General features: G+C 76.0%; 49 protein-coding genes (2 of these 49 cut by a window edge). 15 read left to right on the forward strand and 34 right to left on the reverse strand.

Annotation, left to right across the window (positions count from 1 at the left end; genetic code table 11):
• Nucleotides 1-249, reverse strand: the start of a protein-coding gene (locus tag NPS70_RS08405; RefSeq protein ID WP_256523444.1) for a globin domain-containing protein. It extends 1,122 nt beyond the left edge of the window; only the first 249 of its 1,371 coding nucleotides appear in the window; the start codon lies at nt 247-249; its stop codon lies beyond the left edge, outside the window.
• 537 nt (nt 250-786) lie between these two features.
• Between NPS70_RS08405 and NPS70_RS08410 the strand changes: the two genes are divergently transcribed.
• Complete coding sequence (locus NPS70_RS08410) at nt 787-1,284, forward strand: hypothetical protein (RefSeq protein ID WP_256523445.1); 498 nt, start codon at nt 787-789, stop codon at nt 1,282-1,284.
• A gap of 378 nt (nt 1,285-1,662) precedes the next feature.
• Here the strand turns inward: NPS70_RS08410 and NPS70_RS08415 are convergent, their stop codons facing one another.
• The 8 genes from NPS70_RS08415 to NPS70_RS08450 all read right to left on the reverse strand — a co-directional run bounded on the left by NPS70_RS08415 (nt 1,663) and on the right by NPS70_RS08450 (nt 10,508).
• Nucleotides 1,663-2,073, reverse strand: a complete 411-nt coding sequence (locus NPS70_RS08415) for a hypothetical protein (protein ID WP_256523446.1) — start codon at nt 2,071-2,073, stop codon at nt 1,663-1,665.
• Between the two features lie 201 nt (nt 2,074-2,274).
• Nucleotides 2,275-3,174, reverse strand: coding sequence for a universal stress protein (locus NPS70_RS08420; RefSeq protein ID WP_256523447.1), 900 nt, complete (start codon nt 3,172-3,174; stop codon nt 2,275-2,277).
• Nucleotides 3,175-3,406: 232 nt separating this feature from the next.
• Entirely contained in the window at nt 3,407-5,071 is a 1,665-nt protein-coding gene (locus NPS70_RS08425) for a sulfite exporter TauE/SafE family protein (protein ID WP_256523448.1), read from the reverse strand.
• Entirely contained in the window at nt 5,068-6,459 is a 1,392-nt protein-coding gene (locus NPS70_RS08430) for a lipopolysaccharide assembly protein LapB (protein WP_256523449.1), read from the reverse strand. Before NPS70_RS08430 ends, NPS70_RS08425 begins: the two co-directional genes overlap by 4 nt.
• Nucleotides 6,460-6,607: 148 nt before the next feature.
• A complete protein-coding gene (locus NPS70_RS08435) occupies nt 6,608-8,098 on the reverse strand; it encodes a DUF4331 domain-containing protein (RefSeq protein WP_256523450.1) in 1,491 nt (496 codons plus the stop codon).
• Nucleotides 8,099-8,496: 398 nt separating this feature from the next.
• Nucleotides 8,497-8,853 carry a GntR family transcriptional regulator gene (locus NPS70_RS08440; protein ID WP_256523451.1) on the reverse strand — a complete coding sequence of 119 codons (357 nt, stop codon included), beginning with the start codon at nt 8,851-8,853 and terminating at the stop codon, nt 8,497-8,499.
• Nucleotides 8,854-8,855: 2 nt separating this feature from the next.
• Entirely contained in the window at nt 8,856-9,809 is a 954-nt protein-coding gene (locus NPS70_RS08445) for a hypothetical protein (protein ID WP_256523452.1), read from the reverse strand.
• 87 nt (nt 9,810-9,896) lie between these two features.
• A complete protein-coding gene (locus NPS70_RS08450; protein WP_256523453.1) occupies nt 9,897-10,508 on the reverse strand; it encodes a TetR/AcrR family transcriptional regulator in 612 nt (203 codons plus the stop codon).
• Nucleotides 10,509-10,672: 164 nt separating this feature from the next.
• Between NPS70_RS08450 and NPS70_RS08455 the strand changes: the two genes are divergently transcribed.
• Nucleotides 10,673-11,632 (forward strand): alpha/beta fold hydrolase, encoded by a 960-nt coding sequence (locus tag NPS70_RS08455; protein WP_256523454.1) that lies wholly within the window; start codon nt 10,673-10,675, stop codon nt 11,630-11,632.
• 36 nt (nt 11,633-11,668) lie between these two features.
• Here NPS70_RS08455 and NPS70_RS08460 read toward each other — a convergent pair whose 3' ends face one another.
• From NPS70_RS08460 to NPS70_RS08480, 5 genes are all read right to left on the reverse strand, one after another.
• Nucleotides 11,669-12,034: a hypothetical protein gene (locus NPS70_RS08460; protein ID WP_256523455.1), complete on the reverse strand. Its 366-nt coding sequence runs from the start codon at nt 12,032-12,034 to the stop codon at nt 11,669-11,671.
• Nucleotides 12,035-12,209: 175 nt separating this feature from the next.
• Nucleotides 12,210-14,351 (reverse strand): glycosyltransferase family 39 protein, encoded by a 2,142-nt coding sequence (locus NPS70_RS08465; protein WP_256523456.1) that lies wholly within the window; start codon nt 14,349-14,351, stop codon nt 12,210-12,212.
• A complete protein-coding gene (locus NPS70_RS08470; RefSeq protein ID WP_256523457.1) occupies nt 14,348-15,694 on the reverse strand; it encodes a glycosyltransferase in 1,347 nt (448 codons plus the stop codon). Before NPS70_RS08470 ends, NPS70_RS08465 begins: the two co-directional genes overlap by 4 nt.
• A gap of 275 nt (nt 15,695-15,969) precedes the next feature.
• A complete protein-coding gene (locus NPS70_RS08475; RefSeq protein WP_256523458.1) occupies nt 15,970-17,556 on the reverse strand; it encodes a cell wall metabolism sensor histidine kinase WalK in 1,587 nt (528 codons plus the stop codon).
• Nucleotides 17,553-18,290: a response regulator transcription factor gene (locus tag NPS70_RS08480; RefSeq protein ID WP_305885628.1), complete on the reverse strand. Its 738-nt coding sequence runs from the start codon at nt 18,288-18,290 to the stop codon at nt 17,553-17,555. The genes NPS70_RS08475 and NPS70_RS08480 overlap by 4 nt, the downstream gene beginning before the upstream one ends.
• Before the next feature lie 339 nt (nt 18,291-18,629).
• On the opposite strand from NPS70_RS08480, the gene NPS70_RS08485 reads away from it, so the two are divergent.
• Nucleotides 18,630-19,364 (forward strand): alpha/beta fold hydrolase, encoded by a 735-nt coding sequence (locus tag NPS70_RS08485; RefSeq protein ID WP_256523459.1) that lies wholly within the window; start codon nt 18,630-18,632, stop codon nt 19,362-19,364.
• 70 nt (nt 19,365-19,434) lie between these two features.
• Here NPS70_RS08485 and NPS70_RS08490 read toward each other — a convergent pair whose 3' ends face one another.
• Both NPS70_RS08490 and NPS70_RS08495 read right to left on the reverse strand, forming a co-directional pair.
• Complete coding sequence (locus NPS70_RS08490; RefSeq protein WP_256523460.1) at nt 19,435-19,887, reverse strand: SRPBCC family protein; 453 nt, start codon at nt 19,885-19,887, stop codon at nt 19,435-19,437.
• Nucleotides 19,888-20,176: 289 nt separating this feature from the next.
• A complete protein-coding gene (locus NPS70_RS08495) occupies nt 20,177-21,076 on the reverse strand; it encodes an NAD(P)H-binding protein (protein ID WP_256523705.1) in 900 nt (299 codons plus the stop codon).
• Between the two features lie 103 nt (nt 21,077-21,179).
• On the opposite strand from NPS70_RS08495, the gene NPS70_RS08500 reads away from it, so the two are divergent.
• Complete coding sequence (locus NPS70_RS08500; RefSeq protein ID WP_256523461.1) at nt 21,180-21,869, forward strand: ScbR family autoregulator-binding transcription factor; 690 nt, start codon at nt 21,180-21,182, stop codon at nt 21,867-21,869.
• A 27-nt stretch (nt 21,870-21,896) separates the two neighbouring features.
• On the opposite strand, the gene NPS70_RS08505 is transcribed toward NPS70_RS08500, so the two are convergent.
• The 7 genes from NPS70_RS08505 to NPS70_RS08535 all read right to left on the reverse strand — a co-directional run bounded on the left by NPS70_RS08505 (nt 21,897) and on the right by NPS70_RS08535 (nt 29,131).
• Nucleotides 21,897-23,387: an FAD-dependent monooxygenase gene (locus NPS70_RS08505; RefSeq protein ID WP_256523462.1), complete on the reverse strand. Its 1,491-nt coding sequence runs from the start codon at nt 23,385-23,387 to the stop codon at nt 21,897-21,899.
• A 205-nt stretch (nt 23,388-23,592) separates the two neighbouring features.
• Nucleotides 23,593-24,630, reverse strand: coding sequence for an NAD(P)-dependent oxidoreductase (locus NPS70_RS08510; RefSeq protein ID WP_256523463.1), 1,038 nt, complete (start codon nt 24,628-24,630; stop codon nt 23,593-23,595).
• A 43-nt stretch (nt 24,631-24,673) separates the two neighbouring features.
• On the reverse strand, nt 24,674-25,237 hold the full coding sequence (locus tag NPS70_RS08515) for a TetR/AcrR family transcriptional regulator (protein WP_256523464.1): 564 nt from the start codon (nt 25,235-25,237) through the stop codon (nt 24,674-24,676).
• Nucleotides 25,238-25,365: 128 nt separating this feature from the next.
• On the reverse strand, nt 25,366-26,547 hold the full coding sequence (locus NPS70_RS08520; RefSeq protein ID WP_256523465.1) for an FAD-dependent oxidoreductase: 1,182 nt from the start codon (nt 26,545-26,547) through the stop codon (nt 25,366-25,368).
• Nucleotides 26,544-27,185, reverse strand: coding sequence for a TetR/AcrR family transcriptional regulator (locus NPS70_RS08525; RefSeq protein WP_256523466.1), 642 nt, complete (start codon nt 27,183-27,185; stop codon nt 26,544-26,546). Before NPS70_RS08525 ends, NPS70_RS08520 begins: the two co-directional genes overlap by 4 nt.
• A gap of 132 nt (nt 27,186-27,317) precedes the next feature.
• Nucleotides 27,318-27,791: a carboxymuconolactone decarboxylase family protein gene (locus NPS70_RS08530; protein WP_256523467.1), complete on the reverse strand. Its 474-nt coding sequence runs from the start codon at nt 27,789-27,791 to the stop codon at nt 27,318-27,320.
• 134 nt (nt 27,792-27,925) lie between these two features.
• Nucleotides 27,926-29,131, reverse strand: a complete 1,206-nt coding sequence (locus NPS70_RS08535) for an alpha/beta hydrolase (RefSeq protein ID WP_256523468.1) — start codon at nt 29,129-29,131, stop codon at nt 27,926-27,928.
• Nucleotides 29,132-29,618: 487 nt separating this feature from the next.
• On the opposite strand from NPS70_RS08535, the gene NPS70_RS08540 reads away from it, so the two are divergent.
• Nucleotides 29,619-29,792, forward strand: coding sequence for a CsbD family protein (locus tag NPS70_RS08540; RefSeq protein ID WP_256523469.1), 174 nt, complete (start codon nt 29,619-29,621; stop codon nt 29,790-29,792).
• A 247-nt stretch (nt 29,793-30,039) separates the two neighbouring features.
• Here the strand turns inward: NPS70_RS08540 and NPS70_RS08545 are convergent, their stop codons facing one another.
• The 3 genes from NPS70_RS08545 to NPS70_RS08555 all read right to left on the reverse strand — a co-directional run bounded on the left by NPS70_RS08545 (nt 30,040) and on the right by NPS70_RS08555 (nt 32,921).
• Complete coding sequence (locus tag NPS70_RS08545) at nt 30,040-30,210, reverse strand: hydrophobic protein (protein WP_256523470.1); 171 nt, start codon at nt 30,208-30,210, stop codon at nt 30,040-30,042.
• 133 nt (nt 30,211-30,343) lie between these two features.
• On the reverse strand, nt 30,344-32,236 hold the full coding sequence (locus NPS70_RS08550; RefSeq protein ID WP_256523471.1) for a hypothetical protein: 1,893 nt from the start codon (nt 32,234-32,236) through the stop codon (nt 30,344-30,346).
• Nucleotides 32,237-32,351: 115 nt separating this feature from the next.
• Nucleotides 32,352-32,921: a DUF4383 domain-containing protein gene (locus tag NPS70_RS08555; protein ID WP_256523472.1), complete on the reverse strand. Its 570-nt coding sequence runs from the start codon at nt 32,919-32,921 to the stop codon at nt 32,352-32,354.
• A gap of 243 nt (nt 32,922-33,164) precedes the next feature.
• Between NPS70_RS08555 and NPS70_RS08560 the strand changes: the two genes are divergently transcribed.
• Nucleotides 33,165-34,751 (forward strand): molybdopterin-dependent oxidoreductase, encoded by a 1,587-nt coding sequence (locus NPS70_RS08560; protein WP_374211964.1) that lies wholly within the window; start codon nt 33,165-33,167, stop codon nt 34,749-34,751.
• An 11-nt stretch (nt 34,752-34,762) separates the two neighbouring features.
• Here NPS70_RS08560 and NPS70_RS08565 read toward each other — a convergent pair whose 3' ends face one another.
• Nucleotides 34,763-35,488 (reverse strand): TetR/AcrR family transcriptional regulator, encoded by a 726-nt coding sequence (locus NPS70_RS08565; protein ID WP_256523474.1) that lies wholly within the window; start codon nt 35,486-35,488, stop codon nt 34,763-34,765.
• A gap of 123 nt (nt 35,489-35,611) precedes the next feature.
• Between NPS70_RS08565 and NPS70_RS08570 the strand changes: the two genes are divergently transcribed.
• Complete coding sequence (locus tag NPS70_RS08570; RefSeq protein ID WP_256523475.1) at nt 35,612-36,841, forward strand: saccharopine dehydrogenase family protein; 1,230 nt, start codon at nt 35,612-35,614, stop codon at nt 36,839-36,841.
• A gap of 268 nt (nt 36,842-37,109) precedes the next feature.
• Entirely contained in the window at nt 37,110-39,254 is a 2,145-nt protein-coding gene (locus NPS70_RS28495) for an FUSC family protein (RefSeq protein WP_305885629.1), read from the forward strand.
• Nucleotides 39,255-39,287: 33 nt separating this feature from the next.
• Here NPS70_RS28495 and ctaD read toward each other — a convergent pair whose 3' ends face one another.
• Entirely contained in the window at nt 39,288-41,033 is a 1,746-nt protein-coding gene (gene ctaD / locus NPS70_RS08580; protein WP_256523476.1) for a cytochrome c oxidase subunit I, read from the reverse strand.
• A gap of 581 nt (nt 41,034-41,614) precedes the next feature.
• On the opposite strand from ctaD, the gene NPS70_RS08585 reads away from it, so the two are divergent.
• Nucleotides 41,615-44,272 carry a SpoIIE family protein phosphatase gene (locus NPS70_RS08585; protein ID WP_256523477.1) on the forward strand — a complete coding sequence of 886 codons (2,658 nt, stop codon included), beginning with the start codon at nt 41,615-41,617 and terminating at the stop codon, nt 44,270-44,272.
• Nucleotides 44,273-44,342: 70 nt separating this feature from the next.
• Here NPS70_RS08585 and NPS70_RS08590 read toward each other — a convergent pair whose 3' ends face one another.
• The 3 genes from NPS70_RS08590 to NPS70_RS08600 all read right to left on the reverse strand — a co-directional run bounded on the left by NPS70_RS08590 (nt 44,343) and on the right by NPS70_RS08600 (nt 46,311).
• Complete coding sequence (locus NPS70_RS08590; protein WP_256523478.1) at nt 44,343-44,963, reverse strand: L-threonylcarbamoyladenylate synthase; 621 nt, start codon at nt 44,961-44,963, stop codon at nt 44,343-44,345.
• A 391-nt stretch (nt 44,964-45,354) separates the two neighbouring features.
• Nucleotides 45,355-45,747 carry an STAS domain-containing protein gene (locus NPS70_RS08595; RefSeq protein ID WP_256523479.1) on the reverse strand — a complete coding sequence of 131 codons (393 nt, stop codon included), beginning with the start codon at nt 45,745-45,747 and terminating at the stop codon, nt 45,355-45,357.
• Between the two features lie 144 nt (nt 45,748-45,891).
• Nucleotides 45,892-46,311, reverse strand: a complete 420-nt coding sequence (locus NPS70_RS08600; RefSeq protein WP_256523708.1) for a glyoxalase/bleomycin resistance/extradiol dioxygenase family protein — start codon at nt 46,309-46,311, stop codon at nt 45,892-45,894.
• A 225-nt stretch (nt 46,312-46,536) separates the two neighbouring features.
• Between NPS70_RS08600 and NPS70_RS08605 the strand changes: the two genes are divergently transcribed.
• From NPS70_RS08605 to NPS70_RS08615, 3 genes are all read left to right on the forward strand, one after another.
• Entirely contained in the window at nt 46,537-47,427 is an 891-nt protein-coding gene (locus NPS70_RS08605) for an oxygenase MpaB family protein (protein WP_256523480.1), read from the forward strand.
• A 212-nt stretch (nt 47,428-47,639) separates the two neighbouring features.
• A complete protein-coding gene (locus tag NPS70_RS08610; RefSeq protein ID WP_256523481.1) occupies nt 47,640-49,208 on the forward strand; it encodes an SDR family oxidoreductase in 1,569 nt (522 codons plus the stop codon).
• Nucleotides 49,205-50,719 carry a cryptochrome/photolyase family protein gene (locus tag NPS70_RS08615; RefSeq protein WP_256523482.1) on the forward strand — a complete coding sequence of 505 codons (1,515 nt, stop codon included), beginning with the start codon at nt 49,205-49,207 and terminating at the stop codon, nt 50,717-50,719. Before NPS70_RS08610 ends, NPS70_RS08615 begins: the two co-directional genes overlap by 4 nt.
• A gap of 28 nt (nt 50,720-50,747) precedes the next feature.
• On the opposite strand, the gene NPS70_RS08620 is transcribed toward NPS70_RS08615, so the two are convergent.
• Entirely contained in the window at nt 50,748-51,464 is a 717-nt protein-coding gene (locus NPS70_RS08620; RefSeq protein ID WP_256523483.1) for an SDR family NAD(P)-dependent oxidoreductase, read from the reverse strand.
• A 119-nt stretch (nt 51,465-51,583) separates the two neighbouring features.
• Nucleotides 51,584-52,837, reverse strand: a complete 1,254-nt coding sequence (locus tag NPS70_RS08625; RefSeq protein WP_256523484.1) for an NAD(P)/FAD-dependent oxidoreductase — start codon at nt 52,835-52,837, stop codon at nt 51,584-51,586.
• Nucleotides 52,838-53,112: 275 nt separating this feature from the next.
• Here NPS70_RS08625 and NPS70_RS08630 point away from each other — a divergent pair, with 275 nt between their 5' ends.
• The 3 genes from NPS70_RS08630 (at nt 53,113) to NPS70_RS08640 (ending at nt 56,348) form a co-directional block, all read left to right on the forward strand.
• Nucleotides 53,113-53,427, forward strand: a complete 315-nt coding sequence (locus NPS70_RS08630) for a UBP-type zinc finger domain-containing protein (RefSeq protein ID WP_374211965.1) — start codon at nt 53,113-53,115, stop codon at nt 53,425-53,427.
• 117 nt (nt 53,428-53,544) lie between these two features.
• Nucleotides 53,545-54,036, forward strand: coding sequence for a MarR family transcriptional regulator (locus NPS70_RS08635; protein WP_256523485.1), 492 nt, complete (start codon nt 53,545-53,547; stop codon nt 54,034-54,036).
• 158 nt (nt 54,037-54,194) lie between these two features.
• Entirely contained in the window at nt 54,195-56,348 is a 2,154-nt protein-coding gene (locus NPS70_RS08640; protein ID WP_256523486.1) for an MMPL family transporter, read from the forward strand.
• Between the two features lie 76 nt (nt 56,349-56,424).
• Here the strand turns inward: NPS70_RS08640 and NPS70_RS08645 are convergent, their stop codons facing one another.
• Nucleotides 56,425-56,519: the 3' portion of an anti-sigma factor gene (locus tag NPS70_RS08645; RefSeq protein WP_256523487.1), read on the reverse strand. The gene runs 667 nt beyond the window's last position; the window shows 95 of its 762 coding nt (coding positions 668-762); the start codon falls outside the window, past its right edge; its stop codon occupies nt 56,425-56,427.

Consider the following 56,519-nt stretch of genomic DNA (forward strand, 5'->3'; position numbering starts at 1 on the left):
CATCGCGTCGTAGAGGTGGGCGATGAGCCGGTCGAGGGGCAGGACGAGCGGCAGCTGCCGTGTGATGAGCCACTGGTCGTGGGCGCTGTCGTGCCCGCCACCGGAGTACGGGTCGGCCACGGCCGACGGGGTGCCTGCGCGCGGGGCAGGGCGTCCCGGCGCCGGGGCGGCGGGGGCGGTGAGCAGGCTCTTGCGCAGGTGCATGGCCTCCTGGCGGGCGAGCAGGGCGTGGTAGTCGGCGGTGGTCACGTGTGGCTCCCGGCGCGGGTGCAGACGGGTGCGGGGAGCACCCGGGCGGCGGACGCGGGTGCCTGGGCCTGTTGCGTGGCCCGTGTTCGTGCCGGTGCCGGGTGGTTTCGGGGCGGCCTGAGGGCGTACCAGGCCGCGGGGGTCGAGGGGCCGCCGGGCAGTGCCCCGGCGGCGGGGACGGTGGCGCGGGCGAGAAGTGGTGCCGGGGACGTGTGCGGGGTGGGCTGAGGCATCGCAGGGCTCCTGTTCGGTGCGGGTTCCGCGGTTCGACGGACCGGAGTATGGCACTCGGCTGCTGTGCCCCAACGGCCCTGGTCGGGCGGGACGTTCGGCCCTCGGGACACCGGCGCGGCAGGTGGTTGACTGCGCCGTGCGGCCGGATGCGCCCGCCGGTGGCGGTGCCCCGTTCCCCGTCCGGAGGGGCAGGCGGGGCGGAGCGCATCCGGCGCGCACCACGGGGCGGCGGCCCCGGGGCCGTGGCAGGCTGGGCCGGTCGGCGAAGGACGTCCGGCGACGGACGGGCCTCCCCTCCCGCGGGTGCCGGCCGGTCCGGTCGCCGAGGGGGTGGTGTACGTGGCACGGCTCGTACGGCGGCAGCGGCTGAGTGTGCACGTGGGGTACCACGTGTTCGGGCTGCAGGATTCCGACGACGGGGGCTTGCCCGTCCCCTTTCCCGACGGCGTGGACGTCAACGCGTTCCTCGGCGTGCATCCGGGGCGTCTGGACATCACCAGCGGGGGGCACACCCACCACGCGACGGTGGATGTGGAGGTGTGGGACGGCGCTCCCCCGCAGGACGCGGTCGACTGGGACGAGCAGGGCGAGGCGACGGTGGAGTCGTCGAGCGGCGAACTCGCGGTGTGGTCCCTGCTGTCGGGCCGGATGGACGGCGCCGTCGTACTGGGCGGGTCCGGCGGCTCGTGGCGGGTCCGTGTCGGCTGCGTCGGCCGGGCGGCGGCCGCCGCCCTGTCGGCGGGCACCGGCACCGGGACCGGGGTGGAGCGCTACCTGCTGCGGTTCTGGCCGTGCCGGTGACGGGTGCGGCGGCGGCCGGGCCCGTCGACGCGGTGGCGCCCTCCCCGTCCCGAGGGGGACCGTGCGCGTCCCGTCGATGACGCGCGTGCCGCCGTGGCGCCGTCCGGGGCGAGAGGGACCGGGCGGGGCACCCGTCTCCCTCTCCTGGCCACGGGTGCCCCGGTGGCGGTCGGCGTGCCGGGGCGTCCGGGGCGGGCACGCCGAGGAGCCGTCCCCGGCGGCCCGTTGGCCCGGTGACCCGTTCCCGGCGGGCCCGCCGGTCGGCCTTCCTCCCCCGCCGCCCTTCCGCGCCGGGCAGCGGCACGGCCCACGGCGCCCGCCGGGAGGGGTCGCGCCGGGAGACTGCCGACGCGGCGCCCCCTCGGGGCCGGCCGGGGGCTACTCGGGCTGGGTGACGGTCAGGGCCCAGCGGACGCCCTCGTCCGAAGCGTCCACGCCGATGGTGAAGGACCCCGGCCGGACGGCACCGGCCTCCATGGTCACCGATCCCACGCCTGCGGCGCCGACCGGGCAGTCCACGAGGAACCCGGCAACGCGGTCGCCCTGCGAATCCATGGTCACCGCCACACTGCCCCCGCCCTCGCACGCCACGGTGAGCACCGTCGGCAGGCCCTCCCACGCCCCTCCGGACGCGACTCCCCCGTCGCCCGTCGCCTCGTCGACCCACACCAGGCCGTCCGGACCCGGGTGGGGAAGCAGACCGCCGGCCGCCACCGCGGGCGTCGCCACCCCCGCGGCCGTCCCCAGAGCCGTCAGCACGACCGCCGCGGCGGCCTTCCCCCCACGCATACGCCGTCCTCCGTGGTTCATCCGACACCTGACGGCCAGTCTCGGCCACGGGAGCGTCCCGGTCATGAGTACCCGTGCTCATGACGGCGGCGGCGTTCGTGGCGTACGCCCCCGACGCCGCGGCAGCCCCTTCCGGTCCGAGGGGCCGACGCGGCCGGCGTCGGCGGGACGCATCGGCCCCTCCCGGTGCCCGCGGGCGGGTCACCCCTGCGGGGCGTCCTCGCCGTCCGGCTCGCGCGGGACGATCGCGACGGGGCAGCGGGCGTGGTGCAGCACCCCGTGCGCGACGTGGCCGAGCGCGCGGCCGATGCCCAGGCGCGGCCGGTGGGCCCCGAGGACGAGCAGCGCCGCGTCGTCGGCCGCCTCCACGAGCAGGCCCGGTACGGAGCGGGAGCCCTCGACCTCGGTGGTCACCGCCAGGTCCGGGAACTCCCCGGCGAGTGCGTCGACGAGCAGGCCGATCTCGTGCACCCGCTCCCGCGCCACACCGTCGATGTCGTCGAGCAGCGTGAGTTCGGTGCCGACGTGTGCGAGCGGTGCCCAGACGCTCAGCAGGCGGAGCTCCGTCTTGCGGGCCAGGGCCTCCTGCGCCGCGTAGCGCACCCACGGCAGGTCGTCCTGCCCGCGCACGGCCGCGACCACGCGCCGGGAGTCCTCGGCCCCGTGCTGGTCGCCGCGGACGACGACGACGGGGACCGTGGCGTGGGCGGCTGCCCCGAGGCCGACGGAGCCGAGCATCAGGGAGCCGAAGCCGCCGAGCCCGCGGCTGCCCACCACGATCGTGCCGTCGGTGCCCGCGGCCTCGCGCAGTGCGCTCACCGCGCCGGAGGGGCTCAGCTCCTTGGTGACCGTCAGGGCCGGGAAGCGCTCCGCCACGAGTTCGGCGGTCCCGGCGAGGAGGTCGCGCCCCGCCTCCCGCACCTTCTCGACGGTGTCGGCGGAGGCGTACAGCGCGCGCTTGTCGGTTCCCGTGGCGTGGACGAGGTGCAGGGGCCGTCCGCGGCGGTCCGCCTCGGCGGCGGCCCACAGGACGGCCGCCCGGGCTTGTGCGGAACCCTCGACACCGGCGACGACGGGCCCGAGGGTGATGGGGTTGCTCATTCGTTCCTCCTGGTACGGCCGCACCTGTCCGCGCCGCGTCCTCGCGGCGCCCGCGGTGCTCCTGCTCGCCGCGGCACACGGGTTCCCGCGCGGTCCGCGGTCTCTCGCCTGTCGCGATCTGCCTCCACGCTCCCACCGCCCGGCGGTCCGGAAGTAGGGACCCGGGGGTCCCTGGTCCGGGACGAACGTCCCTGTCGCGCCCCGCGGGCCTGGACGGCGTCGTCCCCGTCCCTCAGCCCAGGGTCGTCGCCACGCCCCTGAGCAGCAGCCCGCAGCCGAGCGCGAGCACCACGGCGGCGGAGGCGAGGGGAGCCGCTCGGCGGGCGAGCGCGAAGAGCCGCCCGTGCGGTCGCCGCATCAGCCTGCGGGTCGTGGTGTCGCGCAGGCGCACCACCGCGAAGCCCGCGGCCGCGAGGGTGAGCGCGAGACCCGCCCCGTAGGCGAGGACCAGCAGGAAGCCGAACCATGCCTGCCCGAGGGCCGCCGCGCCGACCAGGACGACGACGGCCGAGGGACTCGGCACCAGCCCTCCCGCGAGGCCCATGAGGACCACTCCGCGCAGACCGGGGGCGGGAGGGAGGTGGGAGTGCACGTGGGGGTGGGAGTGGCCGTGGGCGTGGTCCGTCGGCGCGGCGGGGGCGGCGGAGGGGTGCCGCGTCCCCTCGCCCGCGTGGACGGCTGCGTGGACGGCTGCGGCCGGTACCCGCTCCCCCGCCGGCCCGGTCCGGGCCTCGCCGGGGTGCCGGTCACCGCCCTCGCCGCCGGGCCCGTGGGGGTGGGCATGCCCGTCGGTGTGGACATGGGGGTGGCCGTGCGCATGGGCATGGCCGGGCGCGTGGCGCCGTCGCCAGGCCCTGCGGACCAGGAGCGCTCCGGCGAGCGCCACCAGCGCTCCGCTCGCCACCGTCAGCCAGGACACCACCGTGGGCGCGGCGGCCGAGCCGGCCGTGATCAGCGCCCCCAGCGCGAACACCCCCAGGGTGTGGGTCAGGGTCACCGAGGCCCCGAGCGCAAGGACGTCACGCAGCGAGGACCGGCCTCCGGCCGTCGCGGCCGCGGCCATCATCGTCTTGCCGTGGCCCGGGGCCAGAGCGTGCAGGGCGCCGAGGCCCAGGGCGACGGCGAGGGCGAACGCGGCGAACCCGAGCGTCAGCTCGTGCCGGGCGACCAGGCCGGTCAGCGCCTGCGCCCAGCGGTCGGCCCCGCGCGGCAGCACGCTCGCCACCGGGGAGCCGTTTCCCTCGCTGCGACCGTCGGCGAGCGCGGGGCCACCGGGCCGCACGGTGAACCCCGCCGTCTCCTGCCGCGGCGGGGACGACAGGAGGTCGTCGGGGTAGGCGCGCAGGCGCTGCGAGACGGACTCCTGCGGCACGTCCGATGCGTCGAGCGTCATGGCGTCGCCGCGGCCCGTGATCTCACGCCAGCCCGCCGCGGTCGCGGCCCGGGCGGGCCGGTAGGAGAAGCGGATCTCCTCAGCGCGCGGAATCGGCGCCGTCAGCGTGCAGCTCACGCGCAGGGTCGTCAGCCCGGCCTGGCCCGCCTGCTCCCGGGCCCGGGCCGCCTCGGCCGTGACCGTGGCGCGGTCGCCCGCGACGACGAGGCGGGCGCCGTGGGCCGCGGCCTCGCACCGGATACGTGCCCACGCCGTCAGCTCGGATTCCGTCAGCCGGTCGTCGCCGTCGGTGTCGATCCGGGCCCGCTCCTGCGCTGCGGGGATCTCGGCGAGGTCCTCCACGTGGTCCACGCCCAGCCGGCCGGGTGAGACCACCAGCCCGTCGTACTGGCTCACCGTGAAGTTGCCGAGCGGGTGGGCCTGCGCGGTCTGGGCGGGGAGCAGTGCGAGCACGGCCCCGGCCAGGAGCGCGCCGACAGCGTTCGCGACGGCGCGCGGCGTCACCGGGCGCTCCCCTCGCCCCGCCCCGCGGCCGCCAGGCTCTGGAGCACGGCCCTGGCCTCGCGGGCCCCGGTGGGCGAGAAGCCCGGGTTCAGTTCCAGCGCGGCGCGCAGATGGCGCTCGGCGCTCTCGTCGTCGCCGAGAGCGTGCTCGATCATGCCCCGGTGGAAGAGGAACGGTGCATGGCGGTAGCCGGGCGAGGTGGCCGTCGCCTGCCGCGCGTGGCGCAGTGCCTCCTTGTCCCGCCCGTTGGCGTGCAGGGCCCAGGCGAGCGCGTCGGCGGTGTGGACGGTCCGGCGGCGTTCCCACTCGGCACGTGCCGAGGCCAGTGCCTGGCGGGGGTCGCCGTGGTCGGCGGCGACCAGGGCCGCTTCCAGGTCGGTGGAGACACCGCCCGCGGAGGCCAGGCGCAGCCAGGTCCCGGCCAGGGCGTACTGCTGCCGGGCCTCGGTGTGCCGCCCGGCCGCCTCGTGGAGTTCGCCCAGGGCTGCCAGCCGTTCCGGGAGCGGCTGCCGGCGTACGGCCTCCCCGAGGTCCGCGAGCGCCCGCCGCGTGTCGCCCTGTGCGGCACGGGTGCGTCCGCGGCCTTCAAGGGCCGGCAGATGCCCGGGATCGGCCCGCAGGGCGTCCTCGAAATGGCCGAGGGCCCGGTCGTACCGGCCCTGGTCCCAGGCGAGCCAGCCGAGCGCGGTGGCGGCGTACGCCCGCTCCGACGCTCCCGTGGCCGAGTCCTGCACCCGCCTGAGCAGGCGCTCGGCTCCCGCCGTGTCGCCGCGCAGCTCCAGCAGGTACGCGTACCGGGTGAAGACCGGCAGGCCGGGGCGTCGGCGGTCGGCGAGTCGCACGGCCTGCCACGCCTCCTCGTAGCGGCCGAGTTCCACGAGGGCGTCGACCCGGCCGGCCAGCGCCTGCTCGCTGTAGGGGTTCACCCGCAGGGCGTGGTCGGCGTGTCCGAGTGCGGCGGTGAAGTCGTGTCGGGCCGCGGCCAGCAGTGCCCGCCCGGCGAGGGCGGCGTCGTTCCCGGCTGCGGGACGCAGCTCCAGCGACCGGGCGAAGGCCGCTTCGGCCTTGGGATAGAGGGCCGCGTCGCCGCTGGTCCGCGCCTGTTCGACATAGGCGGTGCCGAGGGCCGCCCAGCCGGTGGCGTCCTTCGGCTGGGCCTTCAGGTGCTGCTGCAGGGCCGCGGTGCCCCGGGCGAGGTCGTCGGCGGTCGACCGGGAGAGCGGGACGCCGGCGGCGAGCGCGGGGGCGGGCTGCCCGGGGCCGGGCTCCGCTCCGCCCGCCACGGTGGCGGCGGCGGTGGCCGCCAGGGCGGCGGCTGCCACGGCGGCCGTCCGCAGACGCAGGCCTTTCCCCCGCACTCGCGCGAGCATCGGCTTGGGTCGGGGCATGTGTGTCAACTTCCTCGGTCCTGTCGAGAAGGGGCGGCTTGACGCCTGTCGTTCGCGGGTGGCGGGACGACGCGGACGCGCCGGTCGCGGTTCGGGGCCGCGGGCCCGGGGTGAGCCGGCCGGCTCACCCCGGGCCCGCGGCGTCGGGTCAGCCGAGCCAGGACCGGCGGGCGGGGCGGCGGCGGGCACGCAGCCAGAGGGCTCCCACGGCGACGAGGAGCACGGCGCCCGCGCCGGAGACGGCCGGCACGGTGTACTGGCCCCACGAGCCGGAGAGGCGTGAGGCTCCTCCGTCGAGGGCGGTGGCGCTCTTGCTCTGCGCGTCGGCGGCGGCCCGGGTGTCCGAGCCGGAGGCGGGCAGCGCGACGTAGGGGAAGGTGTGGCCGAACTCCTTGTCGTTGGTGTCGACCGCGTCGCCCAGGTCGTTCTGGGATCCGACCAGTTCGCCCTCGACGACCTGCAGGGCGATGTCGAGGACGTCGTCGGTGAGACGGCGCCCGTTGGGGAATCCGGCGTTGTCCCCCTCCAGTACGCCCAGGCGCTTCGGCTCGGCCACCGGCTTGACGGAGGTGTTCAGCCGCAGCATCTCCGAGGGTGTCCCGCCGGCGGGCTGGTTGAGGCCCTCGACGCCGGTGAGGAACACCGACACGAGGTCCTGGCGCGGCTCGGCCGGCGCCTCGATCTCGTAGAGGGCTTCGATGAGCTTCGGCAGCTCCGGTTCGGTGACGTTCTTCAGGAAGTCGCCGTCGTCCACGGGTGACGAGGCGTTGAACCTGTCCTTGTCCTTGACCGGGTTGACCACTTCGTTGACCAGTGGCATGCCCAGCCGCGACACCTGCGTCCAGTGGCCGCTCGCGCCGCGGCGCTCCGTGGTCGAGTAGATGCCGATGACCGGCTGCTTCTCGGACTCGCGCAGGAAGACGCTCGGGACCTGCAGGGCGATGGAGTTGACGTTGTAGCCCCTGAGGCTGTCGTTGCCGACCTCCGACAGGTCGCCGCCGTAGAGCAGGTCGAAGACGCGCAGGTCGAGGAAGAACGGGTCGTCCGCCTGGCCCGCGAAGGACTTCAGCCCGCCCGCGACCTCGTGGACGGCCTGGTCCCGCAGCTTCTGGTAGTCGGGCATGGACGCCTTGCCGACGTTGGCCGGCGCGGTCGGCAGGTTCCGGGCGAGCCGGTGCGAGGAGACGGCCTTGCCGTGCTTCAGCCGCACGAGCTCGATGTCGTAGGTCTGGGTGAAGTTCAGGTCCGGGTCGTCCAGGCTGTCCACCACGCCCGTGTTGTGCAGGAAGGTGTGCTCGTTCTTGCGGTGGTCGGTGAAGGTGAACCGGTAGAGCAGGTCGTCGCGTGCGTCCCCGTCGCTGTCGACGTGGATGGTGTAGCGCGCGTCGCTGGCGAACGGGAAGAAGTTCGGTCCTCCCGCGGGTTCCTGGAAGGGCAGCCAGTTCGCCACGATCGTCGTCGTGTCGGGGTGATCGGGGCTGACGAAGGCATACACGTCCGTGTTGTCGAGCTGCGGCAGCCCCGAGATCAGGGGGGCCTCCCGGTGGCTGGATGCCGTCGCGGTGCGCGGCTCGAGCGCCGCGGCGCCCACGGCCGAGAGCCCCGCTGCGGCCAGTGCCCCGCAGGTGAACAGAGCCATGCTCCGGCGTGCTGGTCGGGGCCGGCTGCCCCACGTCTTCGGCGTCATCACGTTCGTCCTTCGTCCGACTTCCGGTCCGGTCCGGTTGTCCGACTAGTACGTGCGCCGGGGCGGTTTTGTTTGGTCTTGATCGCTGCGAATTTCGGCGGGGCGGTTTCCCGGGCGGGCGCGCGGACCGCGCGCGGGGAGACCGCCGGGCAAGGGTCCGCGCAGGTGGGGAGGGACGTGCAGGGGTGGGCGGGGGTGGGCCGGCGGCCCCGGCATTCCCGTGGCGTGCGGGCGGTGAACCGCCGCCCGCCGCGGCGGGCCGGACGGGCGACCGGGGGCAGCGGCCCGCGGGGCGGGCCCGGCGCGTGGAGCGGGCCCCGCCACCGTGTCCGGGTCCGGTCCGCCGGCGCTCACCGCTCCTGGCAGGTGCGCAGCAGGGCGAGCAGTTCCTCGTCGCCCAGCCCGAGCGCCCGTGCGTCGGCCACCAGGCTGCGTACCCGGGCGACCAGGTCGGCGCGGGCGGGCCCGGCCCCGGCGGTGACCACGGCTCCGCGGCCCCGCCGCAGTTCGATCAGGCCCTCCTCGGACAGCTTCCGGTAGCCGCGCAGGACGGTGTGGACGTTGACACCGAGCGAGGCGGCCAGTTGCCGGGCCCCGGGCAGCCGGTCGCCCGGCGCCGCGCGGCCGTCGGCGATCGCGCCCCGTACCGCGGCCGCGACCTGGTCGCCCAGCGGGACCGGCGAAGCGGTGTCGACCCTGACCAGCACGGTCAGCCCTCCGTTCCCCGGCGCGAGATCAGCGCGTTGAGCAGGGCCGCCGCGCTGCGGGAGTCCTCGACGGTCACCACGAACTCCTTGCCGGTGCGCAGCCGCAGCGAGAGCGCCCGCCCCGCGTACAGCACCAGCCCCCGGGAACCGGGACGGACCCGGTAGCCCCATCCGCCGAACTCGGCGAACGGCGCCACCTCGCGGCTGCCCGCGGTCTCGATCTGCTCCAGGGGGATCCTCTTGCGGAACCAGGGCAGCCCGAACCAGACGAGGCTGAGCCCCCGGTCGTCGACGACGACGCGTACCAGCGTGGACGCCGCCGCGACCACGGCGACCGACGACAGGACCGCCGCGGGCAGCCACTGCGACAGCGCGGACAGCGCGGCGGACGCCACGAGCAGGGCCGCGGCGAGCCAGACCGCGGACCGCGCCCCGGCCGCGCGGCTCCACACCGCCCGCTCCCCCGCGGCGAGTTCCAGCGGTGCCTCCGCCGCGGCGGCCTCGGGCCCTGCCTCGGGATCCGGACCGAGCAGCCACCCCGCCACCGTTGCGGACAGGACGCCGGCGAGGGCCATGACCGGCAGCATCAGCGGGTCGAACCGGGCACCGGACGCATCGGCGAGGTCCGTGTTGGCCAGCGGCACGGCCGCCAGCGCCCAGCCGAGGACGCCCGGCACTCCGGCGACGGCCGCGACCGTCGCGCGCGGCAGCCCGCCCCGGCGCGAGCCCGCCCACAGCACGGCCCCGACCAGCGCGCCGACCCCCAGCAGAACACCGAGGACCACCCAGGGCCACCGGGCATGGGCCGTGAACCCGTCGGGGCCCGCCCCGGAGAAGTGCGTCGCCATCGGGTCGGGCAACCGGTCGCGCACGGCGGCGAACACCGCCAGCGCGAGAACCGCAGCCGATCCGTGGGCCGCCAGCACCAGACCGATGCCCCGCCACCGTCTCCCCATTCCCGTCCCCTCTCGCGAGCAGCTCCCGATCTCACGACGATTGTTCGCATTGAATGCAAACAAGTCAAGCGATCAGGACCACCGGCCTCAGCGGCACTCCGCGGCGGGGGCCTGCGGCCGGCGGAGCCCCTGGAGGAGCAGCTCGACCAGTCGGCGGGGGTCGTAGCGGGAGTCGCCGTCCCGCCCGATGCAGAGGTTCCCGATGCCGCGCATCAGCTCGTAGGGCTGCACACCCGGCCTGATCTCCCCGGCGTCGACCGCGGCATCGAGCAGCCGGGCGCAGACCGGCATCAGGCGGTCGAGGAAGTGGGTGTGCAGTGCGGCGAAACGGTCGCTGTCGGACTGGAGGGCGTCGGCGAGCCCGTGCTTGGTGACGAGGAAGTCGACGAAGAGGTCGACCCATCCGCGCAGCGCCTCGAACGGGGAGCCGGAGGAGGCGAGCAGGTCCGGCCCGGCCTCTGCGCACGCCTCGATCTGGTGGTGGTAGACGGCCGTGACGAGGTCCGCCCGGGTCGGGTAGTGGCGGTAGATCGTGGCCATGCCGACGCCGGCCCGGGCCGCGATCCGGCGGATGGGCGCGTCGACGCCGTGGGTGACGAACACCTCCGCGGCAGCGGCGAGCACCGTCTGCTGGTTGCGCCGCGCATCGGCCCGCCTGCCCCGGGGCCGCTCGTCTCCGGTGTTGCCCTCAAGGGACACCGCATGCTCCTTCCGATCGCCGTTGACTAAACGGAGCAGCGCTCCATATGGTTAAACGAAACACCGCTCCGCTTCAGGCTAGCCGAAGCCGGGCGATCCGGACCGCCGTGCCCGCCCCGCCCGAAGAACGGCGGAGGCGGAGGCCGAAGAAGGGACCACCCGCCATGAGTGCCACCCCCCGTGCAACCGCCCCCCTCTCCCCGCCCCCGCCCGTCCTCTCCGTGGCCCCCGTGGTCCTGCCGTCCCCCGGCCGCGCCGTGGACCTGCAGGTACGGGTGTCCGCCCCGGTGTCAGGGGACGGCCTGCCGGTCATCCTCCTCTCGCACGGCCTCGGGTTCTCCAACCACCTCTCCTCCCTGAACGGCTACGCCCCGCTCGCCCAGCTCTGGGCGGCGCACGGTTTCGTCGTGATCCAGCCGACCCACCTGGACTCAAGGACCCTGGGCCCCGCCTCCGGCACCCCCGGGGCACCCCCGCACTGGCGCTCGCGGGCCGAGGACATGACGCGGATCATCGACCGGCTCGACGCGGTCGAAGCCGCCGTCCCCGGGCTCGCCGGGCGCGTGGACCGCGGCCGGATCGCCGTGGCCGGGCACTCCATGGGCGGGCACACCGCGAGTCTGCTGCTGGGCGCCCGGCTCACCGACCCTCTCGACGGGACGGAGGTGGACCTGAGCGAACCGAGGATCACCGCGGGTGTGCTGCTCGCCGCGCCCGGAAGGGGCGGCGACGCGCTCACCGCGTTCACGGTGGAGAACTACGCGTTCTTCCTGACGACGGACTTCTCGACGATGACGACGCCGGCGCTGGTGGTCGCGGGCGACAAGGACGACTCCGCGTTCCTGACCGTCAGCGGGCCGGGCTGGCACGCCGACCCCTACACCCTCTCCCCGGGCCCCAAGTCCCTTCTCACCCTGTTCGGAGCGGAGCACGGACTGGGCGGGATCTCGGGATACGACGCGGCCGAGACGACGGACGAGGACCCCGGGCGGGTCTCCGCCGTCGCCCGGCTCACCCAGGCCTATCTGCGCAGCACGCTCCACCCCGGCGACTCCGCCTGGCATGCGGCGCAGGACGCCCTGGCGGCCGGGTCCGAGCCGCTCGGACGGGTCGAGTCCAAGTAGGGCCGAAGCCGGGCCGACCGGCGGCGGCCGGGGGCCTCAGGCCAGGTCGGTCAGGTCCTCGGCGAAGACCTGCGAGAGCGGCTGCGGCCCCACGTACTGCTGGCAGTTGCACTGGTCGGCCTCGTAGCGCAGCGGCTTCTTGTTCTCGTCCCAGGCGGTCGGCACCTCGACCCGCTCGTGGCACCGGCCCTGCTTGTCGTGCTTCGCGAGATGGTGCGTGCATCCGCAGACGGGTTCGGGGGGCCTGCTCGCCGCCTCGACGGCCAGCCGCTCGTCCTTCGCCACCTCCAGCAACTGCATCTTGCGTTCGTGCCGGTTGCGCAGGGCGGTGCGCACGTTGTCGGCCGCCCAGGCGAAGCCCCCGGTCCAGAAAATGATCAGCAGCACCCACACCCAGTTCACCGGGTGTCCCCCTTCCGCTCGCTGCGCTTGCGCACCAGCTTAGACCGCGCCCCGCGGGGCGGGAGGGGGCCCGGGGGGAACGGCACCGGTCGCGCCGGGCGCCGGGCGGCTCCTGCGGTCCGCGGCCCGGCCCGGGGGACGGGCGGGCCGCGGACCCGGCAGGCGGGGGCCCGCCTCAGGAGGCGGCGGGGGCACTCAGGTCGTAGAGGGTGGTCCCGTCGACGGAGACGGCGGTGAAGTTCTCCGCGACCCAGGAGGAGATCTCCGTGGAGGTGCCCCCGCCGGGGCCGCCCCGCCCGCCTCCCTCGCCGCCGCCGACGAACCAGTGGACGCGTCCGTCGGCGACGTACCCCTGGAACTGCTCCAGGGTCGGGGAGGGGTCGCTGCCGTTGAAGCCGCCGACCGGCATGACCGGTTCCCCGGTGGCGAGTTGGAAGGAGGCCGCGTTCTGGGCGCCCACCGCCGCGGCGGCCCAGGTGTAGGAGCCGGCGTCCTGCAGCAGGAGGCTCCTGGCCTCCTCGCCCACCCGGGTGCCGCCGAGCAGGCCGCCCGTGCCGCCGCGGCCGCCGGTGCCGGGACCGTCGTCCTGGCGGCCGTCGCCCCGGCCCCCGCCGTCGGGCCGGGTGCCGTCCTGGCCCGGCGGGAGCATGCCGCGCGGGCCCTGGCCCCGGCCTCCGGCCGCGCCGTCCTGCCCGCCGGGACCGCCCTGCCCACCCGGACCGCCCTGGCCTCCGGGGCCCCCGCGGGTGCCGGAGACCGCCGGGCCGGCCGTCACCAGCGACCCGGTGTGCGCGCTGTTCACGGTCGTGGCCGCGTAGGCGGCGGGTCCGGCGAGGGAGACGGCCAGCGCGAGTCCGGCGGAGGCCAGCACCACCCGGCGGCCCAGGCGGACCGCCGTCAGCCCCACGGCCGCCAGGAGTCCGGCCGCGAGGACGGCCGGTGACAGCCACGGCAGATAGTTCTCCGCACGGTCCAGCAGACGCGAGGACCACCAGGCGGTCAGGGCCACGGTGCCCGCCAGGCAGACGGCCCAGGGCCACCGCGCCCGCTCCTCCCACAGCATCGTCGCGCCCATGCCCACCAGCGCCGCGATGGAGGGGGCGAGCGCCACCGTGTAGTACTCGTGGAAGATCCCCGCCATGAAGCTGAACACCGCGGCCGTGGACAGCAGCGCCCCGCCCCACACCAGGAACGCGGCCCGGGCGGTGTCGGTGCGCCGGGCGGCACGGGTCAGCACCAGGCCGGCGGCCAGCAGGACCAGCGCCGCGGGCAGCAGCCAGGCGATCTGCCCCCCGGTGTTCCCGGCGAACAGCCGGTCCAGTCCGGTCTCGCCCCAGCGACCGCCGCCGCCCGGACCGCCGCCGCCGCCGACGCTGCCGACCTCGTTGCCGTTGATGCGCCCGAAGCCGTTGTAGCCGAAGGTCAGTTCCAGGAAGCTGTTTCCCTGCGAGCCGCCGATGTAGGGGCGCGAGGAGGCCGGCCACAGTTCGACGACCGCGACCCACCAGCCGCCCGACACCAGCAGCGCCGCCGCCGCGAGGGCCAGCTGCCCCAGGCGCCGGCGCAGCCGGGTCGGTGCGCAGACCGCGTAGACCACCGCCAGGGGCGGCAGGATCAGGAAGGCCTGGAGGGTCTTCGTCAGGAACGCCAGCCCGACGGCCGCGCCCGCGGCCAGCAGCCACCCGGTGCGCGCCTGCTCCAGGGCGCGGAGCACGCAGTAGACGGCGGCCGTCATCAGCAGGGCCAGCAGCGCGTCGGGGTTGTTGAACCGGAACATCAGGGCCGCGACCGGGGTCAGGGCCAGCACGGCGCCGGCGATCAGCCCGGCCGCCGGGGTGAACCGGCGGCGCACCGCCGCGTAGAGGACGGCGACGGTGGCGACTCCCATCAGCACCTCGGGGACGAGGATCTGCCAGGAACCGAGCCCGAACAGCCGTACCGACAGCGCCATCGGCCACAGGGCGGCCGGGGGCTTGTCGACGGTGATGGAGTTGGCGGCGTCGGAGGAGCCGAAGAAGAACGCCTTCCAGCTCTCGCTCCCGGCCTGCACGGCGGCGGAGTAGAAGGAGTTGGCGTAGCCGGAGGAGTCCAGGTTCCACAGGTACAGCAGGGCGGTGGCGGCCAGCAGGGCCAGCAGCGCGGGGCGCACCCACGCCGGGTCCTCCGGCCGTCCGCGCCACGGCCGCCCCGGGACGCGGACGCGGCCGCGCCCGGCTCCCGCGTCCGTGCCGGGGGGCGCTGCCGCGGGGGCGCCCTCGGCGGCGGGGGCGGCGGAACCGCCCGGATCCGGGGCGGCGGGGGTGGGAGCGGTGCTCATCGGGTGGACCTCGTGTCCTCGTCGGCGGTGCGGTCGGGGGCGGGGGCGGGGGCCCGGCGGGAGGTGCCGGGGCCGGCGTCCGCGGTTCGGGTGCGCGGGGTGCGGACGGTCTCGGGGAAGACCCAGGTCCGCAGCAGCAGGAAGCGCAGCACGGTGGCGGCCAGGTTCGCGGCCACCAGGACGGCCAGTTCGGTGGTGTGCGGGGGGCTTCCCGCCGCCGCGTCCAGGGCGGCGAGGGAGCCGCTGGTCAGGGCCAGTCCGATGGCGAACACCACCAGCCCCTGTGCCTGGTGGCGGACCATCCGCTCCCGGCCGCGGACCTTGAAGGTCAGGCGCCGGTTGGCCGCGGTGTTGGCGACGGCGGACAGCAGCAGTGCCGCGGCGTTGGCGGCCTGCGGGCCCGCGGCCGACCGGAACAGGGTGTAGAGCAGCAGGTACAGCAGGGTGGAGGCGGCTCCGACGGCGAGGAAGCCGACCAGCTGGCGGGCCAGGCCCGAGGGCACACCGGTCAGCAGCCGGTCGCGGGGGTCGTCGCCGAAGGGCCGGGCGAGCCGGTCGAGCGGCAGGGCTCCCACCGCCAGGGCGCGGCCCACCCGCCACACGCCCCGGAGGTCCTCGGCGGCGGTGCTGACGAGGTGCACGGTGGAGTCGGGGTCGTCCACCCAGTCCACCGGGACCTCGTGGATACGCAGTCCGGCGCGCTCGGCGAGGACCAGGAGCTCGGTGTCGAAGAACCAGCCGGTGTCCTCGACCATGGGCAGCAGGCGCTCGGCCACCTCGCTCCTGATGGCCTTGAACCCGCACTGCGCGTCGGAGAACCGGGCGGAGAGGGAGGACCTGAGGATCAGGTTGTAGGCCCGGGAGACGAACTCGCGCTTGGGGCCGCGCACCACGCGGGAGCTGTGCGAGAGGCGGGAGCCGATCGCCAGGTCGGAGTGGCCGGAGATCAGCGGTGCGACGAGCGGGAGCAGGGCGTTGAGGTCGGTCGACAGGTCCACGTCCATGTAGGCGAGCACCGGGGCGTCGGACTGCGACCACACCGTGTGCAGCGCCCTGCCGCGGCCCTTGGCCTCCAGCCGGCGGAAGCGGACCCGGGGGAGGCGTGCGGCCAGCTCCGCGGCGATCTCGGGGGTGCGGTCGGTGCTGGCGTTGTCGGCGACGGTGATGCGGAAGCCGTAGGGGAAGGTGCCGCTCAGGTGCGCGTGCAGGCGCAGTACGGACCGTTCGAGGTCGGCCGCCTCGTTGTACACGGGGACCACCACGTCGAGGACGGGGACGGGGGCCGGGCGGGCGAGCAGGTGCTCGCGGGCGGGCAGCGCTCCCGTGTGGGTGTCTGTTCGCATAGGGACGACCTTCCGCGGACCCGCTGTCACGGTCGTGTGGTGCGGCTGTGCGCCGGCTGTGAGGGCTTCCCGGCTCCCGGGGAGCGGCCGGGGGTACGGCGGGGCCGCCGCACGCCCCCGGGGGACGGCGGAGAGGACAGGGGGCGGGGCGCCCCGGAGGCAGGGCCCAGGCCGGGGGTGAGGAGGGGCGGGGCGGCGCGGCAGCGGGCGCACGAGGCCCCCGGGGCACACGGAGGGTGGCCTCGGGGAGCGGGTCCGGCGGGAGCCCCGGGGCGTCAGGGGCGGACGGGACCCTGCGGCCGGTGCGGTGCGGCGGTGGCGTCCTCCGCGGACGGCGGGTCCGCGGGGGCGGGCGCGGCGGGCAGCGTCACCGTGAACACCGTCCGGCCCGGGCGGGAGTCCACGGTGACGCTGCCGCCGTGCGCGCCGACGACCGCGTCCACGATGGCCAGGCCCAGTCCGGTGCCTCCGGCCTGGCGGGAGCGTGAGGCGTCGCCGCGGGCGAAGCGCTCGAAGATGCGCGGGAGCGCCTCGGGCGGGATGCCGGGGCCGTCGTCCTCGATCTCCAGGGCCGTGGCGGCCGGGTGGGCCGACGCGGGGCGGACGCGGGCGGTGACCGTCGTCCCCGGGGGCGTGTGGCTGGCGGCGTTGGCCAGCAGGTTCACCAGGACCTGGTGGAGGCGGGCCGGGTCGCCGCGGACGAGGGCCGGGGCGTCGGGCAGGTGCAGGCGCCAGTCGTGGTCGGTGCCGGCGGCCCGGGCGTCGGAGACGGCGTCGACGACGAGCGGGACGAGATCGGTGCTCTCGTAGCAGAGCGGGCGTCCGGCGTCGAGGCGGGCGAGCAGCAGCAGGTCCTCCACCAGGAGGGTCATCCGGGCGGCCTCGGACTCGATGCGGCCGAGGGCGTGCCGGGTGTCGGGCCCGACGGTACCGCTCTCCTTCCCTCTGCGGGTGAGTTCGGCGTAGCCGCGGATGGAGGCCAGGGGAGTGCGCAGTTCGTGGCTGGCGTCGGCGACGAAGCGCCGGACGCGCGTCTCGCTCTCCTGGCGGGCCTCGAGCGCGGATCCGACGTGGCCGATCATCCGGTTGAGCGCGGCACCCACGCGGCCGACCTCGGTGCGCGGGTCGGCCTCGGGACCGGGGACGCGTTCGCGGAGCACCACCTCGCCGCGGTGCAGCGGGGTCTCGGAGATCCGGGTGGCGGTTGCGGCCACGCGGCGCAGGGGGTGGAGGGCGACCGTGACCAGGGCGGTGCCCGCGATCCCGGCGGCGACCAGCCCGGCCGCGGTGACGCACACCTCGACGAGGACGAGGGTGGTGAGGGCGTCCTGCACGCCGGTGGTGGGCATGCCGACGAGGAAGGCGCCGCGCACACCGGAGACGTAGGCGACGCGGTAGTCGCCGCGGCCGGGGATCCGCACGGTGTGCGGCGCACCGTCGCGGGGGGTCCGCTCCAGGGCGTCGGTCTGCTCCGTGTCCAGCAGGCTCTCGGTGGGGGCGGGCCCGGACGGCTCCGCCTGGGTGCTGGCGACGGCCCGGCCGACGGATCCGTCGGCGCCGACCTGGGCGCCCACGGTGCCCAGGGGGGCGCCGCCGCCGGTGACGAACTCCAGGGGGCCGCGGCGGAGCGGGTCCTGGGGCGGGGCCGCCGCCCGGTCCGCGGGCGGACCCGAGGCGCGCATCCCGACCGCGGCCAGCTGGGAGTCGAGCTGGCCGTAGAGGTAGGTGCGGAAGGCGATGGTGGTGACCGTGGCGATCACGGCGGCGACCACCGCGATCAGCAGCACGGAGGCGACGACCAGGCGCGCCCGCAGCGACCAGGGGCCGCGCCGTGGGCGGCGGAGGGTGAGGAGGCGCTTCATTCCGCGGGTTTGATGAGGTAGCCGGCCCCGCGTCGGGTGTGGATCATCGGGGCCCGGCCCGCGTCGATCTTCCGGCGCAGGTAGGAGATGTACAGCTCGACGACGTTGGCCTGGCCGCCGAAGTCGTAGTTCCAGACGCGGTCCAGGATCTGGGCCTTGCTCAGGACCCGGCGCGGGTTGCGCATCAGGTAGCGCAGGAGCTCGAACTCGGTGGCGGTGAGGTGGATCGGGTCCCCGGCACGGGCGACCTCGTGGCTGTCCTCGTCGAGGGTCAGGTCGCCGACCGCGAGCAGCGACTCGCTGCGGGCCGCGGCCGTACCGGAGCGGCGGATCAGGCCCCGCAGGCGGGCGACGACCTCCTCCAGGGAGAAGGGCTTGGTGACGTAGTCGTCTCCCCCGGCGGTCAGCCCGGCGATGCGGTCCTCGACGGCGTCCCTCGCCGTCAGGAACAGCACGGGGACGTCGGGCAGTTCGCCGCGGACCCGGCCGAGGACCGCCAGCCCGTCCATGTCGGGGAGCATGACGTCCAGGACGACCGCGTCGGGGCGGAACCGCCTCGCGGTGCGTACGGCGCCCGCGCCGTCGGCGCAGCTGCGGACCTCCCAGCCCTCGTAGCGCAGGGCCATCGACAGCAGTTCACTCAGCGCGGCCTCGTCGTCGACGACGAGCACCCGTACGGGGCTGCCGTCCGGTCGGAGCATCTCGGTGCGCCGGTGGGGCGCGGTGGCGGTCATGCGGCCAGCCTGGGGCGCCGGGCTGAGACCTTCCTTGGGCGAACCTGTGAATTGGCTGAGAAGCGGACGGGCCCACCGCCGCGTCCGGGTCGGCGGGGCCGGTGCCGTGGGGCGGGGACGGGGCCGGGCGGCCGAGCGGGAGCGGGCGGCCGGGGCGCGGCGTCGTGCCGCCCGCCCGACGGGCCGCGGGCGGCGGTCCCCTGCGGGGCGTGCAGCCGCACGCGCCGCCGGCGGCGGCGACCGCCCCACGCGCGGTGGACCGTCCGGTACCGCGGCGCGGCATCCACCGGCCGCCGGCTCTACGCTCGTGGCGGCACCTCACCCTTGGGAGACTCGCACATGGCCACCTTCGTACTCGTTCCCGGCGCCTGGCTCGGAGCATGGGTCTGGGAAGACACCGCCGAAGCCCTGCGCGAGCACGGCCACACGGCACTGCCGCTGACGCTGACGGGCCTCGCCGAGCAGGCCGACCGGGGCGGGCCCGACACGGACCTGGAGACGCACATCGCCGACATCACCGGTTTCGTCGAGCGGAACGACCTGCGCGACGTCACCCTGGTCGCCCACAGCTACGCGGCGGCTCCGGTCACCGGTGCGGCGGGGCGTCTCGGCGGGCGGTTGGAACGGGTGGTCTACGTCGACAGCGCCCCGTTCGCGACGGGCATGTGCATGCTGGACCTCATGCCGCCGGAGGAAGCGGACCGGCTGCGCCGGGAGGTGGCCGAGTCGGGGGACGGATGGCGGCTGCCGATGCCTCCCCTCAAGGTGCTGGGCCGGTCCGGCAGCGTCGAGGGGATCGACGCGGACCGGGAGGGCGTGCTGCGCGCCCGGGCCACCGATCAGCCGTTCGGCACCTACACCCAGCGCCTGGCCGGTCCGGCGGAGCCCGGTGCCGACGTGGACCGTGTCCTGATCGCCTGCCGGGACTTCACCGGAATGCTGGAGGCCGGGGTGCCGATGCTGGCCTTCCTCGGCGAACCGCCGTGGCGGCGCTTCGACCTCCCCACGGGGCACTGGCCGATGCTCTCGGCACCGGCCGCTCTGGCCGGCCTCCTCGACGAGGCAGCCGCCTGAGCCGCGCCGACGGGCGCGGGCCCGGGGCGCCGCCGGAGCGGTCGCCCCGCCGCCCCCTTCGGGCCGGGCCTCAGGCGGTGCCGCTCTCGACCGCCGTCTTGATGCGCCGGCCGAAGGCGGGGGCGTCCTTGCGGGCGGCGCCGCCGGCGAACGGGATGAGGAGCTTGCCGACCCCGTGCCCCTCCAGCACGTTGAAGATCCGCACCCGGGTTCCGCCGTCCCGGGTCGGCTCCAGGTCGTAGCCGCCCTCGCGGGCGGTGACGGCGTTGCTGGACACCTCGTGCCAGCGGATGCGGGTCGGAGCGCTGATCTCGCTGATCTCGAAGTCGCGCACGGTCCTGACGCCGGCGTCCTTGACGGTGCTGTGGAAGACGGTGCCCACGGCGGTGGGCCCGGGCGGTGTCTTGGAGATCTCCAGCACTCGGGGGCTGAACTCGGGGTCGTGCTCGCCGTCCGCCAGATAGGCGAAGACGTCCTCGATGGGGCGGTCGATCTCGACCGTCGCCTCGAACTGGGTGCTCATCGTCTCTCCCGTGGGGTACCGGGCAGGTCGGCGCCGGATGCCGCCCGGGTGGCGGGCGGGGCGCTCGGCGGGACCTGGGGGCAGGCCATCGTACGGCGGGCCGGGCCGGTCGTGGCCCTTCCACGGTAGCCCGATCGGGTGCGCCGCACCTGCCCGGGCGCCCCCGGCGGATGCGGCCGGGGACGGCACCGGGCGGTCTGCCGTGACGGGCCGCGGTTCCCGGGGCGTCGCGCCTCCCCGAGGCCCCGGCCTCCCGCCCGACCCACCCGATCCGCGCGCGGGCGGCCCCTCAGGAGCCCGCGGGGCCGGTCCCGCACCGGGGCCGCGTCTCCCCCTCCGCCGCGGGCGCGGGCCCGAAGGCGCCCGCATGGTCGCGCGCCCAGGAGCGGAACGACCCCGCGGGGCGCCCCAGGAGCGCGGGCACCGCGGTGCCCACCTCCTCCTTGCCCCCGGCGCGCAGCCGTTCCGCCTTCTCCACCAGGGCGTCGGCGACCTCCCGCGGATACCGCCCGCGCAGCGCCGCCCGCGCCTCGTCCGCGTCCATCTCCTCGAAGCGGAGGCGGCGCCCCAGCACCTCGCCCAGGTGCGCGGTCTGCTGCGCGGCGGAGACCGCCGCGGGCCCGGTCAGGGTGTGGCCGCGCCCGGCGTGCCCCTGCTCCGTCAGCGCCAGCACCGCGACGGCCGCCACATCGCGCGGGTCCACGCACGCATGGCCGGAGGACCCGTACAGGGCGCGCACCACGCCGCGTTCACGCACACCCGGCGCCCAGGCGAGCGCGTTGGACATGAACGCGCGCGGGCGCAGCAGCGTCCATTCCAGGCCCGAGTGCACCCAGAGCTCCTCGTTGCGGCGCTGCCATCGCGTGATCGCGTCGTCGGCCAGCGGGTCCAGCACCCCCGCGGCCGAGAGCTTGACCACGCGCCGGACCCCCGCCTCCCGGGCCGCGTTCAGGAACCGCAGGTCGTCGTCCCCGATCCGGCTCGTGACCAGGAAGGCCGTCCGCGTCCCCCGGGCCGCGCGCAGCAGGGACTCATGGTCCCCGAAGTCCCCCCGGACGACGCGGACTTCCGGGCGCCCGCAGGCGACGCGTTCCGGTGACCGGGCCATGACGCGGACCGGGAGTCCGGGCGGCAGCAGCCGCAGCACCTCCCGCCCGATGGTCCCCGTCGCTCCGGTCAGCAGAATCATCACGGCCCCTTCCTCGTCCCCGTGTTCACCTCCGCTGTAAGATACGAACCGGGCGGTTTTTTTGCGAACCCCACCCACCGGGCCGGGAAGGGAGAAGCACACCGTGGCCGAGCAGGTGCGAGCCATCCGTACACGCAGGACCATTCTCCTGTCAGCCGCCAAGGTCTTCGAGGAGAACGGGTACCAGGCGGCCACCATCGCGCAGATCCTCACCGAGGCGGGCGTCACCAAGGGGGCGCTGTACTTCCACTTCCGCTCCAAGGAGGACCTCGCCCAGGGCGTCCTGACCGAGCAGGACCGGCAGCTCGACGTGCCCGGGCACCCCGTGAAGGTGCAGGAGGTGGTCGACTCCATGATGATGCACGCCTACCGCCTCCAGACCGACCCGATGGTGCGGGCCGGGGTGCGCCTCACCATGGACCAGCAGGCCAAGGGCCTGGACCGCAGCGGGCCCTTCCTGCGCTGGGCCGAGGTCGGCCGGACGCTGCTGCGGAACGCGCAGGCGCAGGGGGAGCTGCTCCCCCATGTCGACCCCTCCGAGACGGCGGACGTCGTCGTGGCCTCCTTCGCGGGGATCCAGTCCATGTCGCAGGCCCTGTGCGACTACCGCGACCTGACCGTCCGGGTGGGGGCGCTGATGCGCCACGTCCTGCCCGGCGTCGTGGTGCCGTCCCTCCTCGCGTCCCTGGACCTGTCGGAGGGGCGCGGCGCGGCCGTGCACGCCCTGGCGCTGGAGCGTGCCGGCGGGGCGGAGCGCCCGGCCGGGGGGCGGAGCCCGGCGGACGCGCGCTGACGCGCCGCCCCCTGCGGCTCCGCCCGTTCACGGCCGCGGCGCCCCGCCCCGCGGCCCGAACCAGGCGGAGAGGGCCTCGCCGAGCTCCACGTCGCCCGGCGCCCAGGCGATGTAGCCGTCGGGCCGCAGGAGCAGCGCCTCCGCCGGGGCGTCGTCGGCCTCCGGGGCCCGCGCCACCCGCACGAGCGGGCCCCACGCCCGCGCCGCCTCGCGGTGGATCTCGCCCTTCTCCCCGAAGAGCAGCAGGACGGGGGCTCCGCCCCGCAGCAGGCCGACGACGTCCCTCCCGCCGTCCTCGGCTTCCCCGGCGGTGAGGACCCGGTTCGGGAGGAAGGTTCCGGCCGGGGGTGCGCCCCGCCCCGAGGCCGCCGGGTGGACGGTGTCCTGAGCACTGATCAGGCCGCCGAGATGCCGCTGCCCGTACCCGTCGGCGACGATGCCCCGGAAGAGCTCGCGCAGCCGGTCGACCTCACGGCCGGGGCGCATCAGCGCCAGTTGGGCGCGGGTGTTGTCGACGACCCGGCGGGCGGCCGGGCGGCGCTCCCGGTCGTAGGTGTCCAGCAGGGCGTCACCCGCCTCGCCGCGGACGACGAGCGCCAGCTTCCATCCGAGGTTCAGCGCGTCCAGCACCCCCGTGCTCAGCCCCTGCCCGCCGATGGGGAAGTGCAGGTGCGCCGCGTCGCCGGCGAGGAGCACGCGGCCCGCGCGGAAGCTGCGGGCCAGCCGTGTGTAGTCGCTGAAGCGGCTGAGCCAGCGCCCCCGGGTGAGGGCGATCTCGCGGCCCGCGATCCGGGACACCTCCCCGGTCAGCTCCTCCAGGGTGACCGGCAGCCGGTGCCGGGGGTGGGGACCGGTGCAGTCCAGCGTGCGGATGTGCCGCTCCCCGTCCCGACCGGACTTGACCGCGAGCCAGCCCCGCGGTGTGCGGTGCCAGCCGTCGGGCAGCGCTTCCGGGTCGGCGGGGGTGGCGACACCCGCCAGGGCCGAGACGGTGGGGCGTTCGCTGTCGGCGCCGATGCCGGCGTGGCCGCGGACCGTGCCGCGGGCGCCGTCCGCGCCCACGGCGTAGTCGGCGTGGAGGGTGAGCGCCCCCTGCGGGCCCTCGGCCCGGATCCGGACGCGCTCGGCGCTCCCGGCAGCCTCCCGTACGAGGCCGACGACGCGGTGGCCGCGCAGGAGGCGCACCCCGGCCGCGGCCGCCCGCGACGCGAAGTGGCGCTCGAGTTCCGCCTGCGGTCGCTTCAGGAGGGGCGGCGGTTCCGACGCCGGGGCCGTGAGGGGCAGTCCCGGCAGGCCCGCGAAGTGGAAGTGCCGGGTGCCGCCTCCGAAGGACGGCGGGAGGTGGCCGCGCCGGACCAGGCACTGCACGGCCCTGGCGTGGAGCGTCGTCGCCCTGGGCTGGTCCGAGACGGCCGTGCGTTCCTCCAGCAGGACGGTGTCCACCCCGTAGCCGGCCAGTTCCGCGGCCAGGAGCAGGCCGACGGGCCCTCCCCCGACGACGACCACCTGAGTCCGCACTCCTGCCCCCTGCCGTGCACCGCGCCCCCCGTGCCGCCCGGCGCCCGGACGGCCGGAATGACCTCTACCCCGCCGACCGCACCGCCCATGCGCCCCCGCGGACTGCTGCCGGAAACCGGCAACAGCGCCGGTTCCGAGCGGTGCCGGCGGCCGCGGGCAGGCGCCTCGCGCCCCGCACCGGGCGGCACCGGGGGCGGGTGCGGGGTCACCGTGCCGCCTGGGCCAGGTCCGGCCAGCGGGATCCCGCGGGGGGACGGGCCCCGAGCGTCTCCCCGACGGCCGTGCGCCAGTCCTTGGCGGGCGCGTAGCCGAGCTTCCGCGCGGCGCGGTCGCTCGGGCAGTACCAGTCCCGGGCGACGTGGACGAGCGACCGGGTGAGGAAGGGGGCGGATCCGGGCAGCACCGGGTGGAGCGCCTCCATGAGGCCGCCGAAGGCGAAGCCCGCCCCGTAGGGGACGCTGAAGCGGGGCGCGGGCAGGCCCGTCTCCCGGCAGACGTACTCCAGCACGTCGCGCATGGTGGGGAAGGAGGGGCCGCAGATGTTGAAGGACTCGTACGGGTCGAGTCCCTCCGCGAGCGCCGCCAGGGCCATCCCCTGCCCGAGGTCCGTGTCCGCGACCAGTGCGAGGCGGCTGCGGCCGCCGGAGAGCCAGGGCACCATCCTGGTCCGCAGGCGGGGGACGAGGGCGGGCACCATGCCGAGCGTGTTGCCCGCCCCCACGAAGTGACCGAGCCTCAGGACGACCATCTCGGTGCCCTGCCCGGCCGTGGCGCGCATGTGGTGGTCGAGGTCGATGAGCCGGTCCGCGTGGGGCCAGAACCCCGTGGGGCACAGGGGTGAGAGGTCGTCCACCGGGCCGCCGTCGCGCGAGGGCGTGCCGACGGCGACGGTCGAGGCCAGGACGAAGCGCCGCACGCCTGCGGCGCGCGCCCGGGCGAGGAGGTCGAGGGCGGGCTCCAGGAACAGCGTGCGCTCCTCGCGCCGGTGACCCCAGAAGGCGCCCCAGGTTCCCGCATGGCAGACGACGTCGATGCCGCGGACGACGCTGCGCCGGTAGTCCGGGTCCCTCAGGTCCCCTGCCCGCACCTGGCCCGCGAAGCCCTCGGGCAGGCGGTGCGGGTCGCGGCACGCGGCCACCGGCTCGGCCCTCGGGTCGGCGGCCAGCGCCCTGAGGGTGTGGCCTCCGAGGAATCCGGTGGCTCCGGTGACGAGGACGCGCACCGCGTCCCGGGAATGTGTCATGAGGGGGCTCCTTCGGGGGTCGGGGACGTCCCTTCAGGCCGCGTCACAGGGCGGCCAGCCAGCGGCGGAGCCGTCGGGCCTCGCCCTCGACGAGGGCGGGGTCCGCGAAGCCGTGGGCCAGCAGGCTCGCGCCCTGGAGCGCCGACAGCAGGTGGACGGCGAGCTGCCGGGGGTCCTCGTCCGTACCGAGGGCGTCGAACCGCTCGGTGAGCCAGTCGAGGATGTCCGCGAAGACGCCCCCGGCGCTCCGGGCCAGCGGGCCTCCGTGCTTGCCGAGTTCACCGCAGAGGGTTCCCACGGGGCAGCCGCTGCGGGCGAGGGACTCCCGGTTCTCCAGGGTCATGCAGACGAAGGAGTCGATCTCGGCACGGGGGTCCTTCCGCGCCTCCCACTGCTGCCTCAGGGCCGCCTGACGGGCCGCCTGCTCCTCGATCAGCGCCTGGCCGAGGTCCTCCTTGGTCCTGAAGTAGTAGTAGACGTTACCGAGGGGCACCTCGGCCCTGCGGGCGATGTCGGCCAGGGTCGTGCGGTGGAAGCCCTGTTCGTGGACGACTCCGACCGCCGCCTGCACCAGCCGGGCGCGCTTTCCGCTGTCCGTTCGACTCATGTTGGTCAGTCAACTGACTAACTGAGCGGGTGTCAACCCCGATCCGGAGCACGTGTGCCGGGGCACCTCCCGGCGGGACCCGGCCGCCCCGCCCCTCCGCGCCGGGAGGGGCGGAGCGGTCGCGGGCGCTACGAAGGCCGGGCGGCCTCGCGGGCCAGCACGGCCGGCTTGCCGGACAGGGAGCGCGCCACCAGCCGGCCGACGCCGGGGACGCCGGACAGCCGCATCGCCGCCCGCCTGACGCGCAGGCGCGAGGCGGACGCCGGCAGGAACCACTCGGCCGCCGCACGCCCGGCCTCCTGCCTGTCCTCGGCCACGGGGCGCCACCGCGCCTCGTAGGCGGCGAGCCCGGCGTCCACGGACGCCGACCGTCCCAGCTCCTCGGCCAGCACGTACGCACCGGCGATCCCGAGCGAGGCGCCCTGGCCGGCGAGCAGCGACACGGCGTAGGCGGCGTCCCCGACCAGCGCGGTGCGCCCGCTGCTCCAGCGGTCCGTCACGATCTGCGCCACCTGGTCGTAGTACACCTCGCCGGACGGCGGGCACTTGTCGAGGGCACGCGGGACGACCCAGCCGAGCCCCCGGTAGGCGCGGCGCACCGCCTCGCGTACGTCCCGGGGAACTTCGCCGCTCGCGGCACGGTGCACTCCGAACGCGGCGACGCGCCCGTCGCGCAGGCCGTACAGGCCCATCTGGCGGTCGACGGTGTCCGTCATGCAGAAGCGGCCCCGCACCTGTGCGAAGACCTCCGGGTCGTCGAAGACGTAGGCGGCCGTGTGGAATCCCCGGTACCGGAGGAAGGACGCCTCCTCGCCGAAGACCAGCCTCCGGACCGTCGAGTGCACGCCGTCGGCGCCGACCAGCAGGTCCGCCGTCTCGACGGTCCCGTCGAGGAGCGTCACGCGGACCCCGCCGGAGGTGTCCCGGACCGCGGCCGGGCCTGTTCCGAAGCGGAGGTCCACGGCCGCGGGGAGAGCCTCGCGCAGCGCCCGCTCCAGGTCGGGTCGCATGATGCTCAGCATCCTGCCGTCGAGGGCGCGGGCGAACCGCGTGTAGTCCAGCCCCGCACGGCGGTGCCCGCGCTCGTCCACGAAGCCCGCCTCGTCGATCCGGTAGGACAGTTCCTTCAACCGCGGCAGGAGGCCCATGGCCTCGGCCGCGTCGTAGCCCGGCCCGAAGAAGTCGACCATGTACCCCTGGGTCCGGGGCCCGGGGGCCTTCTCCACGACCACGACGTCCCAGCCCAGCGCGTCCAGCCGGTGCGCCGTTGCGAGTCCGGCGATTCCCGCCCCGCAGACCACTGCCTTCATGCCGTATCACCCGTTCCCTCGGCGGTCAGTCCCCCGCCGTAGATGGCCAGTACCTCCGGCGCCCAGCGTTCGAGGCCCTCGGCGGAGAGCGGGTCCACCCCGAGGACCTCGGCCACCCTCGGACGCAGCAGCAGCAGCGCGAGATCGTTGACCAGCAGGAACGCCGCCCGCACCTGTGGGTCGCGACCGGCGGCCGCCTGACCTGCCCGCTCCATCTGCTCCAGGGCGCGCCGGCTGAGTTCGAAGAGCCTGCGGAACAGGGCCCGCCCCGCCTCCGATCCCGACAGCAGCAGGCGCCCCAGGTAGGCGGGCACCGGGGAGTCCGCGGGCAGATGGCGCAGCACGGCCGCGCCGAGGCCGTGCTGCGGGCCCTGCTCCGGGTCACCCGCCGGGTCGCGGACCGCCACCTCGCGAAGGACCGCCTCGAAGACGGCCAGGACGTGCCGGTCCACCTCCTGCCGCAACCCGTCCTTGGAACCGAAGTGGTGCAGCACGAGCCCCGGGGACACCCCGGCGGCCTGGGCGATCTGCCGCACGGAGACCGCATCCGGCCCCGACACGGCGAAGAGCCTCAGGGCCTCGTCCCGCATCACGGCGCGACTCGTCCGGTCGCCGTCACCTCTCATCGCTGAACGCATGTTCAATACGTTAAACGTTTGTTCAGTCCTGGGCAAACGGCCGCCCGGCCCTCCCCTGCGGGGCCGGGCGGCCGCGCTCCCCCGGGCGCGGCGCACGGAGGGGCGGGGCGGGCGGCGGCCCGCCCCGGCCGCTCACCCGAACTGGCCGGGGCGGTAGTCGCCCGCGGGCTGGCGGACGAGGACGTTGACCCGGTTGTAGGCGTTGATGAGCGCGATGAGCGAGACCAGTGCGGCCAGCTGGTCCTCGTCGTAGTGGCGGGCCGCCTCGTCCCACGCCCCGTCCGTGACGCCGCCTGCGGCGTCGGCGATCCTGGTGCCCTGCTCCGTCAGTTCCAGGGCGGCGCGCTCGGCCTCGGTGAACACCGTGGCCTCGCGCCATGCCGCCACCAGGTGGAGGCGGGTCGCCGACTCCCCCGCGTGCGCGGCCTCCTTGGTGTGCATGTCGGTGCAGAACCCGCAGCCGTTGATCTGGCTGGCACGGATCTTCACCAGCTCCTGGGTGGCGGCCGGCAGGGCCGAGCCGGCGACCACCGCCCCCACCGCGCCGATCCGCTTGAGGATGGCGGCGGAGACCGGGTTGGCGAAGAGGTCCATTCGGGCGTCCATGGTGAACTCCTGTGTTCTCGCGTGTGGTTTCACCTCTGTGACGGAGGGCGCCCGACGGGATGTGACACGCCCTTGTGTGATCCGCGCCTCACGGGCCGCCGGAGCGGGACCGGGTCGGCGAGGCTCCGCGCGCGTCAGCCCTGCCGGATCCGCGCCCCGTGCCGGTCCGCCGCGCCGGCCTCGCGCGACCAGCGGAACTCGACCTCCGGATAGCGGGGCGACGGCGTGTCGAGCAGCGGGGCGGGGCGCCCCCGGAGGAACCGGTCGAGGAAGGCGCGCACATGGACACGGACGAGCACCGCGGAGCGGGCGGGGTCGAGGGTGCCCAGCAGCGCGGCGTACACCTCGGGCGGCCAGTGCTCCGCGAGCCCTCCCGCGGCGGCGAAGTGCGGCAGGTCGGTGTAGCCGAGGTGACCGCTGCCCGCGATGCGCAACTGCCGCGCCCAGCCGCGCTGGTTCTGCCGCCAGCGCTGCCAGGTCTCATGGTCCTCCAGGGCGGTGAGCAGCAGGAAGGGGCGGTCCAGCCCGCGATCCGGCACGCTCGACCCGAACAGGCCCGCGTCGAGGGCCGCGCCCGCGCGGAAGCGGCGGTCGACGCGCAGGGCCTCGGCGGCCGCCGCGCCCCCCATGGAGTGCCCGAGCACACCGACGCGGTCCGGGTCGGCGAGGGGCCGCAGCGGATGCCGGGCTCCCGGATGGCGGCGCGTCAACTCGTCGGCCACGCACCGCAGATCGCCCACGCGGACGGCGACCTCCAGGCGCTCCTGGGCGGCCCAGTCGGCGGGTTCGCCGGGGATCGCGCTGTAGCGGGCGCGGCCGTCCGGGAACTCGACGACCGCCGCGTCATGGGTGTGGTCCACGCCCGCGACCAGGTACCCGTGGGAGGCGAGCTCCTCGGCGAGTGCCGTGAGGTTGCTTCGCCCGCCCTTGCGCCCGTGGCCGACCAGCACCAGGGGAAGCCTCCTGGGCACGGCGGGGGCACCGCGCCGGGCGTGGGGCCGTACGCGGGCGAGGGTTCCGGGAGCCAGCGGCAGGCCCGACTCCAGCGCGGCGGCGACGCGCGGGGTGGTGTAGGAGGCGGGAGCCCGGCCCCGGGTGCGCCGGGCCGGGTACCACAGCTGCACCATCAGCTCGCGGGGGCGGTCTCCGGGGACCAGCGGGTCACGGCGGCGGCGGTCCACGAGGTGCAGGGCCTCCGTCCCGACCGCCAGGGGGCCGGTGGGGGCGGGCAGGGGCACGGCGGGTCCGCCTGCGGCGGCGGCAGCGGCGGGCCCGGACGGCAGTACGGCACCGGCGGCGCCCGCACCGGCCAGAGCGAGCAGTTGTCGGCGTGCGAGCATGGTGCACCCTCCCTGTGGGCCGGTCCGACGGCGCCTCAGGTTAATTGGTCCGGACCAATCTGCCCAGGGGTGTGGCCGGCCTCCCCGCCGTCGCCCCGCCGCCCGCGGGGGCGGTCGGCGCGCCCCCGGCGCCGCACCCCGACCGCCGTCCGGGCACCTGCGCGGACCGCGGCCCCGGAGAGACCGCCGCGGCCGCCGCACGGTCCCGCGCCCCGGGCCGGCCCCCCGGATTCCGTGTATCCCGGCGCCTGCGCGGCAGCCGAACCGTGCGGCGCAGCGCCTTCGGAGGCACCCCGCGGAAGCGCTTCCCCTATTGCCTGGAGCACCGCGGTTCCGCGGAGCACCGCGATTTCCGGAACCCTGTTCCCCGAGGGGCTTCACCCGCACATCCCGGGACGCAGCGTATTTCCTCGCAATTTCCCGTTTCGCGGGCGCCTCAGCGGCAAGACGCATCAACGTCGGACACCACGACTCAGGGAGTGAGACGATGTCGGGCGAGAAGAAGGCCAAGGCCCGGGCCGAGCAGGTCAAGGGAAAGGTCAAGGAGACCCTCGGCCGCGCGGTCGGCAACGAGCGCAAGACCGCCGAAGGCCGCACCGAACAGTCCAAGGGCGATGCACGCCAGGCCAAGGAGAAGATCAAGGACGCGTTCCGCCGCTGAGGCGCCGGGACACCGGAGTGGGGCCGCGCACCTGGTGCGCGGCCCCACTCCTTCGTGTGTGCACCCGCTCACGGCACCCGTCGCTGGCGGCGGCGGGCCGCAGGAACGCGACGCAGCGACGCGGAGCGCATGGGCGAAGCCGTATTCCACCCGTGGCGGGGGAATACGTCCGCGGGGGTCCGGAGGAATTCCCCGGACCCCCGCGGACGGCATCGGAAGCCGCGCTCTCCGGCAGCCGTACGACCGCCTACCAGCGGTACCAGCGGCCACGCCGGCCCGCACCCGCCGCGGGGCGGATGACGAATCCGAGCAGCCAGACGACCAGCACGACGGCGGCGATCCACCAGAGCGCCTTCAACGCGAATCCGGCACCGAAAAGAATCACGGCGAGAAGCAGAACGAGAAGGACGGGGACCATGTTTATCAACCTCCTTCGAGGCTGGTTCCCCTGCCTTCCCGAAGCACACCTGCCTCTTCTCCCTGCACCGGACCGGGCGCGGAATCGTTCCGCGCTGCGCGAGGGGCACCGCGTCGCCGGGTACGGCCGGGGCTCATCGCGGGGGCCCGGTCCGTGTGCCGTCGGCGAGTCGGGCCGTGACGGCGACCGGCGTGCCGGCGGCCGCGGCGACGGCGGCCGTCGTTCCGGCCACGGTCGTGTCGAGTCCGCCACCGAGATCGAGGCGTACGGTGCCCCGGCTGCCCGCCGCCAGGACGAACCAGTTGCCTCCGGGCGAGCGCCACCGGGTCCCCGCCGCGACGTGGCGGTCGAAGTGGGTGCACGCGGCCGTGTCCCGGGCCCGGGCGACGACGCGGCCCGGCGTCCCCGGGCCGGAGCCGGGGAGCCGGAAGCGGACGGCGACCTCCCCCCGGCCCTGCCAGGTGTCCGCCCGGGTGCAGACCCAGGCCGCCGGCCCCGCGCCCTCGGGCAGGTCCTGGCGGGCGAAGACCCAGTCGTTCACGGCGCGCACACCCTGGTCCCTGAGGCCGCGCAGCGTGCAGGCGCCGCGCGCCCAACTGGTCAGGGCGGAGGGCGACAGGGCCTCACGGGGCCGGCGTGCAGGTGCGCCCGAGCCCGGTGGGGGCGTGTGGGTGAGGTGGACGGGTGTCAGTCCGCCGAGGTCGGTGAGCAGGAAGCCGTGCCGCTCGGCGATCCGCGTGGAGGAGCGCAGCACCAGCACCGGCCAGGAGACGCAGGGCCCGCCGGCGGGCGGGGCGGGGACCGGTGCGGTGACGCCCCCGCGGACGCCGACCGGGCGGGTGGCCGCTCCGGGCTCCCTGAGGTCCCGCACCCCGGTCCGGGCGATCCAGGGGGCCAGCAGGTAGCGGGTACCGCGCGCGCTCCGGGTGAGGGCCACGGCGGCCGCGGTGGTGACATCGGCCCGGTCGGTGCGTGCGAGGTGCAGCTCGGGCGCGTCGGCGCCGCCGGTCTCCGTGTAGCGGGCCAGGCGTGTTCCGTCGTGCAGGAGGACCACGTCGGCCCCGTCGAGCCGGTCGGCGAAGAGCAGCGACGGAGGCTCGGCGGGCGCCTGGGCACCGGTGTCGGCGGCCGCGGACGTCCGGACCCGGGGGCCGTCCGCCGTTCCCGCCCAGGCGTCCAGCGCCCGCTGGAGCAGCCGGCGGTCGCCGCGGCGCTCACCGCGCGGAGGCCACGCGGTGAAGTCGAGGCGGGCGGTGCGGTCCCACCGGTCGAGGGGGGCGGTGCGCAGGGCGGCTGCGTCCAGGGCCTGCGGCGCCGCCCGCCCGGGGGGTCCCGCGGCCGGGCCCGCCGGCCTGTCCCCCGCCCCCCACAGGGCCGCGGTCCCCAGCAGGCAGGCCGCGAGGGCCACGGCGGCGGTGCGGGTCAGCGCGCGGCGGCGCAGCAGGTCGGTGGGGTGCAGCCGCACCTGGACCGGATCGAACTCGGCCGCCTGCAAGATCCTTCCTGCGTCGGCGAGGGCCGCCGGGCCGGACGTCGCCCGTACGGCGGGGAGCGGATCCGCGACCCCGGCCCGGGCCAGCACCCCGGCGGCTTCGGGGGCGGGGAGGGCGTCGACGGCGGCGAGCGCGAGGACGGCACGGGCCTCGGGAGGCAGGAGCGACAGAGCGCGGGCGGCGGCGAGTTCGTCCGCGCCGCCCATGCGCGGTGCCATCCGCAGTCCGAGGACGAGGGGCAGGCCCGCGGTGGTCCAGGGTCTGCGCAGTGCGGCGAGGCAGTACCGGACGAGGCGCACGCGGCTCTGCCCGTACCCGTCGGCGCCGCTGCGGCGGCCGGGCAGGGCGCGCTGGGCGAGGGTGTGCGAGGCGATCACCGCGCGGTGGGCACCCAGGGCCGGCTGGAGGACGAGGTAGGCGATCCTGACGAGTCGGCCGTAGGGCGCGGCGGGGGCGTCGAGGTGCTGGTCATCCCCGGGGCCCGGGGCGCCGCCCGGGCCCTCGGGTGCCACGGGATCGGGCGGAGTCGGCATGTGTCCTCGGCTCGTGGTTCGTCGGACGGTCGGGTACGCCGTCCGGGTCAACGAGCGGTCACCGGCCGCGGTCACCCCGGCGGGTGGCGGGGCACACGTTCCGCCGATCCGTGTCTCAGGTGTTCGGGTCGTGTGCGGACGGGGCCACGGCGGGACGGGGACCGGACGCCGGCAGGGCGCCGCGGGCCCCGGCCGCCGCGCGTGCCGCCGCCTCCCGCGCGGCCTGCTCCGGGTGGCGCCGCCGCCAGTAGGGGTTGTCGTGCCCCAGCTTGCTGGAGACCCGTCCGTACATCCCGAAGGTGAGGATCACCAGGCCCATGACGAAGCTGAAGATCACGTTGGTCATGCCGAAGTCGAGGACGTTGGCGGGGCGGTCCAGCACCGCCAGGTGGGCGAAGCCGCTCAGGACGAAGAGCGCGCCGACCGTCATGTTCAGGGTCGACGCCACGTTCCCGCCGATCACGCCGCCGGCGATCAGGACGAGGCCCACCACGGTCGACAGGACGCTGAGGGCGACGTTGGTGGTCATGCCCGCGATGGTGTCGCCCGAGGTGGAGAACGGGCTGAGGGCGTCGGCGAAGCCGAGGCAGCCGAACACGATCAGGACCAGGCCGCAGAAGGCGGCGCCGTAGCGGTAGACGGTCGCCAGGTGGTGGTCGACCGGGAGTTCGTCGCGGAGTTTCATGCCGCTTGTTCGGAGCCGGGACCGCCAAGGGATGCACTTCCTCCTGATATGCACCCTTACAGGCCTTCGCGTGTTCTCGGCACCCCGCTCTCCCGGCGGCGGAGCCGGTGGGCGCCTGTGCCGGTCGGCCACGGGGGTGCACCGCCTCCTCCGGGGCCCGCACCCCCGGCGTACGGTGGTCGCGGGGCACCCCGGTCCCCCGCGGCCTCGACGCCGACCAATCCCCGGCGGTGACGTCTCCGAATGCCAGCTGTGACGACCCAAAAGCGTGTACCCCCGCTCCGCGGCCCCGCCGCCGCGAGCGGCCTGCTGGCCGCCTTCGCCTCGCTCGCGACCGCGGAACTCGCCGCGGCCGCCGTCCGGCCGGGGGCGGGGCCGGTGGCAGCCGTCGGCGGGAGCGCGATCGACCTCACGCCCGCACCCGTGAAGGACTGGGCCATCCGCACCTTCGGGGAGGACGACAAGCTCGTCCTGCGGCTCGGGATCCTGGCCGTCCTCGCCCTGTGCGGCGCGGCCGTGGGCCTGCTCGCCCTGCGGCACCGCCGGGCGGGCTCCGCCGCGGTCCTGGTGTTCGGCGCGGTGGGGGCGGCCGCGGCGCTCGGCCGCCCGGACTCGCAGTCGTGGACGGACGCGGTGCCGTCGACGGTCGGGGCGGTGGCCGGGGCGGCGGTGCTGTACCTGCTGGCCGGAAGGCTCCAGGCGGCCCGCCCGCCTGCCCCGCAGGGCGCGGAAGGCGCGGCCTGGGACCGCCGCGGCTTCCTCGTCACCGCGGGGGCGGTTGCCGCCGCGTCGGCCGGGGCGGGCGCCGTGGGGCGCCTCCTCTCCGGCCTCCGGGGCGGGGACGCGGTGGCCTCGCGCGAGGCCCTCGTGCTGCCCGCGCCCGCGTCGCCCGCACCGGCCGTTCCCCGTGGGGCCGCGCTCAGGGTCCCCGGCATCACACCGTTCACCACACCCACCGAGGACTTCTACCGCGTCGACACGGCCCTGGTGGTGCCCAAGGTCGACGCCGGGTCCTGGCGGCTGCGCCTGCACGGCAAGGGGGTGCGGCGACCGGTGGAGTTCTCGCTGCGGGACCTGCTCGCCCGCGAGCTGATCGAGCGTGACATCACCCTGACCTGTGTCTCCAACGAGGTCGGCGGCCCGTACACGGGGAGCGCGCGGTGGCTGGGCGTGCGGCTGGCGGAACTGCTGGAGGAGGCGGGAGTGCGACCGCCCTCGCAGGGCGGCCCGGCGGACCAGCTGGTGGCGCGCTCGGTGGACGGGATGACGCTGGGCACACCGGTCGAGGACGTCATGGACGGCCGCGACGCCCTGCTCGCCGTGGGCATGAACGGTGCTCCGCTCCCCTTCGACCACGGCTTCCCCGTGCGGATGGTCGTCCCGGGCCTCTACGGGTACGTCTCCGCGTGCAAGTGGGTCGAGGAGCTGGAGCTGACCACCTTCGACGCCTACGACCCCTACTGGGTCAAGCGCGCCTGGGCGCGCAGGGCCCCGGTGAAGACGCAGTCCCGGATCGACACGCCCAGGCCCTTCGCCCGGCCCGCGCGGGGCACGGTCATGGTCGCGGGCGTGGCCTGGGCGCAGCAGCGGGGCGTGGAGAGGGTGGAGGTGAGGGTCGACGACGGGCCCTGGGTCGCGGCCGACCTGGCCGCCGAGCACACGGTGGACACCTGGCGCCAGTGGTCCTTCCCCTGGCGGGCGACGCCGGGCTCGCACACGCTCACCGTCCGGGCCACCGACCGGACCGGGCGGACGCAGCCCGAGCGGCGCGCCCGGCCGATCCCCGACGGGGCCACGGGCTGGCACTCCGTCGTGGTGACGGTGGAGTAGCGTGCCGGGCGTCAGGCGCCGGCGGCCGTCCCGCCCGCCCGGGCCGCCAGCCGGGCCGCAGCGCTCTCGATCAGCATGTCCAGGGCGGCCGGGTAGGCACTGACGTTCATCTCCGCGACGAGGTACGGGGCGGAGCCCGCGATCCGGGGGTGGGTGCCTGCGGGCAGCCGCGCGTAGGTCGCCTGCCAGACGGCCTCGTCCGCCTCGCGCGCCTCCTGCGGCAGGGCCAGGGCGGCGGCGTCGAGGGCCGCGAAGGCCAGGGCCTGGTCGATGAAGCAGTGGTACACGCGCACGGCCTCGGGCACCGGGAACCCCGCGCGGTGCAGCACCCCCAGAACGGCCTCGTCGGCGGCGATCTCGTTGGCGCGGCCCGAGACCCGGCTGGCCGTGAGGACCGCCGCCTGCGGGTGGGCGAGATAGGCGGAGTGGACACGCCGGCCGAGGGAGCGCAGGTCGTGCTGCCAGTCCTCGGTCGGCGACCAGCCGTCGAGTGCACGGCCGATCAGTTCGTCGCCGATGGCCAGGACGAGCTCGTCCATGCCGCGGAAGTAGCGGTACAGGGCGCTCGGATCGGCTCCGAGGGCCAGCCCGAGGCGGCGGGCGGTGAGCCCGGTGCCTCCGTGCTCGCGGAGCATGCGCAGGGCCGTGTGCACGATGAGCCGTTCGGAGAGCACCGCGCCCCGCTTGGTCGGCCTGCGGCGCCGGCGGTCGCCTTCGGCGACGACGTTCTTGGGCATTCCGGGTCCGTTTCGTCGGCATTCGCGTGGACCTTATGCCAACGCCATTGACCCTGGCAACCGGGGGCGCGTTGGATCGGGCCGACGGCGCGGAGCGCCCGTCATGAACGGAAAGGACCTGCTATGCGCATCTTGCTGATCGGTGCGGGCGGCGTCGGCACGGCCGTCACCCGCATCGCCGCCCGGCGCGGCTTCTTCGAGCGGATGGTCGTCGCCGACTACGACCTGGACCGGGCCGAGGCGGCCGTGGCGGCGGTTCGCGGCGAGGGGGCGCAGGAGCGTTTCGCCGCGGCGCGGCTCGACGCCTCCGACGAGGATCAGGTGCGCGCCCTGCTCGCGTCGGAGCGCTGCGACGTGCTCCTGAACGCCACGGACCCGCGGTTCGTGATGCCGCTGTTCCGGGCCGCCCTCGCCGTCGGGGCGCACTACCTGGACATGGCGATGTCCCTCTCGCGGCCGCATCCCGAGCTGCCCTACGAGCGCACCGGCGTGATGCTCGGCGACGAGCAGTTCGCGCTGGCGGAGGCATGGGAGCGCTCGGGGCGCCTGGCCCTGGTGGGCATGGGGGTCGAGCCGGGGCTGTCGGACGTCTTCGCCCGCTACGCGGCCGAGGAGCTGTTCGACACCATCGAGGAGGTCGGGGTCCGCGACGGGGCGAACCTCACCGTCGAGGGCCACGACTTCGCGCCCTCGTTCAACATCTGGACCACCATCGAGGAATGCCTCAACCCCCCGGTGGTCTACGAGAAGGACCGGGGATGGTTCACCACCGAGCCGTTCAGCGAGCCGGAGGTCTTCGACTTCCCCGGCGGCATCGGGCCGGTGGAGTGCGTCAACGTCGAGCACGAGGAGGTGCTGCTGATCCCGCGGTGGGTGGACGCCCGGCGGGTCACCTTCAAGTACGGCCTCGGCGAGGAGTTCATCAACGCACTGCGCGTGCTGCACCGCATCGGTCTGGACCGCACCGAGCCGGTGGCCGTGACGGCGGCGGACGGCACCCGGGTCGAGGTCTCCCCGCGTGACGTGGTGGCGGCCTGCCTCCCCGACCCGGCGGCCCTCGGCGACCGGATGCAGGGCAGCACGTGCGCGGGAACCTGGGTGAAGGGCACCCACGAGGGGCGGCCGCGCGAGGTCTACCTCCACCACGTCGTCGACAACGCCTGGTCCATGAAGGAGTACGGCAGCCAGGCCGTGGTCTGGCAGACGGCCGTGAACCCGGTGGTGGCCCTGGAGCTGATCGCCTCGGGCACCTGGTCGGGAACGGGGGTCCTGGGTCCCGAGGCCCTGCCGCCGCGCCCCTTCCTGGACCTGCTCACCGCCTACGGCTCGCCCTGGGGCATGCGCGAGCAGTAGGCCCGCGCGGTGCGGCCGGTCCTCGCCCCCGGCGGGGCGCTGCGGCGCCCGGTGTGTGCCGCCGGGGGCGAGGCCCGCTCCCCCTCCGCCCGGACGGGCGACCGCCGGCACGGCAGGTGCCGGGCCCGCGGGCAGGCAGGCCCGCGGAGCGCGCCTGCGGGGGACCACCGGCCTCCGCGGCTGCCGCGGAGGCGGCCGGGGCCGACAATGGCGGTACGGCGGGCCCCCGGCGCACAGGGTGCGGGCCCGGGGCCGGAGAGGAGCCGCCATGCGGGCACGTCCGTCGGCGGATGACCGCGTCCAGGCCCTGCGCAGGGCCGTGCGGATCACCGCGGCCGCGACCGCGGGCTTCCTCCCCCTGGTCTACTGGCTGGATGCGCCGGTTGCAGCGCTGTACGCGCTGTTCACGCCCATCGCCCTCGGCGTGCTGTCCCCGCTGCCCGGGTCCGGGCGGGACCGGGCCTCCCTGGTGGTGCGGGCGCTGCCCTGGGCGCTCGGCCTCGTCGCCCTCGGCACCGCGCTGGCGGTGAGCACCGCGGCGGCGGTGGGCGGGATGCTGGTCGTCGGGTTCGTCCTGTCCTTCGGGGCCGCGGGCGGCCCGAGGCCGGCGGGCGCGGCTCCCGGCCTGCAGCTCTTCTACATCCTGGCCTGCTTCCCGCCCTACGCGCCGGACACGCTCCCCGAGCGCCTTGCCGGGGTGCTGGTCGGCGGGGTGCTGCTGGTCACCGCCGAGTCGCTGGTGCTCCCGGCGCCCGCCGTGGCCTCCTGCCGTCTGCGTCTGGCGGAGGCCCTCGACCTCGCGGCCTCGGCAGCCGTGCAGGCCGCGCGCCGCGGTGCGGTCGACGGGGCGGCCGCACGGCGGCTGCGGGCCGCGGGGCAGGAGCTGCGGATGTCCAGGCTGCCGCCGTCGGTCCGCCCCGCCGGGGTCGGCCGCACGGACCGGGCCCTCGCCCAGACGGCCATGGCCGTGCGGCGCCTGCTCGACCAGCTGGCCAGATCCGTTCGGTGGCCGGCGGACCGGGCGGCACCCGATCCGGCCTCGGCCCTGCTGCTGCGCCAGGTGGCCGACGCCTGCCGCGGCTCGGCGAGGGCGCTGCGCGGGCGGGGTCCTGCCCCCGGGCCCGCGGCGCTCTCCGAGGTGGTGGGTGACTTCCTGCGCACGCGCGCCTCGACCGGGGACGCCGCGGACGACGCCGCGGTCGCGGTGGAGCGCCGCCGGTCCGCGGTGCTGGCGGTGGCGGTGCCCGCGCTCATCGCGCAGACCGCCGTCGCCGTCGGGGCCGGTGCGCGCGAGGTGCCCGCGGGGATCCCCCGGGAGCAGTTCTGGTACGCCGCCGAGTCCACCCCGCGGCTGTGGCTGCGCCGGCTGGCCGGCAACACGACCGCTCAGTCCGTCGTCCTGCAGAGCGCGCTGCGGACGGCGGTCGGCCTCGGGGCGGCGCGGCTGGTGGCGGGCACGCTGGACCTTCAGCACGGCTTCTGGGTCCTGCTGGCGGTGCTGACACTGGGGCGGACCACGGTCCGGGCGACGTGGTCGGCGGTGCGGGCGGGGATCCTCGGGACGTTCTTCGGTGCCTCGGCGGCCGGACTGCTGGTGCTGGGCGTCGGGGACGCTCCCGGCGTGTACGCGATGCTCATGGTGCCGCTGATGCTGCTCGCGTTCGCGGTGGGGCCCGTGGCCGGGACCGCGTGGGCGCAGGGGCTGTTCACGGTGGTCGTCGCCACCGCCTTCGCCCAGCTGGCCTCGGCGTCGTGGCGCATTGCGGAGACGCGGATGCTCGATGTGCTGACCGGGTGCGCGGTGGGCCTGCTGTGCGGGGTGCTCGCCTGGCCGGCGGGGGCGCGCAAGGAACTCCGCCGCAGCGTCTCCGAGCTGCTGCGCTCCGTCGCGCCCCTCGTACCGGCGACCTCCGGTGCCCTGGTCCCGGCGCCGGAGCGTTCGGGCGGGGACGGCGGACCGGCGGGGACGGTCCCGGTGTCCGCGCAGGAGCTGGACCGGGCCGTGCACCGGCTGCGGCTCGCCGAGGCGGCCTACGCGCAGTGCCGGAGCGAACCCGGCGGGGCGGGCGGCGGCGGTCCCGACTGGCTGGCCGCGCTGAACAGCGCCGTGCACGTGCTGATCGGCGCGCGGTGGCTGCCCCGGCTCAGCCGCGATCCGGCGGTCGTGCCGGCGCCCTCGGCGGCCTGGGCGCACGAGGCGGCGCTGGACCTTCAGGCGGCGACGGTGCGGGCCGCGTCCTTCCCCCCGGGCGGCGTGTCGGCCGGCGGGCCCGCGCGGATGCCCGATGCCGCGGTGTGCGCGGGCCCGGCGCTGCCGGTCCTGACCGACCTGGAGAACTGGTTCGCCGTCCTCGCCGCCGAACTGGAGGCCGTCGGCGCCCCGCAGCGGGGCCCGGGAGGGGCCGGGAGCTGACAGCACCGCCCCGGCCCCGGGGCACTGGAGCGCTCAGAGCCGCTTCGGGTGCGGTGGGTCCTGCGGGACCGCGGCACCGGAGGCTGCCGGGACCCCCCGGGGTTCGGCCGCCGTGATGTCCGGGTGGTGCAGGTCGAACGCGGGCGATTCGCTGCGGATGCGGGGCAGGGTGAGGAAGTTGTGCCGCGGCGGCGGGCAGGACGTGGCCCACTCGAGCGAGCGGCCGTAGCCCCACGGGTCGTCCTCCTCGACCTTCCTCCCGTGCTGCATGGTCTTCCAGACGTTGTACATGAACGGAAGCATCGACAGGCCCAGCAGGAACGACCCGATGGTGGAGAGGGTGTTGAGCGCCGTGAAGCCGTCGGCCGCCAGGTAGTCGGCGTACCGCCGCGGCATGCCCTCCGCGCCCAGCCAGTGCTGGACCAGGAAGGTGGTGTGGAAGCCGGTGAACAGCGTCCAGAAGGTGATCTTGCCCAGGCGCTCGTCCAGCATCCTGCCGGTGAACTTGGGCCACCAGAAGTGGAAGCCGGCGAACATCGCGAACACCACGGTGCCGAAGACGACGTAGTGGAAGTGCGCCACCACGAAGTAGGAGTCGGAGACGTGGAAGTCCAGCGGCGGCGAGGCGAGGAGGATGCCCGTCAGCCCGCCGAAGAGGAAGGTGACCAGGAAGCCGATCGTCCAGAGCATCGGCGTCTCGAAGGACAGCGCCCCTCGCCACATGGTGCCGATCCAGTTGAAGAACTTCACACCGGTCGGTACCGCGATGAGGAAGGTCATGAACGAGAAGAACGGCAGCAGCACACCGCCGGTGACGAACATGTGGTGGGCCCATACCGTGATCGACAGCCCGGCGATGGCGATGGTCGCCCCGACCAGGCCGATGTAGCCGAACAGCGGCTTGCGCGAGAAGACCGGGATGACCTCCGAGACGATGCCGAAGAACGGCAGCGCGATGATGTACACCTCGGGGTGGCCGAAGAACCAGAAGAGGTGCTGCCACAGCAGGGCGCCGCCGTTGGCCGGGGCGAAGACGAGGCTGCCGAACTTGCGGTCCGCCTCCAGCACGAACAGGGCCGCGGCGAGGACCGGGAAGGCCATGATGACGAGGACGCCGGTCAGCAGCACGGTCCAGGTGAACATCGGCATCCGGAACATCGTCATGCCGGGCGCGCGCATGCAGATGATCGTGGTGATGAAGTTGACCGATCCGAGGATGGTGCCGAAGCCGGAGAAGGCCAGGCCCATGATCCACATGTCGGCGCCCACACCCGGCGAGCGGACCGCGTCGTTCAGCGGCGCGTAGGCGAACCAGCCGAAGTCGGCCGCGCCCTGCGGGGTGAGGAAGCCCGAGACGGCGATCAGCGAGCCGAAGAGGTAGAGCCAGTAGGCGAACATGTTCAGCCGCGGGAACGCCACGTCGGGCGCACCGATCTGGAGCGGCATGATCCAGTTCGCGAAACCGGCGAACAGCGGGGTGGCGAACATCAGCAGCATCACCGTGCCGTGCATGGTGAACGCCTGGTTGAACTGCTCGTTGGACATGATCTGCGTGCCCGGACGAGCGAGCTCGGCGCGCATGAACAGGGCCATGACGCCGCCGACCAGGAAGAAGCCGAACGCCGTGACCATGTACAGCGTGCCGATGACCTTGTGGTCGGTGGTGGTCAGCCAGGAGACGACGAGTCGGCCCGGACTGCGGCGCGGCCCCTCCTGCGCCTCGTGGTCCGCTTCCGCGCCCTGGGGCGGGCCGAGCCGCGAAGGTGATCCGAATGTCACATGAACTCCCCGGACGGTGCCGCGTCTTCGACGCCCCAGGGCCCTCCGGGATCAGGCCGTCGGGGCGAACCGGGGCACGTACGGCGGTCAATCTAGCCGCTCGATCGGGTCGTTCTGCCCTCCAACATTCCGAAATCATCTGATACATCCCCTTGAGCAGGGGGCCGGCGATCCGGCGGCGCCGATCCCGGCACCGCCCGGTGCGCCGGGGCCGGACCTGCGAGGGCCCACTCCCCTGCGGCCCCCCGGTCGCCCCGGCCCCGCCACGGCCGGAACCCACGCGCCGGCCGGTCGGGGCCGGCGCCCGCTCCCCGCTCCCCGGACCGCCTCCGCTCCCCCGTGCGGGGGGCGAACCGTCCTCCGTGCGGTGAGTCCGGGCAGGTCGGAGGGCATGTCCCGGGTGCGGGTGATCCGATGGGCGCATAGTGGGCGGAAGATGGGACAGGAGGCCGGATCCGCACCGCACAGGAGGACGGCGGATCCCGCTCCGGCGGCCCGGCGCCGACGGGGCGGACCCGGCACGGCCGGCCGTCCGGGAGTGAGGCTCGTTGAACGGGAAGAGGTCACCGCACACCAGGCGCGTGCCGGCAGGGCGGTCGCTGCTGGGCGTGCGCACCGTGGCGGGCCAGGTGCTGCTGCTGCAGGTGGTCGTGGCCGTGCTGCTGATCGCCGCCGCGCTGACGGCCCTGCTGCTCCAGGCCTCCCACGACAGCGGTCAGAACGCGCGCAACCGGTCGCTGGCCGCGGCCGCCGCGATGGCCGGGTCCCCCGGGATGGCGGAGGACCTCACGGGGCCCGATCCCACGCGCGTGCTCCAGCCCGTGGTCGCCGGGGCGACCGAGACCGCGGGGGTGGACTTCATGACGATCACCTCCCCGACCGGGCTCCGCTACGCCGACAGCGAGCCGCGGCTGATCGGCACCCGCACGCCCGGGGTGGAGCGGGCGACCGAGGGGGAGGCCTTCACCGAGATCTTCGAGGGCGCGCCCAGCGACGCGGCCCGCGCGTTCGTCCCGGTGACGGACGACGACGGGCAGGTCGTGGGGCTGGTCGGCGCCGGGGTGCGGATCGTCACCGTGGGCGACTCGGTGGAGCGCCAGCTCCCGGTGCTGCTCGGGTCGGGGGCCGTGGCACTGGCGCTGGCGACCGCCAGCGCGGCACTGGTGAGCCGGAGGCTGCGGCGGCAGACGCACGGGATCGGCCCGGCCGAGATGACGCGCATGTACGAGCACCACAACGCCGTGCTGCACGCGGTGCGGGAGGGAGTGCTGATCGTCGACCCGGACGGCAGGCTGGCCCTGGTGAACGACGAGGCGCAGCGCCTGCTGGGGCTGCCCGAGGGCGCGGTGGACCGGAAGGTGTCGGAGCTGGGGCTGCGGCCCGGGCTGGCCGCGCTGCTCGCCTCCGAGCGGGCCGTGAGCGACGAGGTGCACCTCGTCGGCGACCGGCTCGTCTCGGTGAGCACCCGGCCGACGGCGCCCTACGGCGGCAACGCGGGCAACGTGGCCACGCTGCGGGACACCACGGAGCTGCGCCGTCTGTCGGGCACGGCGCAGCGGGCGCGCGAGCGCCTGACGATCCTCTACGACGCGGGGGCGCGGATCGGCACCACACTGGACGTCCGGGAGACGGCGGAGGAGCTGTCGCGCGCGGTGGTGCCCCGGTTCGCCGACTTCGTGACGGTGGAGCTTCTGGACTCGGTGATCAGGGGGGACGAGCCGTCGGGCGCGGTGGCCCAGATGCGGCGCGCGGCCGTGAGCGGTGTGCGCCCCGACCACCCCTTCCAGCCGGTCGGCGACGTGATCCGGTTCGCCGCCCCCGGGACGCCGATGCAGCGGGCCCTGGAGGGGGTCCGCGCCGTCGTGGAGCCGGACCTCGCGGCGGCCTCGGGGTGGCGCGCACAGGACCCCGCGGGGGCGGCGGCGGCACTGGAGTACGGCATTCACTCGCTGGTCGTGGCGCCGCTCCAGTCCGGTGAGGCCGTGCTGGGCCTGGTCGCCTTCTGGCGGGGGACGGGGACGCAGCCGTTCGAGGAGGACGAGCTGTCCTTCGCCGAGGAGCTGGCGGCCCGGGCCGCCGTGGCGATCGACAACGCGCGGCGCTTCAGCCGCGAGCACGCCATGGCGGAGACCCTGCAGCGCAGCCTCCTGCCCCATGTGATGCCGCGCCACACGGCGCTGGAGGTGGCCTACCGCTATCTGCCCTCGCACGCCCGGGTGGGCGGCGACTGGTTCGACGTGATCCCGCTGCCGGGCGCGCGGGTGGCGCTGGTCGTGGGCGACGTCGTCGGGCACGGCCTGCAGGCCGCGGCGACGATGGGCCGCCTGCGCACGGCGGTGCACAACTTCTCGACCCTCGACCTGCCCCCCGACGAGCTGCTGACCCGCCTCGACGAGCTGGTCAGCCGCATCGACCAGGACGAGCCCGGGGGCGGCGCCGGCGACGGCATCACGGGCGCCACCTGCCTGTACGCCGTCTACGACCCGGTCTCCGGGACCGTCGCCACCGCACGGGCGGGCCACCCCTCCCCCGCCCTGGTGCTGCCCGACGGCACCGTCCGCTTCCTGGACGTGCCGGTGACCCCTCCGCTCGGCCTCGGGGGCCTGCCCGTCGAGACCGCCGAAACGGTCCTGCCCGAGGGAAGCCGGCTGGTGCTGTTCACCGACGGCCTGGTCGAGCAGCGCGGCCGCGACATCGACGAGGGCCTGGAGACGCTGAGCAGGACCCTCGGGGCGCTCGCCGGGCGCACCCCGGAGGAGACCTGCGAGGCCGTCGTGCAGGCCATGCCGAGCGGGGACCGCAGGGACGACATCGCGCTGCTGGTGGCGCGCACGGGGCGGCTCGACCCCTCGCGGGTCGCCGAGTGGGAGGTACCGAGGGACCCGGCGTCGGTGCGCACGGTGCGCAGCGCCTGCATGCGGCGGCTGGAGGCGTGGGGGCTGGAGGAGGTCGGCTTCACGACCGAGCTGGTGCTGAGCGAGCTGCTGACGAACGCCATCCGCTACGGCTCCGCCCCGGTGCGCGTGCGGATGCTCTACGAGCGCTCGCTGGTCTGCGAGGTGTCGGACGGCAGCAGCACCTCGCCGCATCTGCGCCGGGCGGCGGCGACGGACGAGGGCGGACGCGGCCTGTTCCTCGTCGCCCAGCTCACCTCGCGCTGGGGCACCCGGTACACCGCGACCGGCAAGGTGATCTGGGCGGAGCTGGCCCTGGGCGGTCCGGAGCCGGCGGCCTGGTGACGCGGGCGGGCTCCGGGCCGCCCCGCCTCCCGGTGCCGGGAGGCGGGGTGGCCGGGCGCCGGACCCGCGGCTACTCGAAGCGGGCGGGGTCGCCCGCGCCCCGCCGCACGATCTCCGGGACGTCGCCCGAGAAGTCGACGACGGTGGTGGGCTCGGTGCCGCAGTCGCCGGAGTCCAGCACGGCGTCCACGACGTGGTCGAGGCGCTCCTTGATCTCCCATCCCTGGGTCAGCGGCTCGTCCTCGTCCGGCAGCAGCAGGGTGCTGGAGAGCAGCGGCTCCCCGAGTTCGGCGAGCAGCGCCTGGGTGACCGTGTGGTCGGGGATGCGCACCCCGACGGTCTTCTTCTTGGGGTGCTGGAGCTGGCGCGGCACCTCCCGGGTGGCCGGGAGGATGAAGGTGTAGCTCCCGGGAGTGGCCGCCTTGACGGCGCGGAAGACGTCGTTGTCGACGTGTACGAACTGGCCCAGCTGCGAGAAGTCCCGGCAGACCAGCGTGAAGTGGTGCCGGTCGTCGAGGTTGCGGATGGAGCGGATCCGGCTGAGGCCGTCCCGGCTGCCGATACGGCAGCCCAACGCGTAGCAGGAGTCCGTGGGGTACGCGATGAGGGCGCCGTCGCGGATGCTGTCGGCGACGCCGCTGATGGTGCGGCGCTGGGGGTTGTCGGGGTGCACGTCGAGGTACTTCGCCATCCGCCGAGTCTACGGTCTGCCCCGGCGTCCCCCGGCGGGCCCGGCCCGGCACCGCGGGGCCTCGCCGCGGTGCCGGCCCCCCGGACCCTCCCGGCGGCGGCACGGCCCTCCCGCGTGCGGCGCACCGCGCCCGGCGGCCCGAGCCGGTCGGCCGGGCCGGCGGGGACGGCCCCTGGCGCCGCGTCAGGCGGGGCCGCGCGCCCGGGAGTGGCGAGCCGCGCCCCCGGCGGCTGCCCCGGGCGGGCCGGCCCAGCCCCGCCCGGCACGGCCCCGGGGGAGCCGGGGCCCGGACCCCGGAGGCGGGCCCCCGGGCGACCGCAGCCCGGCGACCCGGCGCGCCCGGGGGCGCACGCGCCGGAGCGCACCTGTCCGCGGCCGCGCTGCCTGGGCGTCAGGGCCCGGGTGCGGGGCAGCCCCCACGGAGGCGCGCGGCGGCCAGCAGGTGCGCCACGGCGCGGGACGTGCCGGTCAGCCGGAGGCGTCTGCCGTCGCGGCGCCAGAGGGCGAGGGCCTTCAGCAGCGAGGAGTCGGCGAAGGTGACGCGGGCGGTGTCCAGGACCAGCAGCCGGGCGCCTGTCGCCGCGGCGGAGGCCAGCAGGGCGCGCACGGGGGCCACGCTGTAGTGGTCGATCTCGCCCCGCAGGGCGATGCGCAGCAGGATCCCGGCGCTGGTGCAGGAGTGGACGACGAGGTCCCCGCGGTACCGGGCGGCGGGGCGGTGCCGGTGCGCGAAGGGCGCGGGACCGGCGGGACGCAGTATCGGAGCGGTACTCGGTCTGCTCATGCCGTGATCAACTTCGGGGGCGGGCGCGGGGCAACGTCCTCCCCCGCACCGTCACCCCCCGGTGGGAACGCACTCCCCGGAGCGGCGGACACCGGCCACCCTCCCGCAGCACACGGCGGCCGGGCCCGAGCACCGCACGGGCGGTCAGAGCGCGGCCTCCAGCCGGCGGCGCACCTCCTCCTCCGACACGTCCTCCAGATGGGTGAGGAAGACCCACAGGTGGCCGAAGGGGTCCTTGAGGATCGCGGTGCGGTCCCCGTGGAACATGTCCTTCGGGGGCTGGAGAACCTCGGCGCCCTCGGCCTCCGCCCTGCGGACCAGCGCGTCCACGTCCGGGGTGAAGACGTGCAGAGCGACGGTGGTGCCGCCGCTCAGGGCGGCCGGCGACCGCCAGGCGGCCGCCTCGGCCTCGGGGACGCTCGCGTCGCCGAGCATGAGCACGCTGCCGCCGATGCCGATCTCGGCGTGGAGGACCCCGCCGTCCGGCGCGCCGAGGCGGAAGTCCTCCCTGGCGCCGAAGGCGCGCCGGTAGAAGTCGATGGCCGCGGGGGCGTCGTCGACCATGATGTGGGCCACCACCGCCCGGTGGTAGCGCTCGGGGGCGTCGGCGGGGGTCGGACGGCTCTCGGTCACGGGGCACTCCCGGTGGTGCGGGTGCGGCCGGTCGGCGACCGGCCCGTCACGACGACCGTAGGAACTCAACCATGGTCGAGGTCAACACCGCGGCCCTCCGCGGCGCGGGGCGCGGCGGGGGCGGGTCCCGGCGGGCCGAGGGCGGACACTGGACGCATGGAGATGTCCGTTCCTGGCGTCGACGGGCTGCGAAGGCAGCTCGGCGCCCGCCTGTTCCTGCGGGTCGCCGGTCCCTCGGGCACCGGCAACCGGGCCCGGATCCACGGCGCTCCCGGGCCCCGCTGGTTCGCGCCCGAGCGTCCCATCCGGGTCGTGCACGGCGACGCGTCGATGTTCATCGGAGGGCTCAGCGCCCTGCTGCTCCAGTCGCTTCACCCGCTGGCCATGGCCGCGGTCGCGGCCCACTCCGGGTACCGGGGCGACCCCTGGGGGCGGCTCCAGCGCACCAGCACCTTCCTCGCCGTCACCACCTACGGCACCGCCGAGGACGCCCAGCGGGCCGTCGACCGGGTGCGGGGCGTGCACCGCCGGGTGCGGGGCACCACGGCCGCGGGCGAGGCGTACTGGGCGGCGGACCCCCGTCTGCTGGGCTGGGTGCACGCGGCGGAGGCGCAGAGCTTCCTGCGCGCCCACCAGGTGTTCGGGCGCTGCCCCCTGGACCCCGCGGGCTGCGACGACTACCTCGCCGACACGGCGCGGGTGGCGGCCGCCCTCGGCGTCGTCGACCCACCCCGCGACCGGGGGGAACTGCGGGCACGGTTGCGGGCGTACCGGCCGCAGCTGCGTGCCACGCCGCAGGCCCGGGAGGCGGCCCGCTTCCTGCTGCTGCGCCCTCCGCTGCCGGCCGCGGCACGGCCGCCGTACGCGCTGCTGGCGGCCAACGCGATCGCGCTGCTGCCGCCGTGGGCGCGGGAGCTGCTGGGACTGCCGCCGCTGGGCGGTCCCGGGATCCGGCTGGCGGGCCACGCGATGACGCGGGCCATCCGCTGGGCGATGGCCCCGCCCCCGGAGGGCGGCGCGGACCGGGCACGGGAGGCGGCAGGGTGAGCGGTGCGCGCCGCCTCCGGCCCGGCGCGGACCGCGCGGGAGGGGACGGTGGCCCGGCGGGTCCCTCCGCCCCCCGTGCGGGCCCCGGGGGGCGGGTGCATCCGCCGGGGACCAGCATGGGGAAGCAGGACGTGTGAGGGTGAGCGCCCCGGGGCCGCGGCCGTGCCGCGGCGCGGCCGCCGGGGGCGCGCACGGGGCCCGAGGAGGCGCTGATGACGGACACCGCGCAGGACGGCGCGCAGCACTGCCTGGTCACGGGGGCGACCGGCTACATCGGCGGCAGGCTGGTGCCGGAGCTGCTCGGCGCCGGCCACCGGGTACGCTGCCTGGCCCGCTCGCCCGAGCGGCTGCGGGACCACCGGTGGGCCGGGCAGGCGGAGGTGGTCGGGGGCGACGTCCTCGACCCCGGCTCCGTCGGGGAGGCGATGCGCGGGATCGACGTCGCGTACTACCTGGTGCACGCGCTCGGCACGGGCAGCGGCTTCGAGGAGACCGACCGGCGGGCCGCCCGGATCTTCGCGGAGCAGGCCCGGCTGGCCGGGGTGCGGCGGATCGTCTACCTCGGCGGCCTGACGCCCGAGGGGGTGCCGCGCTCGGAGCTGTCGGCGCACCTGCGCTCGCGGGCCGAGGTCGGGGACGTCTTCCTGGAGGGGGAGGTGCCCGCGACGGTCCTGCGGGCGGCGGTGATCATCGGCTCGGGCTCGGCCTCCTTCGAGATGCTGCGGTACCTCACCGAGCGGCTGCCGGTGATGGTCACGCCCAGCTGGGTGCGCACCCGGATCCAGCCGATCAGCGTGCGCGACGTGCTGCGCTACCTGGCCGGGTCGGCGGGGATGCCCGACGAGGTGAACCGGGCGTTCGACATCGGCGGACCCGAGGTCATCACGTACCTGACGATGATGCGCCGCTATGCCGAGGTCGCGGGCCTGCCCAGGCGGCTGATCGTGCCCGTGCCGGTGCTCACCCCCCGGCTGTCGAGCCACTGGGTCGGGCTGGTGACCCCCGTTCCGCACGCGATCGCCCGTCCGCTGACGGAGTCGCTGCGCCACGAGGTGGTGTGCACCGAACACGACATCGCCGCGTACGTGCCCGACACTCCGGACCGGCCGCTGGCGTTCGACGTGGCGCTGCGCCTCGCACTCCAGCGGGTGCGCGAGGCGCAGGTGGCCACCCGCTGGTCGTCCGCGTCGCTGCCGGGCGCCCCGAGCGACCCCCTGCCGACGGACCCCGACTGGGCGGGCGGCAGCCTCTACACGGACGAGCGCGAGCTGGCGGCCGAGTGCCCGCGGGCGGACCTGTGGCGCGTGATCGAGGGCATCGGCGGTGAGAACGGCTGGTACTCCTTCCCGCTCGCCTGGGCGGTCCGCGGCTGGATGGACCGCTTCGTCGGAGGCGTGGGGCTGCGGCGGGGGCGCCGTGACGCACAGCACCTGCGGGTCGGCGACTCGCTGGACTTCTGGCGGGTGGAGGAGATCGTGCCCGGGCGGCTGCTGCGGCTGCGGGCCGAGATGAGGCTGCCGGGTCTGGCCTGGCTGGAGTTGCGGGCCGAGGACGACGGCCCGGGGCGGTCGCGCTTCCGGCAGCGGGCCGTGTTCCATCCGCGGGGCCTGCTGGGCCACGCCTACTGGTGGAGCGTGTCGCCCTTCCACTCGGTCGTCTTCGGCGGCATGGCGCGCAACATCGCCGCCAAGGCCGAGCAGGACGCGGCCGCCTCCGGTCCCCGCCCGCCCGGCTCAGGGGGACGGGTGGCGGCCGGTGCGGGCGGACGGGCCGGCAGGTGAACCGGCCGCCCGCCCACTGGCTGTTCGGCGACCAGCTGGGGCCCCGGTTCCTCGCCCCCGGGGACGGCGGCCCCCACCGGGACGCCCCCGTGGTCATGATCGAGTCGAAGGCGGTGTTCCGGCGGCGGCGCTTCCACCGGGCCAAGGCGCACCTGGTGCTGTCGGCCATGCGCCACCGCGCCGCCGAACTGGGCGACCGGGTCCGCTACGTGCGGGCCGAGACCTACCGCGAGGGCCTGCGCGCGGCCGTGGGGCGCGGGCCGCTGACGGTCCGCCATCCCACCTCGCGGACCGCCCTGGGCCTGGTGCAGTCGCTGGAGCGGGCGCGGGTGCTGCCGCCCGCGGGGTTCCTCGTCCCGCGGGAGGAGTTCACCGCCTGGGCGGACGGGCAGGGCGGCGGGCGGCTGCGCCAGGAGGCGTTCTACCGGTGGGTGCGCCGACGCCACGACCTGCTGATGGAGGGCGACGGACCCGCGGGCGGACGGTGGAACCGGGACCACGACAACCGGCAGCCCCCGCCGCGCGGCGCGGCGGAGCTGGGCGCTCCCCCGCCCTACCGCCCCCGCGAGAGCGCCGTGGACGAGGAGGTCCGCCGCGACCTGGACCGCTGGGAGCGCGACGGGGAGGTGTCCTTCGTGGGACGCGACGGGCCCCGCCTGTTCCCCGCGACACGGCGCGAGGCGCTCGCGGCGCTGCACCGCTTCGTGGAGCACCGGCTGGCCGGCTTCGGGCCCCACGAGGACGCGATGCTGCACGGCGACCCGGTGATGAGCCACAGCCTGCTGTCGTCCTCGCTCAACCTGGGCCTGCTCGACCCGGCGGAGTGCGTGGAGGCGGCCGAGGCCGCGTGGCGCGCGGGGCGTGCCCCGCTCAACAGCGTCGAGGGGTTCGTGCGGCAGATCGCGGGCTGGCGGGAGTACGTCTGGCAGCTGTACTGGTACTTCGGGGAGGACTACCGGGCCGCCAATGCGCTGGGGGCCCGCGGGGCGCTGCCGCGGTGGTGGGAGGAGCTGGACGCGGACGCCGTCGCGGCGCGCTGCCTGTCGCGGGTGCTCGCCCAGGTCCGGGACACCGGCTGGACCCACCACATCCCCCGGCTGATGGTGCTCGGCAGCCACGCCCTCCAGCGCGGCTGGGACCCCGCGGCCGTCACCGGCTGGTTCCACCGGTGCTTCGTCGACGGCTACGACTGGGTGATGCTCCCCAACGTCACGGGCATGTCCCAGTACGCGGACGGAGGGCGGATGACGACCAAGCCCTACACCTCCGGCGGGGCCTACATCGACCGGATGAGCGATCTGTGCGGCCCGTGCGCCTACCGGCCGGACCGCAGGGTCGGGGAGGACGCCTGCCCCTTCACCGCCGGGTACTGGGCCTTCGTCCACCGCCACCGCGACCGGCTGGAGCGCAACCCCCGCACCGCTCAGGCGGCGCGGGGGCTGGGGCGGCTGAAGGACCTGCCGGAGCTGCTGCGGCAGGAGGAGGGGCGGGACGCCGGCGCGGCGCCCTGAGGGCCGGCGGGGCGTCCGCCGCCGCAGGTCAACGCGCGCGGCGCTCCAGGACGCAGCCCGGGCCGCCGGGGTCGGGCCGCACCAGCTCGGCGTCGCCCGCCAGTGCGTCGGCCACCGCGGCGACGGCCCGGCCCAGATCGCCGCCGGGCGGCAGCGGTGGCGGGGTCCCGGCCACGGCGCGGTCCACGAGCCCGGTGTCGAGGTGCCCGAGCCGCGCCTCGACGACCCGCACCCGCCGTCGGCGCTGCTCCGCGCGGGCGGCGGTCAGCCAGGCAGCCAGGGCCGCCTTGGAGGCGCTGTAGTCGGCCATGCCCGGCTGCGGGGAGGCCGCGACGACCCCGGTCAGGGCGAGGACGGCGCCCCCTTCGGCGAGCAGGGGCAGCGCGGCGCGCAGCAGGGCGGCGGGAGCGAGCAGGTTGACCGTCACCAGGTGCTCGGCGTGGGCGTCCGGGAGGGTGTCGGCCGGGCCGAAGGCGACGGCGCCGACGGCGCAGACGACGGCGTCGAGCCCGCCGAGCCGCTCCGCGGCCCAGGGGGCCAGCGCGGCGCAGCCGTCGAGGTCGTAGGCGTCGAAGACGCGCCGGGGGGTGTCCGGTCCGGTCGCGCCGGCGACGGTCCCGAGGCGCGCGGCATCCCGGCCGGCGAGCGCCGTCCTGGCTCCGCGCGCCGTCAGTTCCCGGGTAATGCCGTGGCCGATGACGCCCGTGGCGCCGGCCACCAGGACGCGTGCTCCGGAGAGTTCCACGGTTCCTCCCGTTCCAGCGGGGCCGCGGGGCCCGTCGCCCCGCGGGACGGCCCCCGCTACCGTTTCCGGCCCGGTCGGGCCACCGGATGCATCGGCGGCGGGCGGGGATCGGGCCCGCCTCAGGCCGTGCCGCCGCGGGACAGGTCGGCGAGGACCTCGCGGGCGGCCCGCGCGCCGGACGCCAGCGCCCCCTGGACGGAGCCGGTGGCGCGATGGTCCCCGCAGACGTAGCGGCCCGGCGAGACGCGGGTCCCCCGGCTGAGGGGCCAGGGAGGGGGCATCGCGGGCAGGGCGTCCTCGACCGTGCAGGCGGCCAGGAGCTCCCAGCGCCCGGTGTCGGCCCCGTATGCCTCGGACAGGGCCCCGCGCACCTGCCCCTCCCGGCCGGGACGGTCGCCGCCGAGGACCGAGGTCGACACGAGGGGGACCCCGCGGGGGGCGTATCCGGGGACGACGCGGCTGAGCACGCAGCTGTTGAGGAAGCGGCCCTCGGCGTCCACGAGCAGCGTGGGCTCGTCCAGCGGCGGGGCGTCAGCGGTGTGGTAGTAGGTGGTGACCGTGCGGGTACCGGGCACGTCGAGCCCGTCGAGCAGCCTGGCGGCCTCGCGGGGGCCCGTCGCCACGACCACGGCGCGTGCCGTGAGCTCGCCCCCGCCGTCCAGCAGGGCCCCGTCCGGGGTCAGCCGGGCGACCGGTGCCCCGTAGCGCACGGTGCCGGGCGGCAGGGCCCGGGCGAGCTGCGCGGGCACGGAGCCGATGCCCTCCGCGGGCAGGCAGAGGCTCCCGCGGACGAGGCTGCGCCACACCAGGTGGAAGACGCGGGACGAGGTCTCCAGCCCGTCCTCCAGGAACACGCCCGACAGGAACGGCCGCAGCAGGGTGTCCACGGTGTGCTCGGAGACGCCCGCCTCCGCGAGGGCGGTGCGCGTGGTGCGCTCGGGGCGCCGCTTGAGCAGCGGGGCGGGCAGCAGCGTGTCGGCCGCGGTGAGCCGCCCGAGTGCGAGCAGGTCGCGGGCGGGCGCGAGGCGTCCCGGGCGCAGGGCCCCGGCCTCCCGGGGGCGGCGGCTGGGGTCCACGACGCGCACGAGGCCTCCGTCGCGGTGGACCAGCAGCCCGGGCGTGAAGGGGTGCAGGCGCAGCGCGCGCAGGTCGAGCCGGCGCCGGACCTGGGGGTAGGAGGTGTTGAACACCTGGAACCCGCGGTCGAGCAGGAAGCCGTCGCGCCGGTCCGTGCGCATCCGCCCCCCGGCGGCGTCGGACGCCTCGACGATGCTGACGGTCCGTCCCTCCGCGGCGAGGTCCCGGGCGCAGGCGAGGCCCGCGAGGCCGGCGCCGACGACGAGGACGTCGACGGGGTGGTGGGTCGTGTGCACGGGGCTGCCCCTCCTCCTGCGCCGTGCGGCCACGGCGCCTCGCATCCGCCCGCATGGTCGCACGGCGGGCGGTCCGCCGCGGGGCGGCGGCCGCCCGGCGGGGCGAACACGACCCGTGCGGATGACACTTCCCGCTCCGCCGTGCCGGGGCCGGGCGCCGCCGTACCGCGGGCCGGCGCGGCGGGAAGGGTGCGGGATGGGGCAGGATCTTCCGCGGCGCCCCGGTGCGGGGTGCCGCTCACGGGCGCGGTGCCCGGCGGCGAAGGGAGCGGGCGTTGGCCGAGTGGCGTGTGGCCCCGGACGGGGGGCGGCCCGAGGGGAGGTCCTGCGCGCATCTGGAGACCGCGGCACCGCGAGGGGCCCTCTCCGTACCGGGCGGCTGTGCGCAGTGCGTCGCCCGGGGCCGGCGCTGGGTCCATCTGCGGGAGTGCCTGACGTGCGGTCACATCGGCTGCTGCGACAGCTCGCCGGGGCAGCACGCCTGGGCGCACGCCCGGGAGGCGGGACACCCCGTGGCGGCGTCGTTCGAGAAGGGCGAGCACTGGGCCTGGTGCTATGTCGACGAGGTGTTCCTCCTGCCCCTCACCTGAGCCGCCGAACACGCCCGTGCCGGGCCTTCTGTGCCGCCCGCCCCGGCGGGACGCGGCGCGGGACGCCCGGTGCGCTGCGCCGCGCCGCGGCGTCCGGGTGCTCGATAGGGTGAGGGCGTGGCAACGACGAGGAATGAGCAGCCTGCGGACACCCCTCCGCAGGTCCAGGGGTTCGAGCTGCCCGCCTTCGCCGTGCAGCTGCGCAGGCTGACCGGCGAGATCAACAGGTTCGCCCACGAGTTCGCCTCGGACCAGGGCCTGCATGCCACGGACGTCCAGGCCCTCGCCGCGATCATGGACGCCGAGAGCCCGCTGACGCCCGGCCGGCTGCGCGAGCACCTCGGCCTGACCTCCGGCGCGGTCACCGCCTGCCTCGACCGGCTGGAGCGGGCCGGTCACATCCGGCGCGCCCGGGAGAGCTCCGACCGGCGCGTCGTGCACCTGCACTTCCTGCCCGACGCCCGGGCGACGGCCCGGGCCCACTTCCTGCCGCTGGCCCGGGCCACCGCACGCGCCCAGGAGGGGTTCACGCCGGAGGAGCTGACGATCGCCCTGCGCTTCGTGGGCGCGATGGGCGACGAGCTGGAGCGTCTGAACCGCAGGCCCTGAGGGCCGCCTGACGGGACACCGCCCGTCCGCATCCGATCGCCGCCCGGCGGGCGAAGAGACCGGTAAGCGAGCCCTTCGCGCGGGCCCTGGTGACAAGATATCTCGATCATTGAGATACATTGCCGTCGAAGGATCTCGTCCCCGTCCCTGGGAGTGCCATGTTGAGTTCCCCCCGGCTCGTGCGCTGGCTCGTGCCGATCGTCCTGCTCGTCGCCTGGCTCGGCATCGGCGGCACCCTCGGGCCCTACGCGGGCAAGCTGGGCGAGGTCGCCACCAACGACCAGGCCTCCTTCCTGCCCCAGAACGCCGAGTCCACCCGGGTCATCGAGGCCGGCAGGGGCTTCGACCGCAACGAGTCGCTGCCCGCCGTCGTGGTGTGGACCGCCGAGGGCGGCGGCCCGGTCACCGAGGAGCAGCGCACCGCGGCGACCGGCGCCCTCGCCTCCCTGGACGGCGCCGAGGGGATCGCCGGGACGCCGTCGCCCGCACTGCCCTCCGAGGACGGGGAGGCCCTCCAGGGGGTGGTGCCGCTGCGGCCCGACCTCGGGGAGGACCTTGGCGCGGTGCTGGAGGAGGTCGGACGGGCGGCGGCGCAGGTGCCGGGGGCGTCCGCGCAGGTCGCCGGTCCCGCCGCCGCGCAGGCGGACCTCTCGGAGGCGTTCGCCGGGATCGACGGGCTGCTGCTGGCCGTCGCACTCGCCACGGTCCTGGTCATCCTGCTGCTGGTGTACCGCAGCGTGCTCCTGCCGTTCGTCATCATCCTCGGGGCGGTGTTCGCCCTCGGGCTGGCCTGCGCGGTCGTCTACGCCCTCGCCGAACGCGACGTGGTCCGGGTGGACGGCCAGGTGCAGGGCATCCTGTCGATCCTGGTGATCGGCGCCGCCACGGACTACGCACTGCTGCTGACCGCGCGCTTCCGGGAGGAGCTGGCGCGGCGGGAGGACCGGGTGGCGGCCATGCGCGCCGCGCTGCGCGAGTCGGCCGGGCCGATCGTCGCCAGCGCCGCGACGGTGGCCCTCGGCCTGATCGCCCTGCTGCTGAGCGATCTGACCAACAACCGCGCCCTCGGCCCGGTGGGCGCCATCGGCATCGTGTGCTGCGTGCTGAGCGCGCTCACCTTCCTGCCCGCCGTACTGCTCCTCCTCGGCCGGAGCGCGTACTGGCCGGCCCGGCCGAAGGCCGCGGACGCCTCGGACGGCGGCGGGGGCGGCGTGTGGGCCAGGGTCGCCGCCCTCGTGGGCCGGGGCCCCCGCAAGGTCTGGGCCGTGACCCTCGCCGCCCTCCTGGCCTGCGCCGCCTTCTCCCCCGCGCTCGTCTCCAAGGGCGTGCCGCTGGACGAGATCTTCGTCAACGACGCGCCGTCCGTGGCCGCGCAGCGGACGCTCGGGGAGCACTTCCCGGGCGGGTCGGGGCAGCCGGCCGTGGTGATCGCGGACGCCGACCGGGCCGACGCGGTGGTACGGGCCGCGCGCGGGACCGAGGGCGTGGCCGGGGTGACGCCGTTCACCGGCTCCGGCCGCCCCGGTCAGGGCGAGCCGCTGGTGGTCGACGGCAACGTCCGCATCGACGTCACCCTCGCCGACGCCGCGGACAGCGACGCCGCCAAGGCCGCCGTGGTGGCGCTGCGCGAGGCGGTGCACGCCGTCCCCGACGCGGACGCGGAGGTCGGCGGGTACACCGCGCAGCGGTACGACGCCCAGCAGACCGCCGAGAGCGACCGCGCGGTGATCGTCCCCGTGGTCCTCGTGATCATCCTGCTGATCCTGGTGGTGCTGCTGCGCTCGCTGGTGATGCCCGTCCTGCTGGTGGCCACCGTCGCGCTGAACTTCCTGGCGACGCTCGGTGTGTCGGCCCTCGTCTTCCAGGGGCTGCTCGGGTTCTCGGGCACCGACCCGTCCGTCCCCCTGTACGGGTTCGTGTTCCTCGTCGCGCTGGGCGTGGACTACAACATCTTCCTGATGTCCCGGGTGCGGGAGGAGTCCCTGCGGCACGGCACCCGCGAGGGCGTGCTGCGCGGGCTGACCGCCACCGGCGGGGTGATCACCTCCGCCGGTGTGGTGCTGGCCGCCACCTTCGCGGCGCTCGCGGTCATCCCGCTGGCGTTCCTGGTGCAGATCGCCTTCATCGTGGCCTTCGGGGTCCTGCTGGACACCCTCGTGGTCCGCTCGCTGCTGGTGCCCGCGCTGGTGCTCGACATCGGCCCGCGGGCCTGGTGGCCGGGCCGCCTCAGCCGGGACGCCCGGGAGCCGGCGGCGGTGCCCGACCGCGTGGGCGCGGGCGCGCACGCGGACGGCGCGGCCGTGCGGGACTGAGCGGGCGCCGGGCCCCGGGGTTCAGGGCGCCCCGGGGCCCGGCGGACGGACCGCCACGCGGGGTGGAGGCGGGGGCTCATCCGGCGACGGGGCCCCGCACCACGCTTCTGCCGGAGTGCTCCGGGCTTCCGTCGTAGGCCTCGACGCTGACGTCGACCAGCGGGTAGGACC

Source organism: Streptomyces sp. C10-9-1 (assembly GCF_024497955.1).
GTDB lineage: Bacteria > Actinomycetota > Actinomycetes > Streptomycetales > Streptomycetaceae > Streptomyces > Streptomyces sanyensis.

Coding starts and splice junctions, on each gene's coding strand:
- NPS70_RS08595 (WP_256523479.1), bottom strand. CDS start 45,747: ATGAGCAGACCGAGTACCGCTCCGATACTGCGTCCCGCCGGTCCCGCG.
- NPS70_RS08510 (WP_256523463.1), bottom strand. CDS start 24,630: ATGACACATTCCCGGGACGCGGTGCGCGTCCTCGTCACCGGAGCCACC.
- NPS70_RS08640 (WP_256523486.1), top strand. CDS start 54,195: ATGTTGAGTTCCCCCCGGCTCGTGCGCTGGCTCGTGCCGATCGTCCTG.
- NPS70_RS08610 (WP_256523481.1), top strand. CDS start 47,640: ATGACGGACACCGCGCAGGACGGCGCGCAGCACTGCCTGGTCACGGGG.
- NPS70_RS08455 (WP_256523454.1), top strand. CDS start 10,673: ATGAGTGCCACCCCCCGTGCAACCGCCCCCCTCTCCCCGCCCCCGCCC.
- NPS70_RS08550 (WP_256523471.1), bottom strand. CDS start 32,236: ATGCCGACTCCGCCCGATCCCGTGGCACCCGAGGGCCCGGGCGGCGCC.
- NPS70_RS08430 (WP_256523449.1), bottom strand. CDS start 6,459: ATGCCCCGACCCAAGCCGATGCTCGCGCGAGTGCGGGGGAAAGGCCTG.
- NPS70_RS08415 (WP_256523446.1), bottom strand. CDS start 2,073: ATGCGTGGGGGGAAGGCCGCCGCGGCGGTCGTGCTGACGGCTCTGGGG.
- NPS70_RS08605 (WP_256523480.1), top strand. CDS start 46,537: ATGGAGATGTCCGTTCCTGGCGTCGACGGGCTGCGAAGGCAGCTCGGC.
- NPS70_RS08465 (WP_256523456.1), bottom strand. CDS start 14,351: ATGAGCACCGCTCCCACCCCCGCCGCCCCGGATCCGGGCGGTTCCGCC.
- NPS70_RS08565 (WP_256523474.1), bottom strand. CDS start 35,488: ATGCCCAAGAACGTCGTCGCCGAAGGCGACCGCCGGCGCCGCAGGCCG.
- NPS70_RS08445 (WP_256523452.1), bottom strand. CDS start 9,809: ATGGGGAGACGGTGGCGGGGCATCGGTCTGGTGCTGGCGGCCCACGGA.
- NPS70_RS08495 (WP_256523705.1), bottom strand. CDS start 21,076: ATGATTCTGCTGACCGGAGCGACGGGGACCATCGGGCGGGAGGTGCTG.
- NPS70_RS08535 (WP_256523468.1), bottom strand. CDS start 29,131: ATGCTCGCACGCCGACAACTGCTCGCTCTGGCCGGTGCGGGCGCCGCC.
- NPS70_RS08555 (WP_256523472.1), bottom strand. CDS start 32,921: ATGAAACTCCGCGACGAACTCCCGGTCGACCACCACCTGGCGACCGTC.
- NPS70_RS08545 (WP_256523470.1), bottom strand. CDS start 30,210: ATGGTCCCCGTCCTTCTCGTTCTGCTTCTCGCCGTGATTCTTTTCGGT.
- NPS70_RS08530 (WP_256523467.1), bottom strand. CDS start 27,791: ATGGACGCCCGAATGGACCTCTTCGCCAACCCGGTCTCCGCCGCCATC.
- NPS70_RS08470 (WP_256523457.1), bottom strand. CDS start 15,694: ATGCGAACAGACACCCACACGGGAGCGCTGCCCGCCCGCGAGCACCTG.
- NPS70_RS08480 (WP_305885628.1), bottom strand. CDS start 18,290: ATGACCGCCACCGCGCCCCACCGGCGCACCGAGATGCTCCGACCGGAC.
- NPS70_RS08540 (WP_256523469.1), top strand. CDS start 29,619: ATGTCGGGCGAGAAGAAGGCCAAGGCCCGGGCCGAGCAGGTCAAGGGA.
- NPS70_RS08520 (WP_256523465.1), bottom strand. CDS start 26,547: ATGAAGGCAGTGGTCTGCGGGGCGGGAATCGCCGGACTCGCAACGGCG.
- NPS70_RS08515 (WP_256523464.1), bottom strand. CDS start 25,237: ATGAGTCGAACGGACAGCGGAAAGCGCGCCCGGCTGGTGCAGGCGGCG.
- NPS70_RS08475 (WP_256523458.1), bottom strand. CDS start 17,556: ATGAAGCGCCTCCTCACCCTCCGCCGCCCACGGCGCGGCCCCTGGTCG.
- NPS70_RS08485 (WP_256523459.1), top strand. CDS start 18,630: ATGGCCACCTTCGTACTCGTTCCCGGCGCCTGGCTCGGAGCATGGGTC.
- NPS70_RS28495 (WP_305885629.1), top strand. CDS start 37,110: ATGCGGGCACGTCCGTCGGCGGATGACCGCGTCCAGGCCCTGCGCAGG.
- NPS70_RS08420 (WP_256523447.1), bottom strand. CDS start 3,174: ATGAGCAACCCCATCACCCTCGGGCCCGTCGTCGCCGGTGTCGAGGGT.
- NPS70_RS08560 (WP_374211964.1), top strand. CDS start 33,165: ATGCCAGCTGTGACGACCCAAAAGCGTGTACCCCCGCTCCGCGGCCCC.
- NPS70_RS08525 (WP_256523466.1), bottom strand. CDS start 27,185: ATGCGTTCAGCGATGAGAGGTGACGGCGACCGGACGAGTCGCGCCGTG.
- NPS70_RS08490 (WP_256523460.1), bottom strand. CDS start 19,887: ATGAGCACCCAGTTCGAGGCGACGGTCGAGATCGACCGCCCCATCGAG.
- NPS70_RS08600 (WP_256523708.1), bottom strand. CDS start 46,311: ATGGTCGACGACGCCCCCGCGGCCATCGACTTCTACCGGCGCGCCTTC.
- NPS70_RS08435 (WP_256523450.1), bottom strand. CDS start 8,098: ATGGCTCTGTTCACCTGCGGGGCACTGGCCGCAGCGGGGCTCTCGGCC.
- NPS70_RS08570 (WP_256523475.1), top strand. CDS start 35,612: ATGCGCATCTTGCTGATCGGTGCGGGCGGCGTCGGCACGGCCGTCACC.
- NPS70_RS08590 (WP_256523478.1), bottom strand. CDS start 44,963: ATGGCGAAGTACCTCGACGTGCACCCCGACAACCCCCAGCGCCGCACC.